Source organism: Propionibacterium sp. oral taxon 192 str. F0372, from assembly GCF_000413315.1.
Lineage (GTDB): Bacteria > Actinomycetota > Actinomycetes > Propionibacteriales > Propionibacteriaceae > Brooklawnia.
This window is the reverse complement of the sequence record NZ_KE340297.1, coordinates 1-57,671: the sequence shown is the minus strand read 5'-3', so window position 1 is coordinate 57,671 and position 57,671 is coordinate 1. Positions and strand designations below refer to the sequence as shown.

The 57,671-nt window shown below is 61.0% G+C and carries 44 protein-coding genes, 1 tRNA gene and 3 rRNA genes (1 of these 48 running past the window's edge); 34 read left to right on the top strand and 14 right to left on the bottom strand.

Annotated elements, in window-relative coordinates; genetic code table 11:
• The 3 genes from valS to HMPREF1531_RS00220 all read right to left on the bottom strand — a co-directional run.
• A protein-coding gene (valS, locus tag HMPREF1531_RS00230) for a valine--tRNA ligase (RefSeq protein WP_016667875.1) crosses the window boundary here: on the bottom strand, positions 1-2,236 show its 5' portion. 344 nt of this gene lie to the left of the window's left edge; the window shows 2,236 of its 2,580 coding nt (coding positions 1-2,236); it begins with the start codon at positions 2,234-2,236; its stop codon lies beyond the left edge, outside the window.
• A 66-nt stretch (positions 2,237-2,302) separates the two neighbouring features.
• On the bottom strand, positions 2,303-3,118 hold the full coding sequence (locus HMPREF1531_RS00225; protein ID WP_016667874.1) for a DsbA family protein: 816 nt from the start codon (positions 3,116-3,118) through the stop codon (positions 2,303-2,305).
• Positions 3,115-3,681 carry a DoxX family protein gene (locus tag HMPREF1531_RS00220; protein ID WP_232210199.1) on the bottom strand — a complete coding sequence of 189 codons (567 nt, stop codon included), beginning with the start codon at positions 3,679-3,681 and terminating at the stop codon, positions 3,115-3,117. The genes HMPREF1531_RS00225 and HMPREF1531_RS00220 overlap by 4 nt, the downstream gene beginning before the upstream one ends.
• 114 nt (positions 3,682-3,795) lie before the next feature.
• On the opposite strand from HMPREF1531_RS00220, the gene HMPREF1531_RS00215 reads away from it, so the two are divergent.
• The 13 genes from HMPREF1531_RS00215 (at position 3,796) to HMPREF1531_RS00155 (ending at position 18,556) form a co-directional block, all read left to right on the top strand.
• Positions 3,796-5,166 carry a bifunctional folylpolyglutamate synthase/dihydrofolate synthase gene (locus tag HMPREF1531_RS00215; protein WP_016667872.1) on the top strand — a complete coding sequence of 457 codons (1,371 nt, stop codon included), beginning with the start codon at positions 3,796-3,798 and terminating at the stop codon, positions 5,164-5,166.
• Positions 5,163-6,290, top strand: coding sequence for a CPBP family intramembrane glutamic endopeptidase (locus tag HMPREF1531_RS00210; protein ID WP_156860112.1), 1,128 nt, complete (start codon positions 5,163-5,165; stop codon positions 6,288-6,290). Before HMPREF1531_RS00215 ends, HMPREF1531_RS00210 begins: the two co-directional genes overlap by 4 nt.
• Positions 6,271-8,217 (top strand): TIGR03960 family B12-binding radical SAM protein, encoded by a 1,947-nt coding sequence (locus HMPREF1531_RS00205; RefSeq protein ID WP_016667870.1) that lies wholly within the window; start codon positions 6,271-6,273, stop codon positions 8,215-8,217. Before HMPREF1531_RS00210 ends, HMPREF1531_RS00205 begins: the two co-directional genes overlap by 20 nt.
• Before the next feature lies 1 nt (position 8,218).
• Positions 8,219-8,917, top strand: a complete 699-nt coding sequence (locus tag HMPREF1531_RS00200) for a TIGR03936 family radical SAM-associated protein (RefSeq protein WP_016667869.1) — start codon at positions 8,219-8,221, stop codon at positions 8,915-8,917.
• A gap of 246 nt (positions 8,918-9,163) precedes the next feature.
• Complete coding sequence (locus tag HMPREF1531_RS00195) at positions 9,164-11,944, top strand: Rne/Rng family ribonuclease (RefSeq protein WP_016667868.1); 2,781 nt, start codon at positions 9,164-9,166, stop codon at positions 11,942-11,944.
• Between the two features lie 188 nt (positions 11,945-12,132).
• The gene (gene rplU, locus HMPREF1531_RS00190) at positions 12,133-12,441 is read left to right on the top strand and encodes a 50S ribosomal protein L21 (RefSeq protein WP_016667867.1); all 309 of its coding nucleotides are present in this window, start codon (positions 12,133-12,135) and stop codon (positions 12,439-12,441) included.
• 9 nt (positions 12,442-12,450) lie between these two features.
• Entirely contained in the window at positions 12,451-12,708 is a 258-nt protein-coding gene (gene rpmA / locus HMPREF1531_RS00185) for a 50S ribosomal protein L27 (RefSeq protein WP_016667866.1), read from the top strand.
• A 161-nt stretch (positions 12,709-12,869) separates the two neighbouring features.
• Positions 12,870-14,393: a GTPase ObgE gene (gene obgE, locus HMPREF1531_RS00180; protein WP_016667865.1), complete on the top strand. Its 1,524-nt coding sequence runs from the start codon at positions 12,870-12,872 to the stop codon at positions 14,391-14,393.
• Positions 14,390-15,541, top strand: a complete 1,152-nt coding sequence (gene proB, locus HMPREF1531_RS00175; protein WP_016667864.1) for a glutamate 5-kinase — start codon at positions 14,390-14,392, stop codon at positions 15,539-15,541. Before obgE ends, proB begins: the two co-directional genes overlap by 4 nt.
• Before the next feature lie 31 nt (positions 15,542-15,572).
• Complete coding sequence (locus HMPREF1531_RS00170; RefSeq protein WP_016667863.1) at positions 15,573-16,814, top strand: glutamate-5-semialdehyde dehydrogenase; 1,242 nt, start codon at positions 15,573-15,575, stop codon at positions 16,812-16,814.
• Positions 16,811-17,506, top strand: coding sequence for a nicotinate-nucleotide adenylyltransferase (gene nadD, locus HMPREF1531_RS00165; protein WP_016667862.1), 696 nt, complete (start codon positions 16,811-16,813; stop codon positions 17,504-17,506). Before HMPREF1531_RS00170 ends, nadD begins: the two co-directional genes overlap by 4 nt.
• Before the next feature lie 22 nt (positions 17,507-17,528).
• Positions 17,529-17,927 carry a ribosome silencing factor gene (rsfS, locus tag HMPREF1531_RS00160; protein ID WP_016667861.1) on the top strand — a complete coding sequence of 133 codons (399 nt, stop codon included), beginning with the start codon at positions 17,529-17,531 and terminating at the stop codon, positions 17,925-17,927.
• On the top strand, positions 17,924-18,556 hold the full coding sequence (locus tag HMPREF1531_RS00155) for a histidine phosphatase family protein (RefSeq protein WP_016667860.1): 633 nt from the start codon (positions 17,924-17,926) through the stop codon (positions 18,554-18,556). The genes rsfS and HMPREF1531_RS00155 overlap by 4 nt, the downstream gene beginning before the upstream one ends.
• Here HMPREF1531_RS00155 and HMPREF1531_RS00150 read toward each other — a convergent pair.
• Positions 18,519-19,490, bottom strand: a complete 972-nt coding sequence (locus HMPREF1531_RS00150) for a cobalamin biosynthesis protein (RefSeq protein WP_051123385.1) — start codon at positions 19,488-19,490, stop codon at positions 18,519-18,521. The two genes, HMPREF1531_RS00155 and HMPREF1531_RS00150, sit on opposite strands and share 38 nt — an antisense overlap.
• Positions 19,491-19,590: 100 nt before the next feature.
• Between HMPREF1531_RS00150 and HMPREF1531_RS00145 the strand changes: the two genes are divergently transcribed.
• A tRNA-Ala gene (locus HMPREF1531_RS00145) sits at positions 19,591-19,663 on the top strand.
• 1,265 nt (positions 19,664-20,928) lie between these two features.
• Here the strand turns inward: HMPREF1531_RS00145 and HMPREF1531_RS00135 are convergent.
• The 3 genes from HMPREF1531_RS00135 to HMPREF1531_RS14235 all read right to left on the bottom strand — a co-directional run bounded on the left by HMPREF1531_RS00135 (position 20,929) and on the right by HMPREF1531_RS14235 (position 21,713).
• Positions 20,929-21,252, bottom strand: a complete 324-nt coding sequence (locus HMPREF1531_RS00135; protein WP_232210198.1) for a DNA-processing protein DprA — start codon at positions 21,250-21,252, stop codon at positions 20,929-20,931.
• Between the two features lie 139 nt (positions 21,253-21,391).
• On the bottom strand, positions 21,392-21,517 hold the full coding sequence (locus HMPREF1531_RS14240; protein WP_016667857.1) for a hypothetical protein: 126 nt from the start codon (positions 21,515-21,517) through the stop codon (positions 21,392-21,394).
• A 67-nt stretch (positions 21,518-21,584) separates the two neighbouring features.
• Positions 21,585-21,713 carry a hypothetical protein gene (locus HMPREF1531_RS14235; RefSeq protein WP_269593229.1) on the bottom strand — a complete coding sequence of 43 codons (129 nt, stop codon included), beginning with the start codon at positions 21,711-21,713 and terminating at the stop codon, positions 21,585-21,587.
• Positions 21,714-22,321: 608 nt separating this feature from the next.
• Between HMPREF1531_RS14235 and HMPREF1531_RS00125 the strand changes: the two genes are divergently transcribed.
• The 5 genes from HMPREF1531_RS00125 to HMPREF1531_RS00105 are packed head-to-tail and all read left to right on the top strand — an operon-like array spanning position 22,322 to position 28,538.
• Complete coding sequence (locus HMPREF1531_RS00125) at positions 22,322-24,193, top strand: KAP family P-loop NTPase fold protein (RefSeq protein WP_016667854.1); 1,872 nt, start codon at positions 22,322-22,324, stop codon at positions 24,191-24,193.
• Positions 24,183-25,016 carry a hypothetical protein gene (locus HMPREF1531_RS00120; RefSeq protein ID WP_016667853.1) on the top strand — a complete coding sequence of 278 codons (834 nt, stop codon included), beginning with the start codon at positions 24,183-24,185 and terminating at the stop codon, positions 25,014-25,016. Before HMPREF1531_RS00125 ends, HMPREF1531_RS00120 begins: the two co-directional genes overlap by 11 nt.
• Positions 25,013-26,311 (top strand): hypothetical protein, encoded by a 1,299-nt coding sequence (locus tag HMPREF1531_RS00115; RefSeq protein WP_016667852.1) that lies wholly within the window; start codon positions 25,013-25,015, stop codon positions 26,309-26,311. Before HMPREF1531_RS00120 ends, HMPREF1531_RS00115 begins: the two co-directional genes overlap by 4 nt.
• Complete coding sequence (locus tag HMPREF1531_RS12605; protein WP_016667851.1) at positions 26,311-27,099, top strand: TatD family hydrolase; 789 nt, start codon at positions 26,311-26,313, stop codon at positions 27,097-27,099. Before HMPREF1531_RS00115 ends, HMPREF1531_RS12605 begins: the two co-directional genes overlap by 1 nt.
• Positions 27,096-28,538 carry a hypothetical protein gene (locus HMPREF1531_RS00105; protein ID WP_016667850.1) on the top strand — a complete coding sequence of 481 codons (1,443 nt, stop codon included), beginning with the start codon at positions 27,096-27,098 and terminating at the stop codon, positions 28,536-28,538. The genes HMPREF1531_RS12605 and HMPREF1531_RS00105 overlap by 4 nt, the downstream gene beginning before the upstream one ends.
• A gap of 254 nt (positions 28,539-28,792) precedes the next feature.
• Here HMPREF1531_RS00105 and HMPREF1531_RS13755 read toward each other — a convergent pair whose 3' ends face one another.
• Positions 28,793-29,176: a hypothetical protein gene (locus tag HMPREF1531_RS13755; RefSeq protein ID WP_198010950.1), complete on the bottom strand. Its 384-nt coding sequence runs from the start codon at positions 29,174-29,176 to the stop codon at positions 28,793-28,795.
• Positions 29,177-29,229: 53 nt separating this feature from the next.
• Between HMPREF1531_RS13755 and HMPREF1531_RS13750 the strand changes: the two genes are divergently transcribed.
• Positions 29,230-30,003: an ATP-binding protein gene (locus HMPREF1531_RS13750; RefSeq protein ID WP_016667848.1), complete on the top strand. Its 774-nt coding sequence runs from the start codon at positions 29,230-29,232 to the stop codon at positions 30,001-30,003.
• 671 nt (positions 30,004-30,674) lie between these two features.
• Here HMPREF1531_RS13750 and HMPREF1531_RS14000 read toward each other — a convergent pair.
• Positions 30,675-31,094 (bottom strand): hypothetical protein, encoded by a 420-nt coding sequence (locus HMPREF1531_RS14000; protein WP_232210197.1) that lies wholly within the window; start codon positions 31,092-31,094, stop codon positions 30,675-30,677.
• A 980-nt stretch (positions 31,095-32,074) separates the two neighbouring features.
• Between HMPREF1531_RS14000 and HMPREF1531_RS00095 the strand changes: the two genes are divergently transcribed.
• The 5 genes from HMPREF1531_RS00095 (at position 32,075) to HMPREF1531_RS00075 (ending at position 37,009) form a co-directional block, all read left to right on the top strand.
• Positions 32,075-32,443: an ArsR/SmtB family transcription factor gene (locus HMPREF1531_RS00095; protein WP_016667843.1), complete on the top strand. Its 369-nt coding sequence runs from the start codon at positions 32,075-32,077 to the stop codon at positions 32,441-32,443.
• Positions 32,444-32,479: 36 nt separating this feature from the next.
• Complete coding sequence (locus HMPREF1531_RS00090; RefSeq protein ID WP_016667842.1) at positions 32,480-33,721, top strand: MFS transporter; 1,242 nt, start codon at positions 32,480-32,482, stop codon at positions 33,719-33,721.
• Positions 33,722-33,881: 160 nt separating this feature from the next.
• Positions 33,882-34,868: a 3-oxoacyl-[acyl-carrier-protein] synthase III C-terminal domain-containing protein gene (locus HMPREF1531_RS00085; protein ID WP_016667841.1), complete on the top strand. Its 987-nt coding sequence runs from the start codon at positions 33,882-33,884 to the stop codon at positions 34,866-34,868.
• Positions 34,869-34,871: 3 nt separating this feature from the next.
• On the top strand, positions 34,872-35,750 hold the full coding sequence (locus HMPREF1531_RS00080) for an MBL fold metallo-hydrolase (protein ID WP_016667840.1): 879 nt from the start codon (positions 34,872-34,874) through the stop codon (positions 35,748-35,750).
• Entirely contained in the window at positions 35,747-37,009 is a 1,263-nt protein-coding gene (locus HMPREF1531_RS00075) for a F390 synthetase-related protein (protein ID WP_016667839.1), read from the top strand. The genes HMPREF1531_RS00080 and HMPREF1531_RS00075 overlap by 4 nt, the downstream gene beginning before the upstream one ends.
• A gap of 2 nt (positions 37,010-37,011) precedes the next feature.
• On the opposite strand, the gene HMPREF1531_RS00070 is transcribed toward HMPREF1531_RS00075, so the two are convergent.
• Positions 37,012-38,175: a glycosyltransferase gene (locus HMPREF1531_RS00070; protein ID WP_016667838.1), complete on the bottom strand. Its 1,164-nt coding sequence runs from the start codon at positions 38,173-38,175 to the stop codon at positions 37,012-37,014.
• Entirely contained in the window at positions 38,172-39,155 is a 984-nt protein-coding gene (locus HMPREF1531_RS00065; protein ID WP_016667837.1) for an NAD-dependent epimerase/dehydratase family protein, read from the bottom strand. Before HMPREF1531_RS00065 ends, HMPREF1531_RS00070 begins: the two co-directional genes overlap by 4 nt.
• A 129-nt stretch (positions 39,156-39,284) precedes the next feature.
• Between HMPREF1531_RS00065 and bluB the strand changes: the two genes are divergently transcribed.
• Positions 39,285-41,030 carry a 5,6-dimethylbenzimidazole synthase gene (gene bluB, locus HMPREF1531_RS00060; protein ID WP_016667836.1) on the top strand — a complete coding sequence of 582 codons (1,746 nt, stop codon included), beginning with the start codon at positions 39,285-39,287 and terminating at the stop codon, positions 41,028-41,030.
• Between the two features lie 60 nt (positions 41,031-41,090).
• On the opposite strand, the gene HMPREF1531_RS00055 is transcribed toward bluB, so the two are convergent.
• Entirely contained in the window at positions 41,091-41,795 is a 705-nt protein-coding gene (locus HMPREF1531_RS00055; protein ID WP_016667835.1) for a hypothetical protein, read from the bottom strand.
• 27 nt (positions 41,796-41,822) lie between these two features.
• On the opposite strand from HMPREF1531_RS00055, the gene HMPREF1531_RS00050 reads away from it, so the two are divergent.
• The 4 genes from HMPREF1531_RS00050 (at position 41,823) to HMPREF1531_RS00035 (ending at position 48,605) form a co-directional block, all read left to right on the top strand.
• Entirely contained in the window at positions 41,823-42,854 is a 1,032-nt protein-coding gene (locus tag HMPREF1531_RS00050) for a DUF4192 domain-containing protein (RefSeq protein WP_036896844.1), read from the top strand.
• Positions 42,855-42,952: 98 nt separating this feature from the next.
• Positions 42,953-45,442, top strand: coding sequence for a leucine--tRNA ligase (gene leuS / locus HMPREF1531_RS00045; RefSeq protein ID WP_016667833.1), 2,490 nt, complete (start codon positions 42,953-42,955; stop codon positions 45,440-45,442).
• A gap of 63 nt (positions 45,443-45,505) precedes the next feature.
• Positions 45,506-46,357, top strand: a complete 852-nt coding sequence (locus HMPREF1531_RS00040; protein ID WP_016667832.1) for a ComEA family DNA-binding protein — start codon at positions 45,506-45,508, stop codon at positions 46,355-46,357.
• 1 nt (position 46,358) lies between these two features.
• Positions 46,359-48,605 carry a ComEC/Rec2 family competence protein gene (locus tag HMPREF1531_RS00035; RefSeq protein WP_051123296.1) on the top strand — a complete coding sequence of 749 codons (2,247 nt, stop codon included), beginning with the start codon at positions 46,359-46,361 and terminating at the stop codon, positions 48,603-48,605.
• Positions 48,606-48,670: 65 nt separating this feature from the next.
• Here the strand turns inward: HMPREF1531_RS00035 and HMPREF1531_RS00030 are convergent, their stop codons facing one another.
• On the bottom strand, positions 48,671-49,918 hold the full coding sequence (locus HMPREF1531_RS00030; protein ID WP_016667830.1) for a tagaturonate epimerase family protein: 1,248 nt from the start codon (positions 49,916-49,918) through the stop codon (positions 48,671-48,673).
• Between the two features lie 45 nt (positions 49,919-49,963).
• Between HMPREF1531_RS00030 and holA the strand changes: the two genes are divergently transcribed.
• Positions 49,964-51,031: a DNA polymerase III subunit delta gene (gene holA / locus HMPREF1531_RS00025; protein WP_016667829.1), complete on the top strand. Its 1,068-nt coding sequence runs from the start codon at positions 49,964-49,966 to the stop codon at positions 51,029-51,031.
• 220 nt (positions 51,032-51,251) lie between these two features.
• On the opposite strand, the gene rpsT is transcribed toward holA, so the two are convergent.
• The gene (rpsT, locus tag HMPREF1531_RS00020; protein WP_016667828.1) at positions 51,252-51,512 is read right to left on the bottom strand and encodes a 30S ribosomal protein S20; all 261 of its coding nucleotides are present in this window, start codon (positions 51,510-51,512) and stop codon (positions 51,252-51,254) included.
• Positions 51,513-52,615: 1,103 nt separating this feature from the next.
• Between rpsT and HMPREF1531_RS00015 the strand changes: the two genes are divergently transcribed.
• From HMPREF1531_RS00015 to rrf, 3 genes are all read left to right on the top strand, one after another.
• Positions 52,616-54,135 (top strand): 16S ribosomal RNA (locus HMPREF1531_RS00015).
• Between the two features lie 205 nt (positions 54,136-54,340).
• Positions 54,341-57,405 (top strand): 23S ribosomal RNA (locus HMPREF1531_RS00010).
• A 63-nt stretch (positions 57,406-57,468) separates the two neighbouring features.
• Positions 57,469-57,585 (top strand): 5S ribosomal RNA (rrf, locus tag HMPREF1531_RS00005).
• The 16S, 23S and 5S rRNA genes sit together here, the layout of an rRNA operon.
• Positions 57,586-57,671 lie beyond the last annotated feature (86 nt).

The following is a 57,671-nucleotide window of genomic DNA, read 5'->3' as shown; positions in this document are numbered from 1 at the left end:
TGAACGGGGCGAACAGCCGCAAATGCACTGACAGCGCCAACTGGAGGGCAGCCCTCGCCGATGCAGCCGGGGCATCGCCCCGGGCCCCGTAGGAACGCTGCTTGACCAATTCCACGTAGTCGTCACAGAAGGTCCAGAAGAAGTGTTCGATTGTCTCCAGGGCGTCGGTGTAGTTGAATTCTTCGAAGGCCTCGGTGGCTCGGGCAATGACCTCGCGAAGGGACGCCAGCATGGCCAGATCGGCGGCCTCGGTGATCGCTGAGGGATCGACCGGAGCCGAATCGTTGAGGGCGAACCGGGATGCGTTGAGTATTTTCATCGCCAAGCGACGTCCGACCTTCATCTGGGATTCGTCGAAGGGGGAATCGGTTCCCGGGCGGGCCATGGCAGCACGCCAGCGCACCGCGTCGGCCCCGAATTTGTCGAGAATCTGGGTGGGAACGATCACGTTGCCTTTGGATTTCGACATCTTCTTGCGATCCGGATCAACGACGAAACCGGAGATTGTCGCCCGGTGCCAAGGAAGCTGCTGCTCTTCAAGGTGTGAGCGCACCACGCGGGAAAACAACCAAGTGCGAATGATGTCGTGGGCCTGGGGAGCGATGTCCATGGGAAAGGTGAGTTGCCACAACTGCTTGTCGCGTTCCCATCCGCAGGCGATCTGTGGGGACAGGGAGGAAGTGGCCCACGTGTCCATCACATCCGGGTCGGCGATGAACCCGCCGGGCATCCCGCGCATCTGCTCGGTGTACCCTGGGGCAGGCTGAGATGCCGGGTCAACCGGCAGCATCTCCTCGGTGGGAATGATCGGGTGGTCGTGGTCTGGTTCGCCAGAAGCATCAAGTGGGTACCACACCGGGAAGGGAACTCCGAAGAAGCGCTGGCGTGAGATGAGCCAGTCGCCGTTGAGCCCGCCTACCCAGTTCGCGTAGCGGTGCCTCATGTGCTCGGGAGTCCACTCGAGTTCTTCGCCGCGGGCGAGCAACTCGGCACGCAACTGGGAATCGCGTCCACCGTTGGTGAGATACCACTGGCGGGTGGAGACGATCTCCAGGGGTTTGTCGCCCCTCTCGTAGAAATTCGTCATGCGTGTGGTCGGACGGGGATCGCCGATCATCTCGTCACGCTCACGCAGCATGGCCACGGTGGCCTCCCGTGCGGAGAAGGTTGTCTTCCCAGCTATTGCCTCCCAGAGGGTTTGGTTGGTGATCCATTCGGGGGTCTCGCGCAGAATTCTCCCGTCGCGCCCAATGATGGTGCGGGCTGGCAGATCAAGCTCGCGCCACCAGGTGACATCGGTGAGATCACCGAAGGTGCAGCACATGGCGATGCCCGACCCCTTGTCGGGCTCGGCGTCCTTGTGGGCGAGCACCGGCACCTCAACCTCGAAGACCGGGGTGGTGACCGTGCTGCCGAATAGCGGCTGGTAGCGCTCGTCGTCTGGGTGGGCGATGAGCGCTACGCAGGCCCCCAATAACTCGGGGCGTGTGGTCTCGATGATCACCGTGCCGCCGTCGGGACGGTGAAAGGTGAGGGCGTGGTAAAAGCCGGGATAATCCCTGGCCTCCAACTCCGCTTGGGCAACTGCGGTCTGGAAAGTGACATCCCACATAGTGGGGGCCAACGACAGATAAGCTTCACCACGGGCGAGGTTGCGTAGGAAGGCCCGCTGAGCGACTGTCTGGGCTTCGTCCGAGATGGTGGTGTACAAGGTGTCCCAGTCGACCGACAGGCCCAAGCGACGCCACAGACCCTCGAAGGCCTGCTCATCGACAGCGGTCAACTCGTGACAGAGTTCGATGAAATTGCGCCGTGAGACCGGGAGCTGACGCTTGGGATCCGGCTTGGCCGGAGGAATGAAATCCGGATCGTAGGGAATCGACGGGTCACAACGCACCCCATAATAATTCTGAACCCGCCGCTCGGTAGGTAGGCCGTTGTCGTCCCAACCCATGGGGTAGAAGACGTGTTTGCCCCGCATACGCTGGTAACGGGCGACAATATCGGTGTGGGTGTAGGAGAAGACATGCCCGACGTGCAGGGAGCCTGAAACCGTCGGGGGAGGGGTGTCGATGGAGAAGACCTGCTCCCTTCCCTGCGGGCGCTGGAAAGTGAAGGTTCCGTCGGCACGCCACTGCTGCGCCCACCTGTCTTCAAGCCCCTCCAATTTCGGGGATTCTGGCACCTGCCAGGAATCAGCGACGGCCGGGGCGGACTGGTTGGGTGCAGAAGTCATGGCTTGCATCCTACCGAGTCCGGCCACCGGCCGTTTCATCGCTGGTTTGCGGGTTGCCTGCTGTGATCAGTCCTGTCCTGCGGCCTGCTTGATGGCTTCCAGCAAGGCCTCCTTCGACGCGAGGTTCTGCTCATTGAGATCCAACACCTTATTGTTCGTCACGAATGAGGGCGTGAGCGTGACCATATCTGGCAGGGTCTTCTGGGTCGTATCAATGAAGTCCTTGGTGGCCTGCCCGGTGTAGCAGGCCTGGAAGGTCTCGAGGTCTGCACCGGTGATTCCGGCGGATTCAGTAAAGGTCTTGGTCAGTTGCTCGTTGGTGTAACCGATACCTTCTCGCCTGGGCTGGTTCGCGAAGATAGTGCTCGAGTAGGTGGGGAAATAGTCGGTGTCGAGGTTTGCGACACAGGTCGCGGCTATCGCAGAGCGGTAGGAGGAGTCGTTCTTGAGTCTGGCATCGAGCCCATGCAGGGTGTGGTAGACGAGTTGGATGCTCCCGTTGTCGGCCAATTCCTCGAGCATCGGGTCGATGATCCTCGATGCCGCAGCACAGCCCGGGCACTGGTAGTCGAGGTAGGCATCCACCAGCGGGGCATCGGTGTTCTTGGTTGATTCGTGGTAAACGATGCCGTTGCCGTCGGCGTTTGCCCGCACCGGGACGATTTGCTCCGCAGTGGTCTCCGTAGTGCCCGGGTCCTTCTCGTGGTTCTGCACCAGCACGACGGTCACGATCGATACGATCACCAAGGCGAGCACAATGCCGATCACCGTGACGATGCGCATCATGCGTTTGTGTGCGGCCTCGGCTGCCTGCTGGGCAGCCAGCTGTGCACGCTTGGAGGTTCCCACCGGGGCGGCTTGGTTGTTGTCCTTCTTGCTCACTGTGTACTCCCGTGCAGTGTCGTGGTGTCAGTCTCGTCGAGGGTGGTGCGGATATCGATGGGTTTCAGCAGCCAGTTGTCGACTGCCAGGATCGAGCGTGGACGGATCCACGACCACAGACCACAGGCGATGAAACCGAGATCCCGCACGATGTCCTGCAGATATTTGTTCTGCTCTCCTGGCTCCAGTTTCCCGCCGACGCTGAAGCAACCGCAGTCGATCTGGATTCCGTTGGACCATGCCCAGATGATCCCCGCGATAAACACCGCCATGGCGAGTGCCCCCAAGATGGCATTCACCCTGGTGAATAGTCCCAGGATGAGCATCAATCCGACGGCGATCTCCAGGAACGGCTGAATGGTGCCGATGACCGTTTCGGCCCAAGAAGGAACCGGCAGCTGGTACAACTCGACCTGCGCCACGTTGGCGGCCAGGTTGCCCACCTTGAGGGCTCCTGCGTAGAAGAGCCCGCATCCGAGGATGATTCGAGTGATCAGACCCACCCAGTCCCGCCATTCGCGGGTGACTTGGGAGGGTGCCACTTGGCCGGTCCAGGAACTCACGTGAGCAGCATACGTGACCAAGAAAGTAAAACATTCAACCGTTACGGAGTGTTGCCGGATCGTTGCAGGTCTTGTCCAGCGTGATCCCCACCAATGGGCCAGTAGGCTGCGGGCATGACCGCACCCTCTCGTCCCCCGGTTCACGCGTCGCACACTGAGATCGCCGAGGCCTTGATGAACAGGTGGCCGGAATCCCGTCCGCAGCCCTCTTTAGCCCGGATCGAGGCCCTGTGCACGCTGCTGGGCGACCCGCAGGATGCCTGCCCGGTTATCCAAGTCGCGGGGACTAACGGCAAGGGGTCGACCGCAATCATGATCGATGCCCTGCTGCGATCGATGGGGTTGCGGGTGGGACGCTTCTCATCTCCGCACCTGGTTGACGTGTGTGAGCGAATCAGCGTCGACGGCGAACCGCTGTCTACCGAGCGTTTCGATGAGATCTGGCGGGAGATCGCTCCAATGGTGCACATGGTCGACGAACAGGCACTGGACGGGGTTTCGATGACCTTCTTCGAGATCATCACCGCCATGGGGTATGCGGCCTTCGCCGACGCTCCGGTTGATGTTGCCGTGGTGGAGGTCGGCATGGGAGGGAGTTGGGATGCCACCTCGGTGGCCAACGCCCGCGTCGCGGTGGTGACTCCCATCGGCATGGACCACACTCACCTGTTGGGCGACACCCTCGCAAAGATCGCTGGGGAGAAAGCTGGAATCATCAAGAAGGGCACCATCGCGGTGCTCTCGGCCCAGGAGGCCGAGGCTGCTCGGGTGCTGGAGGCTCGCTGTCTGGAAACCGGTTCGATGGTGCGTCGCGAAGGCATCGACTTCGGTCTTGTCGGACGGGTTCCTGCAGTGGGTGGTCAGATGGTGCGGATCGATACCTGCGATGGTCAAATTGGAGATCTTTACCTCCCGCTGCACGGGGCTCACATGGCCCACAATGCGGCCCTGGCGGTAGGAGCAGTGGAGGCTTTCCGTGACTCAGCGCTGGCGCCTGGGGTAATTGAGGATGGGTTGGCCGCCGTCGTTGCTCCTGCACGTCTTGAGGCCGTGCACGACGATCCGATCCTCGTCTTGGACACCGCACATAATCCGCCCGCAGTGGCAGCCACCCTGGTCGGCGTCCGGGAGGCTTTCCCGTGTCGCCCGCTCATCGGACTGGTGGCGATGATGAAAGACAAGGACATCGACCGGGTGATGGGCCTGCTGGCCGCCGAACTCGATGAGATCGTCGTCACGACGATGGCCGATGATCCCCGCGCCGTGGGTGTCGACGAGATAGCCGAGGTGGCCAGTGATTACTTCCCACCGGGAAGGGTGCACACTGCCCCCGATGTGGAGGTCGGATTGCGCACCGCTCGGGGGCTTGGCCAAGTGGCCAGTGAGCAAGCCACCGTCTTGGTGATCGGCTCGGTCCATTTGGCTGGAAAAGTGCGTTTTCTGATCACGGAGTTGACCGATAGAGGTCTACAGTCAAAGCTGTGACGACCCCGCAAGATCCTCAGGCAACACCGTCCGATCCGGTGAATACTGGTTTACCTACCTTCCCGGCCCAGCCGTCGGTACCCGGAAACCCGCCCACCGAGCCGCAAGGGCAACTATGGAATGCCGGTCGGCCCGGGGGCGCTCCAGTCCCAGGGCAGTGGGTGGCACCGGCTCCGCAGGTTTCCCATCTACCGGAGACCTCGACCGAATACCACATGTTCTGGCGGACCACCTCATGGAAGTGGTGGCGTCCGCTGCTGGCGCTCCTGCTGGCCTGCGTGGTGTATTTCGTCGTGATCAACGTGCTCGTCATGATCGTCGGAGGGATCGATATCGCCACTGGGCGATTGACTCCCGAGGACATGGCGGATATCGCCCATCACATGACCCCCTTGCTGTTCCTGGCGAACAATCTGAGCCTCGCCTTGCTCATCCCCATCGCTTGGCTGAGTGGTTTCCTATTGTTCAAGCAGTCGCCGAAATGGCTTAGCTCGGTCGTCGGCGGGTTCCGCTGGCCATGGTTCTGGATGTGCACTGCGGTCACTGTGCCAATCTGGGTCATCGTCACTGCGGTCGAGACGTGGTTGATGCGCAGTGCGGGTGACATGCCCGAACTGGGTGTCAACTCGGACACCGTGCTGCTGGTCATCGGAATCCTGGTGACCACCCCATTGCAGGCGGCGGGGGAGGAGTTCGGGCTGCGTGGGCTGATGAATCGGGCCGTCGCCAGCTTCTTCCGCAAGCCTGTTGTCGCTCTGGTCGTTGGTGGTATCTTGTCCTCGCTGCTGTTCATGGTGATCCACGGGGCCCAGGACATCTGGCTCAACATCTTCTATTTCTGGTTTGGCATGGTCGCCTGCTGGTTGACCTGGCGCACCGGTGGGCTTGAGGCCGCGGTTGCGATTCACGTGGTGAACAACCTGGTGTCCGAGATATTTCTCCCGTTCATGGATATCTCCTTAATCTTCGACCGGTCCGCCGGGACAAGTGGGCCGGAGATATTCATCCGCGTCGGGATCTTGGTGCTCACAGCCTTCCTCATCGGCCTGCTCGCCCGGCGCCGCGAGGTGGTGAGAAGTTTCCGCACGGCTAGCATTGTGCCTGATGAACAAGCACACCCCTGAGCCTTGGTTCGACAGACTCGAACCCCTGCTGGCCCACGTTGCCAAGCCGGTCCAGTACGTCGGCGGGGAGACCAATTCAGTCGCTAAGAACTGGAACGACATCGAAGTGAGCTGGGCTCTGATGTACCCCGACCTATACGAGGTGGGGCAGCCCAACCAAGGCAATGCCATCCTGTACGAGGTGCTCAACCAAACCGAGTGGGTTGCTGCCGAACGGGTATTCAGCGTTGATCGTGACCTTGAGGCTCTCATGCGTGCCCGGGGAGTGCCATTACTGAGTCTGGAAACCCATCGAAGGGTGCGGGATTTCGACGTGCTGGGCATCTCGCTGGCCACCGAGCTGGTATATACCAATGTGCTCAATGCCTTGGACCTGGCGGGAATCCCGGTGCATTCTGTGGACCGGGGCGAGGACATGCCGATTGTTGTCGCAGGTGGGCACTGCGCCACCAATCCCGAACCCTTGGCGGACTTCCTCGACGTCGTGGTGGTGGGCGACGGTGAACAGGCGGTCACCGAGCTCTCCCGGTGCCTGCGCACATGGAAACGCGCAGGGAAGCCCGAGGGACGCACCGGATTGCTGGCCCAACTTGCCGCCACCGGTGAGTTCTACGTCCCCGCCTTCTACGACGTTACCTACGGTCCTGGCGGAGCAATCGCCAAGGTCTCCCCGAACCGCCCGGGAGTGCCGCTGCAGGTGCAGCGCTGGGTGCTCACCGACCTTGACCAATGGCCTTATCCGAAGGCGCCGGTGGTGCCCATGGCGGAGACGATCCACGAACGCTATTCGGTGGAAATCTTCCGTGGTTGCACCCGAGGATGCCGATTCTGCCAGGCAGGGATGATCACCCGCCCCGTCCGGGAACGCTCGCTGCCGGTGATCGGTGAGATGGTCGAATGTGGTCTGGAGGCCACTGGCTTGGAGGAGGTCGGGCTGCTGTCGTTGTCCAGCGCCGATCACTCGGAAATCGGCGATATCGCGGCTCAACTGGCAAACCGCTACCAAGGCAGCGAGGTCTCCTTGTCCCTGCCTTCCACCAGGGTGGATGCCTTCAACATTGATCTTGCCGCCGAACTTGCCCGTAATGGGCGTCGTTCCGGGCTGACCTTCGCCCCAGAAGGCGGTACCGAACGGATGCGCCGTGTGATCAATAAGAACGTCTCGGAACAGGACCTCATCGACACCGTGACTACCGCCTTCGGATCCGGATGGCGGCAGGTCAAACTGTATTTCATGTGCGGCCTGCCAACCGAGACCGGCGACGACGTGCTGGCCATCGCAGACATGGCCCACAACGTGATCGAGGCCGGTCGTCGAGCCGCAGGCAGCAGGGATGTCGCCTGCACCATCTCGATCGGCGCCTTCGTCCCCAAACCACACACTCCCTTCCAGTGGGCGGCCCAGACCGATCCGGAGACCGCCAATGCGCGGATGGCTGCCCTCAAGCAGAAGGTTCGCGAGGACAGAGCCTGTGGCCGGGCGATCTCCATCCGCTGGTCCGACGGTTGTCCTGGGCTCGTCGAAGGACTACTGGCTCGTGGTGATCGCCGGGTTGGTCGAGTGATCGAAGCCGTCTGGCGTGATGGCGGGGTCTTCGACGGGTGGAACGAGCACTTTGATTTTGACCGGTGGATGCGCTGCGCAGAACAGGAGCTCACCCAATTCGGGGTGGATGTCGCTTGGTTTACCACCCGGGAACGCCCGATGACCGAGGTGCTGGCCTGGGACCACATCCATCTGGGACTGGATCGTGGCTGGTTGTGGGACGAATACCAAGCCGCGGTCAGTGGAACCCCGGTACGTGACTGTCGCTGGGATGACTGCAATGACTGCGGGGTCTGTCCCGACCTGGGGGTAGACATCGAGATTGGCCCCAGTGGAGGGAAGTTGCTGCCTTTGACTGTCGCCGACTCGAAGCTGGTGTGAGATGACGCGCAGGCAACCGGTCCAACTCCCGCCACCGGTGCAACGGCTGCGGCTCCAGTACACCAAGCTTGATGCGGTCCGATTCGCCTCGCATCGTGATCTTTCACGGGCACTCGAACGGGTCCTACGTCGTGCCCGGGTGCCGATGGCCTATTCCTCCGGATTCTCCCGTCATCCCAGGATTTCCCATGCCGGGGCGGCCCCCACCGGAACCGGCTCCTATGCCGAATACGTCGAGCTGGGGCTTGCCAGCGTCGTCGACCCCGGCAAGCTGCTGGTTGCCCTTAACGAGGTGACTCCGCCGGGGATGCGTGTGGTGCGGGTGGTGGAGGCTTCTACTACGAAGTTGCCACAGTTGTTGCAGGCCTCGTCCTGGCAGATCGAACTTCCCGGATTTCCCTCGGAATCGATTCCTCCATTGATCGCTGGTTTGCTCGCTGCATCCTCGCTTGAGGTGACCAGGACATCGAAAAAGGGCAAGCGGATACTCGATGTGTGCACCGCGTTGATCGCGGCCAAGACGCTCGAGATGGGCGTCGAGGTGGTGCTCCGGCACACCGAACCACTGGTCCGGCCCGACGATGTCTTCGCTGCGCTGATCTCCATCGATCCCGAGGTGGCGGTGGTGGATGCGCCCCGGGCAACCAGGATGGCCCAGGGGCCACTGGTTGATGGGCGAATCACCGATCCACTTGCCTGAAGAATGAACTCGCGTCCGCCTGTGGCACAATGTGATGAAGGCACGCGTGTCATCCGGACGCGCACCACCGGGATGGATACCATCCAACCGCGACGTAACGAGGCCCAACGCGCAATGCCAAGGGCAGTTGCGAACGGACGAGAGTTCGATTGCGCGGGGATGCGCTGACACCGGATGTGCCAGAAGTTTTGATCGCAGGGCTGCTGCGATGACGAGCCGCACCACACGGGTGCAGTAGGAGCCATGATGCTCGACGATGTCTTGAGCACCTCGAATTCCACGAACAATTTCACCGACGACCTGCCGCGCCCGCCTAAGGGACGCCGATCCTCGACCCGTCCCGCAGGCCCCCCGAGCGATGCTCCGATGATGACCGAGGCAGCGAATGCTCCCGTCGAGAGCGCAGGGACTGAGCCTCCCAAGCGGGTGACGCGGTCACACGTACGGACGACCGCCACTCGCGCCAGACGTGCCTCGATCACCGAGATCCCGGTTGCCGAGACCTTGTCGCAGATTGATGGCGATGAAACCGCAGCGCCACAGGCCTCCGAGTCGATCCCGCAGGAGACCATGCTGCGCATCCACCTTTCCGATTCCAGCAAGGTCACAGAAACCCAGCAAGTGGCCCAGGAGAGTGCGGATGAAGCTGCTCCAGTTGTCGAATCCGATGTTTCCGCCGGGGAGGCCCCCAAGCGGACCACCCGTCGGGTGAGTAGCGGTCGGCTGCGTCGGCGTACCCCGGCCACTCCGGTCGAGACAGATTCCGCTGTCGAAGAAGCCGCCGATGCCCCGGCCACGGAAACCGATGAGGGGCTTGCTGCCGCGCTCAGTGCGGTGGAGTTGGCCGCCAGGACCAGGCCGCGCCGGGCCTCCAGGAAGGCCGCCCAGGATTTGATCGGTGCGCAGATGCCCACCAACGCCGACGGCGAGGTGGACACCCAGCAAGTGCTGGCTTCACTGGTCGCGGCCATCGCCGCTGGTGACGATGCTAATGAGCAGATTGAGGAGGATGCCACCGGGCAGACCGGAGAATCGGAAACTGACGATGAGGAGCCTACGGAAGCCGCAGGAGAATCCGATGGCGAGGAATCGTCCACCCCGCGTCGCCGTCGCCGTCGTGGCGGACGCCGGCGACGTCGCTCTGGGTCCGCGGAGGGCACCGACACCGAAGCTGGGGAGCCGGTCACCGAGACAGAGACAGAATCCGAATCACCGGCAGCCGATGGGGAGACCGTCACGAGCGGATCGTCCACTCGTCGCCGTCGCCGTCGCCGTCGTTCCGGTTCCGGATCGGGCGATGACGAGCAAGGCGAGGCGGTGAAGATCCGCGAACCCCGCCAGTTTTCCGACGAGATCGCCGGCATCGAGGGATCCACCCGGTTGGAGGCCAAGAAGCAGCGTCGCAGGGACAGCCGCGCTGCAGGCAGGCACCGCGCTCCTGTTCTCACCGAGGCCGAGTTCCTGTCCCGCCGCGAATCCGTGGAGCGCACCATGCTCGTGCGTCAACGGGAGGATTACACCCAACTGGCGGTTCTCGAGGATGGGGTGCTCGTGGAGCACTACGTCGACCGGGCCACCTCGACCTCCCTCATTGGGTCGATCTACTTGGGCCGGGTGCAGAACGTGCTTCCTTCAATGGAGGCTGTGTTTATCGACATCGGCCGTGGGCGCAATGCCGTCCTCTATGCGGGTGAGGTGGATTGGGACCAGTTCAACATCTCGTCGGATGCCCGCAAGGTGGAACAGGTTTTCAAATCCGGTCAGACCGTGCTGGTCCAAGTGTCGAAGGATCCGGTGGGGGCCAAGGGTGCCAGGCTGACCGGTCATCTGTCCATCCCTGGTCGTTACGTCGTGTACTCGCCTGGCGGGCATTTGTCCGGTATCTCCCGCAAACTGCCCGACCAGGAACGTCGCAGGCTGAAGGGAATCCTGGAGGAGGTCGTCGCCCCCGAGTCATCGGTGATCGTACGTACCGCAGCGGAAGGCGTCACCCAAGAGGAACTGGTAGCTGATGTCGAGCGGCTCAAGGCGCAGTGGCAAGCCATTGAGAAAAAGTCGAAGCAAGGCAGCGCTCCACAGCTGCTTTACTCCGAGCCTGACCTGACCCTGCGGATCATCCGCGATACCTTCACCGAGGATTTCTCGAAGCTGGTCATCTCGGGACTCGGTGGCCGAAACGATGTTTGGAAGAGGATCTCCGACTATGTCGGTTCGGTTGCCTCCGGGCTGAGCGAGCGACTCGAGCACTGGGAGTCCAGTGACGGAGATCCATTCGTCAAGTTTCGCATTGAGGAGCAGATCCACAAGGGGCTGGAGCGCAAGGTCTTCCTGCCCAGCGGCGGTTCACTGGTCATTGATCGCACCGAGGCCATGACGGTTATCGACGTCAACACCGGCAAGTTCACCGGGGCGGGTGGAAACTTGGAGGAGACCATCACCCGCAACAATTTGGAAGCCGCGGAGGAGATCGTCCGTCAGTTGAGGTTGCGTGACTTGGGCGGCATCATCGTCGTCGATTTCATCGACATGGTTTTGCCATCAAATCGCGAACTCTTGTTGCGTCGCCTTGTTGAATGCTTGGGACGGGATCGTACCCGTCACCAAGTGTCCGAGGTGACTAGCCTTGGACTAGTGCAGATGACCCGCAAACGGATTGGCACCGGGTTGGCTGAGGCCTTCACAGACAGCTGTGACCACTGTGGTGGGCGCGGTTATGTTCGTCATGACGACCCGGTGGAATCCCAAGCCCCGGCCGACGGTGGGGAGCGCAACGGGAAGTCCCATGCCAACCGTTCACGTCGCAAGCCGAACGGTGGCGCAAACGCCTCATCAGAGGAAAAGCAGGCCAACCAAGTCAAACCCTTATCGGAAGAGGCCAAACAGGCCACCGCGAAGCTGGCTGCGGCTGCAGCACGGCACCACATTGAGATTGAGACTGGTGCACAGGGCGCTGAGACGGTCGACGGTACCCACCAGGGTGGGGGACAAACCGTCCTCGTGGCTGAGTCGGCGACGGTTGACCAGTGATGTGCCCGTGGTTTGACCAGTCTGGGTCTGCCACATAACATGGGTTCTCGGTGCGCCTTCGGCCGACTGCCTGTGGGTTGTGCGCATCGTAGGCATTGAGTGTTCCACGGTTTTTCGGAGGAACACTCTCCAGTTTGGAAGTGACGCTCCGCAGATCGCGGAGACGCAGGAACGAGAGTGAGTCAGTTGTGTACGCGATCGTGCGCAGTGGCGGCCGCCAGCACAAGGTGACCGTGGGAGATGTCGTCGAGATCGACCGCGTCGCCGACGAGGTGGGCAGCGAGATCTCCTTGCAGCCGCTGATGCTGGTCGACGGAGACGCCATCACCACCGCCAGCGACAAGCTGGGCAAGGCCAAGGTGACCGCCGAAGTTCTCGGCGAGACCAAGGGGCCGAAGATCCGGATCCTGAAGTTCAAGAACAAGACCGGTTACAAGAAGCGCCAGGGGCACCGTCAGAAGTACACCCAGGTGAAGGTCACCGGAATCAAGGGCTGAGGAGTAGAAATGGCACACAAGAAGGGCGCATCTAGCTCTCGTAATGGTCGTGATTCCAACGCGCAGCGCCTCGGCGTGAAGCGTTTCGGCGGTCAGCGTGTCAACGCAGGGGAGATTCTCGTCCGTCAGCGTGGCACTCACTTCCATCCGGGTGAGGGCGTTGGCCGTGGCGGAGACGACACTTTGTTCGCTTTGGTGGCTGGTACCGTGAATTTTGGTACCCGCCGTGGTCGCCGTGTGGTGAATGTGGAGCCGACCGGGGTCTGATTGCCAGGCAAATGACTTAGAGGGGCAGGTGGTCTTCCACCGGCCCCTCGTCACGTTCCCAGAAGAGCTTTCGTTGGCAGAGCGATGGGATCGGGAGCCGTGGGCACACCCCACCATTCGGTATCCCGTTGGTGCTGTGGGGCGACCATTAGAGTTGTTCCATGGCCATTCCTTCTTTCGTCGACCGCGCCCAGCTGTCCGTGACTGCAGGCAACGGTGGAAACGGTTGCGCATCGGTGCACCGTGAGAAGTTCAAGCCCTTGGGCGGCCCGGACGGGGGTAATGGAGGAGACGGGGGTTCGGTTATCCTGCGCGTTGATCCTGGGCTGACAACCCTAGTCGACTACCATCGCCGGTCTCAGCGCAAGGCTTCCAACGGTCAGCCGGGGATGGGTGGTCATCGGCAGGGAGCAAATGGCGAGGATGTCATACTGCCTGTGCCCGCCGGGACTGTTGTTACGGATCACGAGAGCGGTGAATTGCTGGCTGATCTTGGGGTGGCGGACCAAGTCGTCGTTGCCCTGGGCGGTAAGGGTGGGCTGGGCAATGCGGCTCTAGCGTCGGCGACCCGCAAGGCCCCCGGTTTCGCCCTGCTCGGAGAGGAAGGGCAGGCCAGGATCATCGACCTGGAACTCAAGGTGCTGGCCGATGTCGGGCTGGTCGGTTTCCCCTCCTCGGGGAAGTCGTCGCTGATCGCGGCGATCTCGGCAGCCAAACCAAAGATCGCCGATTATCCCTTCACTACCTTGGTGCCGAACCTCGGGGTGGTCGTCGCAGGCGAAGTAACTTTCACCGTCGCCGACGTGCCCGGGCTCATTGAGGGTGCATCGCTGGGCAAAGGGCTGGGGCACGAGTTTCTGAGACACATCGAACGGTGCTTGGCGATCGTGCATGTCATCGACTGCGCGACCTGGGAACCGGGCCGTGAACCTCTCGGCGACCTGGACATCATCGAGGCCGAACTCACCAACCATGGCGAATTGGATGACCGTCCCAGGCTGGTAGCCCTGAACAAGATCGACGTGCCCGACGCCAAGGACATGGCAGAGATCGTCACCCCCGAACTGGAGGTGCGCGGATACCGGGTATTCCCGATTTCCGCCAAGACCTCCGAGGGTCTCACCGAGCTGATCTTCGCGATGGCGGCCTTGGTCTCCGAACGCCGTACCCAGGTCGCTGAAACCCCCACACCGCGGACCGTGTTGCGGCCGACGCCGGTTGATGAGGGCAAGGGCTTCACCATCAAACGCCAGGGCGACGGTATGGGCGGGAAGGTGTGGCGGGTACGCGGCGCCAAACCCGAACGGTGGGTGCGGCAGACCGATTTCAGCAACGACGAGGCGGTGGGTTACCTGGCCGATCGGCTCAACCGGTTGGGTGTCGAGGCGGAACTAATCGCCCTGGGTGCGGTTCCCGGCGACGCAGTGGCGATTGGGGCGGGGGAGAACCCGGTGGTCTTCGACTTCGTTCCGCAGATTGAAGCTGGCGCCGAACTGCTTGCCCGCCGGGGCCGGGACGAACGTCTGGAGCAGGTACGTCCCTCGGTGCAGCGTCGCCGGGAGCTTGATGCTGAGTATCACGCCTCGCGCGAGGTTCTCATGGCCGACGGGAGTACCGACTGGCGTGAGGCCCGTCGCCAGGCTTTGGTGGCCGATCTGGCAAGCGATTTCGAGGAGGAGGAGTGAGCGAGGAAGAGATCTGGCTTGCAGAACCCGATGTCCGGGCAGCGGTACGTGATGCCCGGCGCATCGTGGTCAAGGTCGGGTCTTCCTCGCTGAGTGCTGAGACGGGTGGGCTCGACGAGGAGAAGCTCAGTCGGTTGGTCGACGCTTTGGCTGATTTCCACGATGGCGGCCGGGATGTCGTGCTGGTCACCTCCGGTGCCATCGCTGCAGGGCTGAAACCCTTGGGGTTGCGGCGTCGGCCCCGGGACTTGGCCCATCAGCAGGCGGCTGCCGCAGTGGGTCAGGGGGTACTGATGCAGCACTACGCCGACCGCTTTCATGCCCGGGGAATCCTTGCCGCGCAATTACTGCTGACCGTCGAGGATGTGACCCGGCAGGAGACCTACGCCAACGCCCTGCGCTCGCTGGGCACCTTGCTGAAGATGGGTGCGGTTCCGGTGGTCAACGAGAACGATGCGGTGGCCACCCACGAGATCCGCTTCGGTGACAACGACCGGCTGGCCGCGCTGGTGGCCCAACTCGTCCGGGCAGATGCCCTGGTGCTGTTGTCCGATGTGGAGTGCCTGTACACTGCCCACCCCGATGAGCCGGATTCCGAGCCAATCTCCCATGTGGCTGATGTGGAGGAACTCACCGTCGACACCCACCGAGTGGGTTCGGCTATCGGCACCGGCGGCATGACGACCAAACTGCAGGCGGCCCAGATCGCCACTGCTGCGGGAATCCCTGTGGTGCTCGCCAATGCGGCCAGGCTCACCGACGTGCTGGGCGGGCAATCTACCGGTACCACCTTCTCCCCGATTGACCGTCGTCGGCCTCGCAGACTGCTGTGGCTTGCTCATGCGTCGGTGGCTCGTGGGAGTCTGCATGTAGATCAGGGAGCGGTGAGAGCGCTTACTGAGAGGAATGCCTCGCTGCTTGCTGCGGGCATTCGCCGCGTCGAGGGAACATTCGTCGCCGGTGACCCGGTGGACATTATCACCCCGGATGGGAAAGCGATTGTCAGGGGTTTGGTGAGTTTCTCCAGCGTTGACCTGCCGGCGATGCTGGGGCGCCGTTCCCGGGAGATGGCCGATGACCTGGGAGCAGGCTTCGAGCGTGCGGTGGTGCATCGTGACGTCATGGTCGCCCTCGACCACAGCTTGTGAGATCGCCGTCCAGCGGCATTAGTGTTGCCGCATGGACGTCAACACCCAGGCGCGTGCCGCACAGGCCGCATCCCGAGAATTGGCGGTGGCCACCAGAGCGGTGAAGGACGCAGCTTTGCACGCTATGGCGGACCGGCTCGTCGAATGCGCTGAGGAGATCCTTGCGGCCAATAAGGTCGACGTGCAGCGGGTCAGAGACTCGGGTACCGCTGATTGGATGATCGACCGGCTCACCCTCACTCCGCAGCGTCTCGACGACATGGTTGCCGGACTACGTTCGCTGGCCGGTTTGGCCGATCCGGTCAATGAGGTGGTCCGTGGCTGGGACATGGCCAACGGGGCACATATCAACCAGATCCGGGTGCCGCTGGGGGTCATCGGGATCATCTATGAGGCCAGACCGAATGTGACTGCTGATGCGGCGGGCATCTGCATAAAGACCGGCAACGCCTGCCTGCTGCGCGGCTCCTCCCACGCCTTGGAAACCAACCGGGTGGTTGTCGCCGCGCTCCGCGGGGGGTTGGCATCCGCAGGGCTTCCCGCCGACGCAGTGGACCTAGTGGAGGGCGGCCATGAGGTAACCGATGAGATGATGACGGCACGAGGGCTCATCGACCTGCTCATCCCACGTGGCGGGGCTGGATTGATCAATGCCGTGGTGAACAATTCCAGGGTGCCGGTGATCGAAACCGGCACCGGCAACTGCCACCTGTTCGTTGATGAATCAGCTGACCAGCAGATGGCGCTACGGATTGCCCTCAATGCCAAGATCCAGCGTCCTACCGTGTGCAATGCCTTGGAGACTCTGCTGGTGCACGCATCAATCGCGGAGCAGTTCATCCCGGACTTGGTTGAGGCGATGAATGCGGCGGGGGTGACGATCCACGGGGACGATGCCTCTATGGGCCTAGATCCCCGGATTGTCGCGGCAAGCCCTGACGAATACGACGGGGAATATCTGTCCCTGGACTTGGCGCTGAAGGTGGTTGCCGATCTTGATGAGGCCATCGCCCACATCCGGGCCCACAGCACTGGTCATTCGGAGACCATCATCACCTCCTCGATCATCAGCGAACGCCGGTTCACCACTGAGGTGGATGCCGCCGTGGTGTTGGTGAACGCGTCCAGCAGATTTTCTGATGGGGGAGAGTTCGGCTTCGGGGCGGAGATCGGTATATCCACCCAGAAACTGCATGCGCGCGGACCAATGGGACTGACGGAGATGACCTCGACGAAGTACGTGGTCACCGGCACCGGCCAGGCGCGTGCATGACTGACCAGCACGACGAGCATGGCGTCGACCTCGGGTTGGCGCGGGAACGCAACACCTTACGCCGCTACCGTCTGGGTGTGATGGGCGGCACTTTCGATCCGATTCATCACGGTCACCTGGTGGCCGCCAGCGAGGTGGCCGCTCGTTACCAACTCGACGAGGTGGTTTTCGTGCCCACCGGTATCCCCTGGCAGAAGGCAGGGCGCAAGGTATCGGGGTCGGAGGACCGCTATCTGATGACGGTGATCGCCACCGCATCCAATCCGCAGTTCACCGTTTCGCGGGTGGACATTGATCGTGAAGGAAATACCTACACGGTGGACACCCTGCGTGATATCCAGGCCGAGAGAGGGGCAGATGTCGATCTGTTCTTCATCACCGGTGCTGATGCGCTTGCCTCGATCCTCACCTGGCGGGGGGTGGAGGAGATGTTCGATCTCGCCCAATTCGTCGGCGTGTCGCGCCCTGGAGTGGACATCGAATCACATGATCTCTCGCATCTGCCTTTCGACAAGGTGACCCGGATTGAAGTCCCGGCGCTGGCGATCTCCTCCACCGAATGTCGCCGTCGTGTGGAGGCGGGGATGCCGTTGTGGTATCTGGTGCCCGATGGCGTGGTCCAGTACGTCGCCAAGCGCGGCCTGTACACTTCGGCCCATGATGTGCCGGTTCTCGAAGCCGGACCAGTGTGATTCTTCGAGGTGAGGATAACCAGTGACCGCTACCGATGAGGCATTGGCGATTGCCCGGTTGGCCGGGCAGACCGCCAGCGATAAGAAGGGCACTGATGTCGTTGCCCTCGACGTGTCGGAGAATCTGGCGATCACCGATGTGTTCCTGGTGGTCTCGGCGAACAACGAGCGCCTAGTCGGTGCCATTGTCGACGCCATTGAGGAGAAGCTGATCGCCGAGATGGGGCTGCGTCCCACCCGCCGCGAGGGTGACCGGGAGAACCGCTGGGTGCTGCTCGACTATGTCGATGTCGTCGTGCATGTGCAGCGCGATGAGGAGCGCGAGCTGTATGCGCTGGAGCGGTTGTGGAAGGATAGTCCGCGCATCGGCTTGGAGATCACCGGCGTCGAGACATCGACCGAGATTCCGGGTGAGCAATGAACCCCAGCGCCCGGACGCGGATCATTCTGTGGCGTCACGGGTTGACCGACTGGAACGCCCAGTCCCGGTTCCAGGGCCAAGCCGACATTGAGCTCAACGACATTGGTCGCGCCCAGGCAGTGGCCGCAGCCGAGAGGCTGGGCAGTTTCCGGATCGACGCGGTGTATTCCTCACCGCTGCGCCGGGCCCTGGTGACTGCGCATACCTTCGCCGATCCGCGTGGATTCGACGTGCATCGCGATGAGCGTCTCGCCGAGATCAATGTTGGCACCTGGTCGGGGGAAAACATTGATGAGGTTGGTGCCGCCAACCCGTGGATGGCGGAGAAACTGGCTGCGGGCGATGATTTCCGCCGCTCGCCGACAGGGGAGACCGCGACCGAGGCTGGGGCACGGATGGCGCAGGCCGTCACCGAGATTGCCAGCGCACATCCGGGCGGCACGGTGCTGGTCGTTAGTCATGGACTGGTGATCCGGATGACCGTGGCTGGGCTGCTTGGCTGGGACAATCGCACGGCCTTCGGGCTGGCGGGCATGGTCAACTGTGCGTGGACGATGCTTGTGCACCGCAGCAATGGCGAATGGAAGCTGCTCACCTGGAACCAGGGTGATGCTTCGCTGTTCTTCTGAGCAGCCGGATGCTGCCTGCAGCGAGCCCTGCTGCTGCGGTGCTCGCCAGACTGACTGCGGTGACCATCCGGGCAGCGTGCCGGATGGTCACGGTGGTGGGTTCCGGAGTGCCGGGGTCACCGAGCAGTGGCCGGTACTCGGTAACCCCGTGGTACATCGAGCTGCCGCCCAGATGGGTGCCGAGAGCTCCCGCCCAGGCGGCCTCGGTCCACCCGCCATTGGGGGAGGGATGGTTGTTTGCGTCGCGGGTCATCGTGTGCCATGCGGCGATGGGATCGCCGCCGACCATCGGGGCCACGGCACAACTGATAGCCCCGGCGAGCCGGGCCGGTATCCAGGCCATGACGTCATCGAGGCGGGCCGCGAATTTACCGAAGCGCTCGTAGCGTTCATTGCGGTAGCCGATCATCGCGTCGAGGGTGTTCACCCCGCGGTGCACCAATACCCCGGGGATGCCTGCCACCGCAGTCCAAAACAGGGAACAGACGACTGCGTCGGAGGTGTTTTCTGCGAGCGACTCAGTGGCGCCCCGGGCCAGTTCGGGGGCATTGAGCTCGGAAGGGTCGCGGGAACACAGGTGGGTCAGCCGGTCCCTGGCTGCTGTGATATCCGCAGCGTCCAGTTCATCGGCCATCGCGACGCCCTCACGAGACAGTGAGCGACTGCCCAGGCAGGCCCACACGGCGGCTCCCGTCACGATGGTGTGCGCGAGCGGGTGTCTCCTGGTCGCGATTTCCGCGCCGATGCCGAGCAGGGCGACGGGAGCCAGCGCCAACACGGTGTGTTTGGCTCCGGAGACGACATCGTCGCGGTAGGTGTGCCTCTCCAGGTGCATCGCCCAGGTGCCGAACCAGGCCACCGGATGGTGGCGGATGGGATCACCCAGCAGGTGGTCGAGCACTGTGCCGAGCCAGATACCGATGCCATGTGACATAGTGCCAATGCTAGTGTGCGGCAGATGACGGGCCGGTTTGTCATCCGCTGCAAGGTGTACTAGCCTTCGGTGAGTCGCCTCATGGGGCGGCAACTGGAAAGGGGCTATGGCGCAGTTGGTAGCGCGCTTCCATGGCATGGAAGAGGTCAGGGGTTCGAATCCCCTTAGCTCCACATAGGATGAGCACATCAAAGCTTGCCCCGTCTGGTGACGGGGCATTTTTTGTTCCTGTGGTGCTGCTGAGGCCCGGCGCACGTGAGGTCGCCGAGCAGGGCAGCGATCTGGTCCAAAGATGGTGTTACGTTTCGTTCGCTCTTGAGTAGGTCAAAAGGATCGCATCGGTGCAGCAGGCAAGGACGAATTTAATGCGTTTGATCATGAGCTTGGCGCCACAGGCGCAGTACAGGGTGCCTTTGATGTAGTGGTCGTACTTCTGGGGCCGTTCTCCGCGGGCGTTATCGGCGTCGAGGTTGGTTTTGGAAGCGTAGCCGTATCTCGGCGTCGACGAGGGGTTCGTGGGTGCCGTTGTAGGTGCAGGCCGCCTGAACAACCCCGATTTTGCTCGCCTTCATCCAAACCAGCGACTCATGCTGCCAACCGCGACAGGTCTACAGAGGTTTCGACCCGAGCCACGCCACGATGCACTGCGGGCGGGTCGGGATCGAGGAAGTCCCGCAACGTCGCTATCAATCCCGGCCGCAGCCCCTGCCGGACTGCCGCCAACCGAAGGGTACATGAGGGCGGGATGACGATGTAACCGCCGTCCCCGCAAAACCACTCCTGCGCGGGTGGCCTGCCACGACCGCTGGACCACACCCGGAGTGGTCGGGTAGTGGCCGTGTCGGCCACCCGGCAGAGAGACATCGTGAACACTGGCATCCCCACCCGCCCCACATCGAGGCGCGATGCATGCTCTCTCTCGACCATCCACCTCCTCGCGGACATCAGCATCCACGACCGCCACGCCCGAGGCCGCCCTCGTCGGAAGCCCTGTATTCGCTTCCGCATTTCTCCGACTACCGATCCACCTCTGCCGAGTCCGTGGAGGCATCACGGAACCCTCGGGCTGTGATCGGAAGGGATCGACAGCAGTGGCGACGGCGTGCCCGAATCGAGGCCGCCTACCGTGACCGTTACCAGATCACCGACCCGGCTCCGCTTGGTGCACAAGCCGAGGGTGCGGCCTCAGAAGATCGACCGCGCTCGGGCCGAAGCGGCACTTCGGACAGCCTCAATTGATGGGTACTAAAGAGGGATCTCGCACCTTCTAGAGGATGACGCGAGACCCCACAACCCGCCATCTGTATTACAGATATCGTTCGGGTGCTCCATCCGCTGGCCACGTGGGCCGTGAGAACTTGGCCAACAACTCTGCACGATGTGTAGTCCGGTCGGTGGTGAGTAGTTCTATATCGATGGCGGAGGTGACCATGTGCGCTTAGCCGGTGCGGAGCAGTTCGTGTGGGCCGTGGCTGGTTGCGCTGGTTATCGGCCTTAGCGCCGCCTTGACCTGGCATCCGAGCTGGTGGGCTTCGGCTGTCACCCGTAGTGCGCCCGCTTCAACGACCTCTATTGGGTCAGACATTGCCTCCAACGCACGGGAGCAGGCCAGGAACCGATGCCGCGTCGGCACCGATCCGGGAGTAAACTCGCTGACCAGCGAGCCCACATCGCCTATCCATTTCAGCAAGTCATGGTTGCCGCTTAGATAGGGGCAGTCCACTCCACCAGCGAGCACAGTCAGTCGACTCGCCCGAGACATGCTCTCCATACGCAGAGGCCGCACGAGAATCCATCACAGTCACCAAACTGTTCATCGGCCGCGCCAAGAACGACGTCGCACCACGCCTGCGAATCCACCCGGTTCAGCTTCAGCACTGCGGCGTCATTGCCGCGCAATTTTAGCGTTTCGACAGCGCCACATAGCTGGGCAGACGACCAGCTGTCGCATCGTCGGGCTCGGCCAGCAGCGACAGCAGAACACGTGCGCGACGTTCGTCGCTAGCAAGGTCGGCGATAGCGGACATCACAGGACTCCGGTATCGGTCAGGTAGGTGCAATGGGCGAATGACACAAAGTTCGATGGCTTCGCCACTAAGCCGCGCGGGCACTCATCAGCAGCGCGACGCTGACCGGCATCATCGCCACGAACTTCAGCGCGTTCCAAACGCACAGCAGCATGAGCAGGTGCAGCCGCACCGGAGCCCCATCCTCGACGAGCACAGTCAAAAGTTCGCTACATAGTTAGGTGTGGGACAGCCAGCAGCAGCGCCGGGGCGTTCTACTTCAGCCCGTGACGCGTGCGGATCAAGTCCAGCACAAAGCTGGTCGGCGTGTGCCGACGCAGAAAGTCACGCGTGTGGATGCTGGTGAGCCAGATCAGGCGGAACATGAGTACAATCCTCTCCTCGTTACTGGTGGCAAGGGATCACGAAGAACCGCCCCAGCCAGAGCCACTAGGTCGACTACCGCACCCGACGGTGGACCACCCAGATAGGTCAGTGGCATGCAGCACGGAAGCTGTGAGCCAATGATGGCAACCTGACCTTCGCGATAGGTCGTGTTGACCCCCGTCTCGGTCACTTGCGCGGGATACTGGAACCGACATGAACCTCTAGCACTGGGCAAGTTCGCGTAGCTGTGTTATAGCCCGAGAACGAGGTAGACGAAACGAGGTAGACGATGGGTGCACGTCCCCGATTCCGACTGTGGTTTGGCCTCCTCAGAGGATTGGATCTTCTAGAGTTCGACGACGTGGACGAGTCCATCGTCGGGGCTGAATCCCGACTGCTTATCAGCAGAGCAGTCGGTGCCGGAGATGGGGGCATGTTGTGACTCCTTCCTATCCGCTCTGGTCAGACGAACCAGCCACCCAGGATCTACTGGCGTTCCGTGCAGTAGCTGAGACTGCCGCGGACGCCATTTTCGACGATGGCCTCGACCCAGTGGCGATCGGTCTCTCTGGCGCCTGGGGTAGCGGTAAAACCAGTGTGCTCGAGTTGATCAAATCGGAGATCACGGAGCGCTCCGAGGCCAGTGACCGCAGGGTGCTCGTGATTCCGACGCAACCGTGGCTCTACGATCCGGGGGTTGGTCCGAAGGAGAGCCTCATCGCCGAGGTGCTAGGAGCACTCAGTAAGGAGTTCAACAAGGAAGACTCGGTTGGTAAAGCTGGCCTCAACGCCTTCAAGAGGCTTGTCCGCAAGGTGAACTGGTCGAAGGCGGTCAAGATAGCCGCGAAGACCGCTATCACCATGCAGCTGCCGAACATTGACGATGTCTTTGGTCTCGTCAGTGACGAGCCCGATAGCCTCGCCAGCGAGAAAGGCATGGTCGCCTTCCGCGAAGATTTCGAGAAACTGTTGTCAGACCCCGCGCTTGCCCACCTGTCGCGTGTGGTGGTGCTCGTCGACGATCTCGACCGTTGTCTCCCTGACACCGTGGTCGAGTCGCTTGAGGCGATTCGGCTGTTCCTTTCGGCCAAGGGCATGTCTTTCGTTATTGCGGCCGATGAGGATCGAGTGGCCGAAGCCATCCAGCAGAAGCTTAAGACGGAGGTCCCGAAGAATGGGGAGGATCCCGCTAAGCTTTACTTGCACAAGATCGTTCAGACGACCATCCCGCTTCCTGCCCTGAGCAGATTCGACACGGAGGCGTACCTTTTCCTCTTGCTCGCGAAGGCCGAGTTGGATGGTGATGAGGCCGCATATGCGGCCTTCATCGCCAGATGCGATGAACTGCGTATTGGTGGCGGTAGCCTGGATGACCTGGAGGTTAAGGACAGCGCGCTGGCAAGGCACCTCATCACGGCCATGCGTCTGACGCCAATCCTCTACGAGAAGTTCCACGGCAATCCGCGCCGTATCAAACGGTTCCTCAACGACCTGAACGTACGCCAGGCTGTTGCTCAGCGTCGCGGATTCGAGCTGGAGCCAGATCAGGTTGCCAAGCTCATGGTGCTGGAGCGAATCCTCACCGATGATTTTGAAACCGTGCTCGGTTGGCTCGCGTCGAATCAGCTACGCGACAAGCTTGACGACCTCAACGCTGCTGCGAATGGTCGTGCTGAAAATGCTGAGAAACCGGTGTCCGAGACTCCTGAGGATGAGACCTCCAAGGAGGACAGCGTCAACAAGAAGCCTGTCGCCGGTGGGTCGGAGCCAGAATCGGCTCGTGATTTCAGTGACACCCTTCGCCGCTGGGCGAAACTCCCGCCCGCACTCGACGCTTCAGCCATCTCGGGATACCTCTACCTCGCAGCCTCGTTCGCCAAGATCGAGGTCATTGACACCGGCCTGCCCGAGCGTCTCCGTGACCTCGCAGTCGCGCTGACCTCAAGCCTCAAGCTCGATCGTGCAGGCGTCACCGACGAAACACTGAAACTGCTGCCGGAACGGGACGCACAGATCCTGGTCGACCATCTCGGACGCCGTACCCGCGACCAACCGAGCCTGCAAAAATTCACCGTCGAAAGTCTGCTCCGCTTTGCAGAGCAGCAGCCCACTACCCAGCCCAGCGTAGTGGCGGCATTGAAGGGGCTTCCTGTAGCCCACGTCACACCAGCGACGATCATCAAGCTTCGACCGCTGGATCAGGAAGTCTATCGTCCTGTGCTTGATGCCTGGCGAGCTGGTTCTGACGATCAGCAGCTTCAGACGTCCGTGGGCATTGTCGAGAATGCATGGAACGGCAATGGGAACTAGCAACTCATTTAGCGGCAGCAGCGGTAAGGACGCAGGTGATCTCCGCGATAACATTGCGGCATGGCTTGATGCCGGGGACAGGCCAGAAGTCACTGACGGCACCGACTCAGAGAGCGCGGATGGAGCCGAGCGCCCTTCTGATAAGCCGCGCCCCGGAACTCCGGGGCAGCCGCGAGTAGACCTCGTGCCCGCGCTTCGCGTCCTAATCAATTCGCGCGGTGGGCATAGCGACGGCCATGGCGGTGCTGGTGGCGGTTCCCGAGGTGGAGGGGGCGGTCGTCCGTCGGGCGGCGTCACCCGCTCTGTTGGTCGGGTATCACGAGCAGCTGGGCGGGCCGGAATATTGGCACTTGCTTATTCGTCCGGCAACCGGGAGGCCCTGCGCGAGGCTGGCCTCAACTACGACGAACTGCAGTCGCTTGGCGATCCCGTCGCCGTCGGGCTCAAGATCGTCGAGACTGCCTTTGAGACCCAGGCCGACAGCACACTTGCGGATGCCGAGGAACGCGATATTGTCGCGACCGTCGTTGAGTGGATCCTGGAGCAGCCGGAGGATCATTCGCCAACACCAGAGGACGTCGTCAGGAAATCGATCGAAACGATGATTGCGGAGACCGCGCTGACCGAGGTGTCAGCGACGATCTACGCCAGGGATGTCAGCTTTGAGATGCGCCGCCACCTGGAGCGTCAGATCCGTGACGTCGCGGCAGAATACGCGGCGCAAGCAACCCTGAACCCAGGTGGCGCAACCGAGCAGCAGATGGCGCAGGCAATCGAGAATGGCATCCGGGATATCGGGCAGATCTTCGGAGTCACGTCATGAGCCGGTTGTTGCTTACCCTCTCTGAGACCACCGCTGATAACGCCTTGCAGAACGGTAGCTTTGACGAGGTCTTCCTCTGGACCCGTAACGGCCGCACTAACTTTTCCGGTGGCGTCGATCCGTACCTTGCGATTCTTGGCGCGGTGCATCCACGCAATGTTGACCTCGTCCGTATCGCCCTTGCTGTGCTGGCTGCCGATCGATCAGTGTATCGCAAGGCCTGGGGATCCAACTGGAATGCCCGAGACTTCGATCTCACGGTGGAGGTAGACGATATAGGCATATGGACTACGCACGCCGAGCAGTTGGCCCGCATAGTCGGTTTTTTGTCGGGTGACCACTGGGTATTCAGCTTTGCACAGGCTCCCGTCTCTGTGGGGGTCGACTTGCCGATCGAGGGGCAGCACCACGACCGGACGGTGCTTTTAAGCGGAGGTGCCGACTCTGCCGCTGGCGCGTTGTTGTCCGCATCCGAGCTGAGCGGGGATCACTCTCAGTCGTTGGTCTCTCAGTACAGCTCAACCGTAATCTCCCCGGTGCAGCAACGCATCGTCAGAGCAATTAAGGAATTGGTTCCTGGCATCCGCCAGGTGCATCATCAGTTCCATCTTCATCGCCTATCAAAACGTCTTGACGGCTCATCGTTCCGAAGTGAGACGTCGACCCGCTCGCGCTCGCTACTCTTCCTTGCACTTGGTCTTGCCGTCGCTGAGCGTGCTGGTTCAACGCTTTGGATTCCCGAAAACGGATTCGCCTCGCTGAACCCGCCACTTGGCCCCGACCGGCGCGGTGCACTGTCAACGCACACTACCCATCCCCGCTTCCTGCGTGAGTTGTCTGCACTGATGCAGAGCGTGGGTGGCCATGGCCTCATCGAGAACCCCTTCGAGACTCTCACGAAGGGTGAGATGTTCCGCCGTGTGGCAGATGTAGTCGGCGTGGATGCTGCCTCAAGTTACCTAAGCAGTACAAACTCCTGCTCGCACACCGACGCGCGTTATAGCCGCGCGTCGGCTGGCTCTTCTTGCGGTGTCTGCTTCGGCTGCCTTGTTCGTCGAGCAGCATTCAACGCCGCTGGCATTCCAGATGCAACTATCTATCTTTCCGATGATGCAAACGGTAGGTATTACACATTCGTCCGGCAGAAGTCGATCGTTGAGCCGCTCCGCGATTTCGTTGACCGGGGCATCCGTCAACGCGACGTGATGGCAATGTCGCTGCCGGAGGGTTACCCTGCTCAGGATGCGCGTGCACTGTCTCAGCGCGGTGTCGATGAACTGCGGGGACTTTTCTGATGGCACCCCAACTTCCCCCGCTCGATCTGCATGCGCATATCGACCCGAAGACCCGCCCGGCCGACCTTGAGCGACTCGGCGCGGTTGTGTTCGCAGCGACCCGGTCATTGGAAGAATACGAGTCCGTCATGGCTCGTCGTGATCAGGTCACGATCTGGGGCGTTGGCTGCCATCCAGGAGTGGTGCAGGCGCAGCAGGGTTTCAATGCTGAGAGGTTTACCTCGCTACTCGCGTCGACGGGCTTCGTGAGTGAGATCGGACTGGATGGACGCTCAAAGGTGCCCATTGTTGATCAGAAGAAGGTGTTCACATCGGTGCTTGGTGCGCTTCAGGCTACGTCGCGTATTGCTTCTATCCATAGTTCGGGAGCATCGGACCGCATCCTTGACGCGCTGGAGCGTACGCCGATTCAGGGTGCCGTGCTCCACTGGTGGCGTGGCAGCAAGACCGAGACGTTGAAGGCAATTGAACTCGGTTGTTGGTTCTCGGTCAACGCCGCAGGCATGAAGTACCCGGGCGATGTCTCGCTGATCCCGCTTGAGCGGATTCTCACTGAGACCGACCATCCCTCCGGTGACCGCACATCCACTACGCCAAGACAGCCAGGTTCCGTCGACGACGTTGAACAGGCCCTGGCGAAGATCTACAGCGTTGACGTCCGAGCTGTCCGCGGGCAAATCTGGACGAATCTAGCCCGTCTTGTCGACGAGATGAAAGTTGAGGGCCTTTTCCCGACTGCTGTTCGACGAATGCTCGCTTTTGCGCGTGCGAACGGAGCGCCACGATGAAGCCAGCCAAGGACACCCCAGTAGTCAGGCTTCCGTTTAATACCGGCGAGTACCCTTGCACATGGCAGGTACCCAATCGTAAGGGTGGCCACCTGGAGATTCCGGGATTCCTGACTGTTGAGCAGGGGAAGTACCCTACTGGGATTCTGCACGGTGACCTACCAATCAAGTGGGTGGACGGAGTTGCTACGTTCCCACAGTGTCACAGCTTCAACGTCTTCACGGGTCGGCTCTCAAGCGGTGCCTACGTTGCCCTGATGAACGGTGAACTCAGCTGCCTCCCAGAAAGCGGTCGAGCCATGGGTGCCTTCGCGGCCCTGTCGCGTGACCCATTTGGTACCTCGGAGCATCGGAAATACGCCGCTATTGAGCTCCAGATGGAGGGACTGGAATCGGTCGTGGGGGCCGTCCCAATCTCGTGCGTCAAAATGCCGAAGAATGCCGATGACGAGCCAATCTACGAAGTCACCGTTAACAATGACGCAAGATTCACCTGGAGTGGGGATGGTCAGTCGATGACTTTCAACTACGAATACAGAGTTTACCCGTTTGGCAGATATGAGTTCCGGATGGTCTTTTGCCCCGTCCTGCACCTCAGTTCAGACCAGCCATTGGCGATTGTCGATTGGTGGTTTGAGTGGGTGCGCCCGCTCCGCCAACTTATCTCACTCATGACGGGTGCTCCATGTGAGGTTCGGTACCTTCTTGCGGCGGTCGATAGCGCCGCTCCGCGCCCGTGCCGTGATCAGGTGTTCGGCTGGGATATTACGCACCTGCCCGTCAACTCAAACTGCGCTGCCGTCGAGGAGATCCGTTCGGCGGTCAACCTTGCGAGCGACAACCTAAGCCTGCTCGACCTACTGCGTGCCTGGCGGCAAAAGATTGACGACAGGCACCCCCTCTTTGAGACCTATGGCGCGATGGTGAACGCTACCGACCGGCATCCCCGCTCGCGGTTCCTGCTTCTACTACAGGCGCTGGAGGGTTCGTACGGCTTCGAGAATCGTGCCAAGCATCAGGTCGATAATGAGAAGTACAGCGCCAAGCGGAAGGACGTACTGGCGCGTGCCCAAGAGCTTCTCGGGAAGGCCGATTTCAAATTCGTCAACAAGAATCTCCGTCGGGAGGCTCAGCAGGGTCTTGACTCGGCGCTTGCCGATCTGCTGCGGCGACTGCCAGACGTGGTCTCGAAAGAGCTTGAAACTACTGAACTAATCAAGGCCGTGAGGCAGAAGGACACCGGCAAGGTAACCCTTACGCTTCAGTCCGCCCTCACGAGAGCCCGTAATGCTCTGTCGCACGGCTCAGAATCATTCGAACCACAGCATCTCGTGATCGTAGCCGACATCCTCGAGCGGGCGGTACGATCTGAAGCTCTCCGGCTGCTTGGCGTTCCCTGTAGCGCGCAAGAACGCGCAGCCAGGAAGGAGGATCGCTGAGGTCATGGCGAAGAATTCATACTGCGTGCAGCCGACTGATCGGCTGGTGCCTACCGCCAGAGATAGAGACGTAAACGCGGGCGTGGGCGATGAAGGCCCTCAGCTCTGAAAAGGATTGGGAGATGAGATGAACGACAAGGCAGGGTCGGGAGCACGATGGGTGCGGGCTGCACTCCAGGTGAACCCCCTACGAGTACCAAGGGAAGAACGCGCCGTCGGCCAGGTACAGTGCTGAGGCTGACTACAACACGGCGCTACTCGACGAGTGCAAGGCGCAGGGTATCGAGTTGTTCGCGGTCACGGATCACTGGAAGGTTGATTCGGCACTTTAGCTCATCCATGATGCAGCCAATCGGGACATCGTTGCCCTTCCCGGCTTCGAAGCGAACTCCAGCGAGGGCATCCATATCCTCGTGATCTTCGAGGCAGGCACCAGCGCAGCGACGATTAACGCTGCGATTGGGATGTGCGATGTTGCACCTGGCTGCGTCAATGGAACAACCGGCGCGTCGTTCACTGACATCCTTGAGAAGATGACCGTGCAGGGCGTGCTCGTGATTCCTGCCCACGTCAAGGTCCCGAACAGCGGCCTCCTGACCGGCCGCGCTGGACAGCCACTTGTCACCAAGATTAAGCACCCCGACTTTCATGACTCGGCATCACGCCGAGCCAACAAGATGGCACCGACCAGGTGGTGATCCTCAACGGCACCAAGCCCTGCGATAGGGCTCACCCGCTTGCCGTGATCCATGCCGACGACGTGACGGAGCCCGCCGCGTTCCAGAGCCAGGGCGCAAGCTGCTGGTTCAAGGGCAGCCGCCTTTCCGTGGACAGCCGCAAGCTCGCCGTCCGAACTCCTGAGACCCGAGTCTCGTTGGAAGATCCCGCGATCCAAGCGCGCCCCACCCTGAAAGAGATTTTATGGGTTGGCGGCTTTCTGGACGGTGTGACGATCCCGCTTTCTACAGATCTAACGACACTCATCGGAGGACGAGGAACTGGGAAGTCGACGGCCATCGAGAGTCTCCGATTCGTGCTGGGCCTCACTCCGATTGGCGCAGAGGCGAAACGAGACCATGACGGCATCGTGAGCAGCGTGTTCAAGTCAGGTACTGTTGTGAAGCTGCTTGTCGAGACCACTTCGCCGTCCGTGCGCACATTCACCATCGAACGCTCCGTCAACAATCCTCCGGCAGTAAAAGACGAGAGCGGTACTGCCACTAACCTCCGACCGATCGACGTCGTCGCAAACGTGGAGATCTTCGGACAGCACGAGCTTGCCGAACTGAAGAACGACAGCTCGAAGATCGCGAGCATGCTGCAGCGATTTCAAGGGAATGGCGAGCTGACTACCGAGCGCATCGACACTTTGGACAAGCTCAAGTTGAACCGAGAAAAGCTGACTCGTGCAGAATTAGGAGCAAACTCAGCTCAAAGAAGAGCTAACGGACATTCCCCGACTTGAGGAGCAGGTGCGGCGCTATAACGACACGGACGTGTCAACTCGGCTCAAGGAGGTAACGCGACTCACCCAGGACGAAGCGGTGTTCACCGAGGCAACGGCGCGTGTGACCACGGCTCAGGAATCGTTGACGGCCCTCACGGACCCTCAGCTGATCACGAAGCTGGAGGCAGCGTTCGAGAATATCGATGACTCACCCAGATTTGACTATCTCAGGAGCGCGCAGGATGCATTGACCGTAACTTAAGAGACTTGCGGCTGAGGCCCGCGTGGTGCTCGAAGTAGCATCCTCAGAGATCGAGACAGCGAAGACCGAATGGTCGGACGCAGTTCGCGAGCAGCGCGACGAGCACAATGAGGTTCTTCGCAAGCTTGAGAAGGAGGGATTGGAGCCCAATAAGTACCTCGACGCGACTAGAGCGCTGGAGACATTGAAACTCAAGGAGCTTCGCCGCGTCGGCATTGCCAAAAGCCTTCAGAGCCTGCAAACCAAGCGGGACACCCCGCTGCAGGAGCTCCGTAGACCACGAGAACGACAGGGCACGAGAGCTGGCCGAGGCGATTCGTGCCGCGAACGCCGTGACCGGCGGAGTCGTGATCGTGAAACCGGTCCCCACGTCGGATCGGAAGCACATCAAGTCGTTGATCGAGCAGCCCATCTCCAGCCACCGCAATCACATCATGGCTGCTATCGACCAGGAGAACTTCTCAACGCGCGCCTTCGTGCAGGCGGCGCGATACGGAAAGTCGGAACTGAGCGCACAGTTCTCGATCACCGGCGCGCAGGTGCGAGCTCTGCTTGAGGCCGGTGAGCCTCTTTTCGCCAGCTCGAGGAGCAATCGGTTGGGTAAGCTGTGGAGGTGCAGCTGGATGTGCGGGCAGGAACAGGCACGCGTGAGTTCACGAAGATGGCTGATCTGTTGAAGGGGCAGCGCGCGACCGCCTTGCTCCTTCTCCTGCTCGGCGCATCGACGAACGCTCCGCTCGTGATCGATCAACCCGAGGATGATCTCGACAAACGGTTCGTCTATGACGGCATCGTCACCAACCTTCGAAGTCTGAAAGGTAAGCGTCAGATCATCGCGAGTACTCACAATGCGAACGTTCCTGTGCTTGGTGATGCCGAGTTGATCGTGGCTCCCGAAGGAGATGGTCAGAACAGGGGGCAGCTAGAGACGGGATTGGATGTCTGGACGACGTGGCTATTCGTTCACATGTCGAGAATCTTCTCGAAGGAGTACCAGCAGAGTTCGACGCGCGTCAACATCTCTATGGTTTCTAGAGACCCACGGCAGCTCGTGAATCCAAGTCGGTACCAGACGCGTCGGGTGACTCATCGCGGGTGAGGTGTCTTCGCTCCGGGAGTCACTCTTATGGAGAAGCCGACGCGAAGCAAGTGCTCTCGGACGGTCCTCGCCGCGTACCTCACCTCTGTTCCACCCGATCGAGCGATGCTCCTTGCTCGTACATGATGCCCAGCAGTCGGATCTCGGCCATAGAAGGGGACTTGATTGCGGAGCACGACGCCGCGCTCACGCAGTAGGCGCGACAGGTGCTGGTGCCCGATGCCGACCTGCCTGGCCACTGCTTGCGAGACCGGCCTGAGCGGTAGGCGGTTCCGTCCCGGTGCAAGTAGTTCTTCGGATACTCGGGGCACCTACTGTGCGCTTGGCGTTGTCGGCTGCGGACGATCCGATGCGCTGCACCATCTGGATCACCGGCGGGGCAAGTTTCGACAAGCCTCCCGCTAGGTCCACGTAGGTTGAGAAGTTCGAAAGCATATGCCCCGTCCGTGATGGGGCATCTTCGTTCCTTCGGTGCGCAGGTCAGGTCGCCGAGCAGGGCAGCGATCTGGTCCAAAGCTGGTGTTACGTTTCGTTCGCTGTTGAACGGGTCAAAAGGATCGCATCGGTGCAGCAGGCAGAAAACGCTGGTGCTTCCCAAGCGGTTCAGGCGGGTTATTCCTGTTCCGGTTAGGGAAGATGGCAGGCTGCAGCTCACCGGGTGTAGTGACGTCGGCAGGGTGCACCGCAGCGGCAGCATTCGGAACGAATCTTAGTGTTAATATCTGCGTATGGATGCATATAAGGAGGTTGACGGAGCTGAGCCGTCGCCGGAGTACGTCTCCCTGGCTGCTGAGGTGCTCGGGTTGTTGTCCGATCCGACGCGGATCAGGATCGTGCTCGCGCTGCGACAGGCCGATGAACTGCCGGTGAACGCCCTCGCGGAGATCGTCGGGAAGAAGCCCTCAGGGGTTTCACAGCATCTGGCGCGGTTGCGAATGGCCCGGATGGTCACGACCCGCCACGAGGGTACGAGCGTGCTTTACCGGCTTACCGACGAGCATGCCGTCACGCTCGTCATTGAGGCGATCAAGCAGGCGGAGCACGCCATCGCGAATGGGCAGATCCCGCCCCACCATCACGCGCCCCAGCAGCAGTAGCCCGATGCCTGTTTCCCACGATCGTTAGGTCCCCTCATGCTCGCCATTCTCCGGAACCCGACCTACGCGAAACTGTTCAGCGCGCAGATCATCGCCTTACTCGGTACCGGCCTGCTCACCATCGTGCTCGGGCTCCTCGCTTTCGAAGTCGCGGGTAGCGACGCCGGGATCGTGATGGGCCTGGCGATGACGATCAAGATGATTGCCTACGTCGTGATGTCGCCGATCACCACCGCACTGGTCGCCCGCCTGCCCCGCAAGCCGGTACTCATCGGCGCAGATCTCCTTCGGGCCGCTGCCGCGATTTTGCTGCCGTTCGTGACCGAGGTATGGCAGATCTATGCCCTGATCTTCTTGCTTCAATCCGCATCCGCGACTTTCACACCGATGTTCCAGGCTGTCATCGTGTCGGTGCTGCCCGACGAAGGTGAATACACCCGTGCTCTGTCGCTGTCGCGTCTGGCCTACGATCTTGAGTCGCTCGTGAGCCCGATGCTCGCAACTGTTCTGCTGACGGTCATCAGCTATCACAACCTCTTCGTCGGCACCGCGCTCGGGTTCCTCGCATCCGCTGCGTTGGTGATCGCATCCCGGTTCCCGTACATCGACCCGCCCGCCCCGGCCAGATTCTTCGATCGTCTCACTCGCGGCGCACGTGTGTTCTGGGCGAGTTCCGATTTGCGCGGGCTGTTGGGATTGCACCTCGTGGTCGCGACCGCAACCGCGATGGTGATTGTGAATACCGTCGTTCTCGTCCAAAACGATCTTGGACGCCCGCAATCTGACGTCGCCCTGCTACTGGGTACCTACGGCGGTGGGTCAATGCTCGTCGCGCTCGGGATGCCGAAACTCCTCGAATCGCTCCCCGACCGGCGGGTGATGTTCGTCGGCGGTATCGCTCTTCTCATCCTGCTGGTCGTCGCGGCCGGAGCCATCGGCTGGATGAGTGGTGCCCCGCAATGGACCGCGCTGCTGGTGATCTGGGCATTGCTGGGAGCCGCGACCTCGGCCATTCTCACGCCATCATCCCGCCTGCTACGCCGTAACAGCGACGATGGGAACCGGTCGGCGGTGTTCGCGGCGCAGTTCTCCCTTTCGCATGCATGCTTCCTCATCACTTATCCGCTCAGTGGAGCTCTGGGAGCTGTCATCGGGTTGCCGGCCATTGCGCTTGTGCTCGCCGGAATCAGCATCCTCGGCATGGCTTTTGTGCTTCCGTCTTGGTGCAACAATGCTGGCCTCACCAGGCACCACCTCGCAGTACCATCGCATGGCTGACCGCGCGGGGCCTCAAGCATCGCAAGTATCCGTCTTGGCTTTCTCGGCCCCTGCATGGGTGGCTGGGTGCAAGACATAACCAGATCACTGCCCCTGTCGGTGGTGCAGTCGCGCTTGCCAGTGTCGCCATCCTGGTGCCCGGCACTGCTACCGTCCAACCATGGTTTCCGCGCTGCGTGTTCGCATACTGGCCACTGGTGCCGTTCGTCCCGACAACATCGTCACATCTACCGAACTCGACGAGATGCACCACAGGATGCCCGGACTCAGCCAATCCAGATCGGGGGTCACGGAGCGCGCCTGGGCAGTCGGCGAGACGGCTTCGGAACTGGGCGCTGCCGCACTGATCCAGGCCCTAGGCACGGCTGGGCTCACCATCGGCGATCTGGATGCGGTGATCTGTGCTTCGGCGATGCCAGAACAACCGATGCCATCGACGGCCGTGCTGCTCACCCAACGCATGGGTGTGGAACGGGTCATTGCTTTCGACGTGAATGCATCATGTTTGTCATCCTTGGCCGCCATGGAATCAGCGGCGGCACAGATCCACCTTGGACGATGGCGGCATGTAGCGATCGTGTCCACCGAGATCGCATCCATCGGCCTGTGCCATGACGAAGTGGAAACTGGGGCATTGTTCGGAGACGGCGCCGCGGCCATCATCCTCGGCCCGTCTGAAGGCGAATCCGAGATCACCCACATCCGCATCGACACCTTTCCCCAAGGAGCTCACCTGTGTGAGATCAGGGCTGGCGGCACCAGGTGGAACCTCATCAATCCGCCCGCATCGGAACGTGATTACTTTTTCCGGATGGACTCCATTGGAGCCCTTAAGGCATCGGTGCGCGCGGTCCCAGACTTTCTCGACGACTTCCTGGAAACCGCGGGCTGCACCCGGGAAGACCTCGACATCGTCGTCCCGCACCAAGCCAGTGCCGCCGGACTCGCCATCGCCCGCACCAAACTTGGCCTCGACCCCGGCAAGATCGTCGACATCCTCGCTGACCACGGCAACCAGGTTGCTGCATCACTGCCCACTACGCTGCACCACGCGATCAGCACTGGGCGCCTGATCCGCGGCCAATTGGCGCTGCTACTGGGAACCGGAGCGGGGTTGGCCGTCGGTGCAGCACTGGTGAGGTTTTGAACAATGGGGGAATCTATCGGCGTTGAACTGCTCATCTGCGGCCACACCAGACAGTGGGGGCGGTTCGCCAGAGTTGGCCGCGGAATGGTCAACTTCCCGGCCACCGTCGCCCTGCTGCGACACCGCGACCAGATCGTCCTGTTTGACACCGGCTACTCGGCTCGCTCCCGCGAACTCCTCGGCCGCTGGCCGGAGGCCGCATACCAGCGCCTGCTACCGATTCACCTGCAACCCGGCGAGGCTATCGGAGCCCAACTGCGCCACCGCGAGATCGATCCTTCATCGGTGGAAACGGTGATCATCTCCCACTTCCACGCCGACCACATCGGAGGGCTCGGCGAGCTGCCAGACGCTCGCATCATTCACGGCACTGACCAGACCCCAGTGCCTGGTTTCCGACCAGGACGACGAGCGACCTTGGCTCAGACCTGTCACTCCCATTTTCCGCAACTACTGCCAGTCGATCTGGACTCCCGGGCCATCGCCTGCACCGATCTCGAGCGGGTTCCGGCCAGCGAGCTCGGTGTTCTCGGAGAACTGTTCGGTGGTGGCTGGGATGTCTTTGGCGACCGATCCGCCATCATCATCCCGCTGCCCGGCCACGATGACGGGCACATTGGACTGTGGCTGCCCATTCCTACCGGAGCTGAAGGGCGCCCCACCGCACCGATGCTGCTCGTCGGCGACGCATCGTGGGCCCCCATCCCAGGCGGCCGGCCTCCGGTTCCACCGGTCAGCCACCTGATGCGCGAACGTAGCCGCTACCTCGACACCTGGCACAAACTGGACGAGTTCGCCCGGCGACGGCCGTCGGCAACGATCATCCCCTCGCACGCCGGGGAATCGGTCATGCGAGCCAGCAAGGCTCTGAGGTGGTCATGACCAATCCTCTCGGTACCCTGTGGCGATCCCGGTGGGGACGATTCACCGACCGGGAACAGTTGGAGTACTGGCGCCAGGCGCGACTGGCCGAGACTCTGCGCCGCGCCCCGAAACGCTACCGCTTCTACCGCGGCATCAGCGGCGACTGCCTGGATGATTTTCCGATTATGGATAAAGCCACTTGGCTGGAGAACTTCGCCGGTCTCAATATTGCAGGGGTCACTCTCGAACAGGCGCGGGCCGTGGGTCGCAGAGCAGAAGCAGACCGCTCCTTCTCCGGAAAAGTCGCCGGTCTTTCCGTCGGCCTGTCCTCCGGAACCAGCGGTCGGCAAGGAGTTTTCCTCACATCCAGGATGGAAAGAGCACACTGGGCTGCGGCGATGATCGGTCGTGCGCTACCCCGCCCATTGGGTGGGCGGCAGCGGGTCGCCATGGTGTTGCGGGCAGGAGGCCCGCTCTACGATTCGGTGTCGATGCCGGGCATCGCTTTCCGGTTCATCGATTTACTTGCTGGTGTCTCCACCCAGCAACGCCAGCTCCAGGATTTCGGTCCCACAATTCTTGCAGCGCCACCCGCAGCCCTCGACATCTACGAACGCGCGGTTCGCCGTGGCGAGTTGAGCCTGCGCCCGCGCACCATCTATTCGGTCGCCGATGTGCTCGATGATCAACTGCGGGACCGACTCCATGCCACCTTCCAAGTGACCATTGGCCAGATCTATCAGGCCACCGAAGGGTTTCTTGGCATCTCATGCCCACAAGGCACCTTGCATCTCAACGACGACTTGGTGCACGTGGAACGCGAACCAGTTGGAGGTGAGCCGAGACGATTCATCCCGGTTATCACCGACTTCACCAGGGTCTCCCAGGCCATCATCCGCTACCGGATGGGCGACGTGCTGGTCGCCGCAGAGAAACCTTGCGCCTGCGAATCACCGCTGACCCAGATCGATGCCATTGAAGGGCGCGCCGACGACATGCTGCGGCTCCCCAACGCCCAGGGAATCCCAACTATCCTATTCGCCGACTTCATCCGCAACGCCATCCTCGGTGCTCCCGGGGTCGATGACTTCCGGCTGGTCCACCGTCATGGAGTGATCGAACTGGCGGTAACCCCGCACACCGCATGGAAATCGGCCGATAGGGCGTTGCGGGAACTCTGCGAGCGTCAGGGCCTGTGCTGCCCAGACACTGTGCGTACCGACTTCGTCGTTGAGCCACTGGCTATCAAACGCCGTCGGGTCCAGGTCGCCGATTGAACTCAGTGTCCGCTCACCCGATCGGTGTGCAGGGCCAGGTCGCGCGAACGCCAGCGCACTCGATCACCGTGCCACAATGAGGTGAGCAGGTGCAGCGGTTGCGAGAGATCGGCTACTGCTTCCAACACAGTATCGCCGGGGTGAACCGGTCCGGTGAACTCACTGACACCAGAACGCTTCCGCAGCCTTGCCAGAACCAGCGACTTGAAGCCCAACTCGGCGATCACGATCACTACACCCATCGGGCGACGGGAAGCGAGCGCTGCGGTGAGGCAGACCAGCGGCAGAAAGGCCGGAACCACCACTAACCCCATGATCCCGGGTGGTGCTTCCTTGGCGAGTAGCCGACGGGTGAACAGCATCCAGCGCCGCATGAGCGACAGATAATGACTAGCCCCGGTGATCGTTGTGGTTACCGGGTGCACCAGCGGCGACTGCACGATGCGGAATCCGTTGTCCCGGTACAGTTTGGCGATCTCATAGTCGTCGCACAGCTTCTCGGCGATCATCTCGAACCCGCCTACAGCTTCGAGATCGCTGCGCCGCAGGAGATACCACATGCCGTTGATGGTGGGTGGGGCAACTAGCTCGGCAATCGGCAGATGGGTGATCAACGAGGACCCGTTCACCCATGCGGCGACCAGCCGTGACCATACGCCCGGCCGGGCTCGGTAGACGGGGTTCCCGCATACAAGATCGCCGGTAGTCAACCAGCGCCTTGCTTCATTCAGCAAACCGGGGGGCAACACCGTGTCGTCGTCCAGCACACACACCAATTCGGCACAGTGCTGCAGCCCGGTCACGAGTTTGGCCACCTTCGGATTCCCCTGCCCGTTCCAAGGTGCGCAGACTACGACCTTCACCCGAGCGTCGTCGCTGCTCAACTCGCGGGTGATCCGCAGTCCCTCGGCGTCATCGGTGTCGACCAGCCAACAGAAACTGACATCGGCCGGAGCATTGCGCAAATTCTCGGTCAGCGTAGCGCTCAGCGCCGGATCACCGGACAGGATGGGCTGCACGATGGTGATCCTGCCGGATTCCGAGGCATCGGGTGCCCGGCGGGCAAGTGCCTGATCTGCCAGGCGCGCCCGAACCAAGGTTGTTGAGGCATGCACAATGGCGCCACCGATCGCGATGGCGGACAACGTCGACGACAATCTCTTCATGCTTTCTCCCGGTACCATTCGACGAGTTGGTCGATGCTCTGCTCAATGCTCAGTAACGGTTCACCCAGAACAGAACGGGTATGGGATACATCGAAGGTCTTCGACCAAGCAAACATTGAGACCCCGTAGCGGGTGATCAATGGCTCCCGGTAGTCGCGCCAGCGTGCCGAGACGATTTCCGCGCTCTTGGCCAGAGACATTGCCACCCCGACCGGTAGCCGCCGGGTCGGGGTGGGCAGTCCCATGCGTCGCAACAAACCGAGTAGGAACTCCTGCAACTCCACGGGAGTGCCATTGGTCAGATTGAATGTCCCAGTGGCCCCAGTTTCCACCGCCCGAATAACGTATTCCGCAACGACATCGACGGGAGTGAGATCGCAGATCACCGGAGCTCTGCCCGGTCTGGTGAATAAGGGTAGCCGCCCGGCCTGCGCGGCATCGGCGATCCGCGGCAGCAGAACAGGGTCACCGGGTCCGAACACCGCCCTGGGCCGCAGAATCGTCCAAGAACCGGGATAACGGCGCACCAGACGTTCGGCCTTCGCCTTGGAGCGTGAATAGATGTTGATCTGCTCGTCGTCCGGGGGGATCGGGGAGTTCTCGGTGAGACCAAGCTGGTCGGTGTTGCGGTAGAAGACCGAACTCGAAGAGATGAAGTGAAAGGGCAGCTTGCCGTGCGCTCGCGCCCACTCCATCATCCGCACCGTTGTGCCAACATTCGCGGCCAGAAAACTGTCTGGATGGGCCCATGGTGAAGCCAGCCCCGCGTCGTGGATGACGGCATCGGGGTGGGTATTCAGTTGAAATCGCTTGGTGAGGTCCGCCCGGATGTAGTCATCCGGGCGGGAATCCACGGTGTCCCACACGGGATTTGCGGATTCCTGGCGGCCTACCCCGGTGACCTGCCACCCGCGTCGATGGGCGGCCCGTACGAGAGCACAGCCGATGAAGCCATTGGTTCCGGTGATCAGCAGGTGCATGGCACGAGCCTAGGTCAATAGGAAATTGAGGTCGCGAAGCAGCCGGATGGGCAAGCAGAAGGGCAGTGGTAATGACGTCTCGATGACCCCACTGACCGGTGTAGGAGGCCAGGATTGTAACCTTCGGGCATGACTGAACCCGACAACACGATCTACCCTCGTCCGCGCCCACTCATTGGCGACGCGAGCTCGGCGAGTGAAAGATCGGCTGCTCCTGATTCGTGGGCCTTCGATGCCCAGGCCATCCAGACTCTCGACGAGATCATCTCGGCCCGGCGCGACATCCGTAGATTCCGCCCCGAACCTGTTCCCGAAGAACTGGTACGGCTGGTCATCGAATCAGGCCATAAGGGTCCCTCTGTCGGTCATTCCCAACCGTGGCGGTTCATCATCGTCAGCGATGATCAGGCCCGGGAGGCAGCGGCCGTGATGGCCGACGCGCAACGTATCACCCAGGCCACGGCGATGACCGATGACCGGGGTCAACGACTGCTGGATCTTAAGCTCGAAGGGCTGCGTGAAGCACCTTTGGGCATCGTGGTGGCCTGTGATCGCCGCACCCCAGCCCTGGGAGTGCTAGGACGGGCATCGTTCACCGGCGCCGACATGTGGTCATGTGCTTGCGCGATCGAGAACATGTGGCTCACCGCTCGTGCCCATGGTCTGGGCATGGGATGGGTAACTCTCTTCGATCCCGGGGAACTGCATGATCTGCTGGGGCTGCCCGAGGGCGTGGAGACCTTGGGCTGGCTGTGCCTGGGTTGGCCCGATGAACTGCCCCCGGAGCCCGGTCTGCAGCGTCTTGCATGGTCGAAGCGGCTGCCCTTGGACGAGGTCATCCTGCATGACAGATGGCCGCGGGAGGCCGCGCCCGCACAGCCCCTGAATCATCTGCGAGCGCCCGGTCAAGCCCAGGTCGTCTCAGCCACTGACGACGCCGACGAACTGCTGTCACCCGCAGGCTCACTTGGGGTGCTGGATCGCTGCCTGGACCGCATCGTGGCGGCTGGGGGCAGCTCAATTGACTCTGGGCGTTTGGTGCTGGTGGGCGCTGATCACCCGGTCTTCGCTCACGGGGTCTCCGCCTTCGCGCAGCACGTCACCCGGGATGTGATGACCGCATCCGTCGCGGGAACCAGCTACGGGGTGCTCTCCGCCAACGGTGCGGGTCTTGACGCCGAGGTGGTCGATGCGGGTGTTGCCGGAGGGCTCATCCCCGGGGCCATCAATGCCCGCTGCATTGATGGTTCCCAAGGAGATCTGGTGAACACGGATGCCCTTACCCGGGAGGAAACCTCTCGACTGGTGGATATCGGACGAGAAACTGGCGAACGGGCAGCTGACAGGGGACTCGTCGTGCTCGGTGAGGTGGGGATCGGCAACACCACGGTGGCGGCCTGTCTGGCTTCGGCACTCATTGGTCTCGACCCGGAACAGGCCGTGGGACTGGGGGCGGGCTCCGACTACGACATGGTTGATCAGAAGGTCGGCGTGGTGAACCGGGCGCTGGGACGTGCCGAGATCAACCGGAACGATCCCATCGGATTGCTTAGCCAACTGGGTGGGCCAGAATTCGCGGTGCTGACTGGCGTCGTGCTGGGGGCTGCCGGGCGCCGTGCCCCAATCATCCTTGACGGATATGCGACCTCTATATGTGCCTTGCTGGCGCAGACCGCCGAACCGGGGGTGCACGGATTTCTCATCGCCGGACAGCGTAGCCGTGAGGTCGCCCATGCCGAGATCCTGCGGGTGCTGGGTCTTGAACCGCTGCTCGCCTTGCGGATGCGGGCAGGAGAAGGGGTAGGTGGGGCGATGGCTGCATCTCTGCTGCTCCAGGGGCTGCGGATCCGGCGAATGGCGGCACGCACCGCCTGAATGCCACACGACCGGAACTGGGCGAGATAACTGGCAGGTGTGAAGGGCTGGCCTACGGGCTCAGCCCTTCACTGCAAGCATCGTCACATTGTTACGGGCATCCATATCCGACAGGATGATCTGGGTATCTGCCCGGGCCTTGGTGAATCGCACTGTGCCGGATATCTCCTGCCCAGCAGCGACGGTTCCCTCGGTGAGATCACCCCGCGTCTTGTCGGGCAGTGAGACATCCCCGCTGGACATATCCATGGACAGGAAACCGTATTCCAAGCTGCCGCTGCTGACCTTGAGGTTCACCCGCACAACCAGGGTGCCGCCTTCCCAGCGGGATTCTTCGATGGCGAAGATCCCCGAGCCCTGGGACGCGGTGAAATTGATCGAATTGGTGAACTCCCCGCCCGTCGGCAGGGGCGCGGTCGGGGTATAGGTCGGCTTAGATGGGGTCGGTGTGCTGCTAGTGGTGGTCTCGGTGTCCTGCGCGGTGCGGGTGGAGAGCCACAGCAGACCGGCCAGCACGGCTGTCACGACGACCACCGCGATGACGATTGGTGCCTTGCGGCGAGAAACGCGGTATTCCTCGATCATCGCCGGGGCGGGTTGGGCATCGACTTGAGTTGCTACAGGAACCGGCTCTGTGGACGATGCCACCTGCGCGGGTTGCAGTGTCCAGTCCCTGCTCACCGACCCGACCTGGCTCCATGCCTGGTTCGATGCCCCCCAGACGTCGTCGGTCGGCCCGCTGTCTCGTCCCCACTCGTTGCTCATGATGTGCTCCAGCCTAACCCGAGGGATGTGCACAACCTGAACGACTTCGCACTGACCGCCGATCATCCCGGCGTGAACACCGATGGCAGCCCCTTTTCTCCGGAACCTGACTGCTCCCAGGAGCCCAGCGTTCGTCTTACCGAGCCCGCCGATGTCGTCTGCATGGTTCCCCACCTGCTGGGCTTCCAACCCGAGGACTCCATCGTCGTGATGGCCTGTGTCCGGCTTCGGTTGGTACTCACCGCCCGCATCCCATTGGACATGGCCGACAACCCGGTTGATCTTGCTCGCACCCTCGGACTTCTCGATCGACGGGTCCCGGATGCGGGATGGCTGGTTGTCGGCTATGGTTCCGATCTTCTGCGGGTCTCGGCCGCACTGGCCCAGGTCACGCAACTTTTGGATGAGTCACGAGTGATCAACTGTCAGCAGGTGGATGCCGGACGCCATTGGGAGCACGGTTACCCGGAACGCGCTCGTTGCATCGTTCCGGAGCACTCCACTGCGGTCACCGAGGCGGTGATCGCAGGAATGGTCGTCGCACCGGACAGGGAGGCACTCAGGGAACGGATCGCACCACCCAAGGGATGGGCCGCGCGTCGGGCACGTGAAAGGGTTGAGTGTGCGCGCGAAGAGGTGATGACCATGGGGACCGCTGATCGTGCGATTTGTTGTGATGCGATCCTCGACCGGGCAGCCGTCGACATGGACACCCTAAGCGACGATGACCTGACCCTCCTGGGCGTGCTGATGCACCAACCCGTGACCCGAGACATCGCCCTGAAAAGGCTCGACCACGAGCGCAGATGGCCTAATCTCGCCTTGTGGCAGCGGGTCGTTCGAGCTATGCCCGTGGCTGATCAGGGGCCGGTGCTCGCAGTTCTCGGCATCGCCTGTTGGGTGGCGGGGGAGGGCGCTCTTCAGGTGATCTGTCTCGAACGAGGCAAAGAACTGGCACCGAATGACCGACTGCTGGCATTGCTTGCGAAATCCACCGCATTGGCCTTGCCGCCACAGCTCTGGTTCCAGGTGCTTGATCACCTCGACGAATCTGTCTAGGTGTGAGTCACGGATGCTCCACGGTTAGACTCTGATTGCTATGTGTCCCGAGCCCATCAAGGTGAGGGGCCGATCACGGCAAAGAGGAGCATCGAACAGTGAGCCCATCAGGTGAGGCCCCGGAGAAGGCCGGTTACGACGCCGCAGCGGCCCAAGTGAAGTGGCAGGCATTCTGGGAACGGGATCGGACCTTCGAGGCCCGCAACGATTCACCCAAGCCCCACCGCTATGTCCTCGACATGTTCCCATACCCTTCGGGCGACCTCCACATGGGTCACGCAGAGGCCTATGCGATGGGTGACGTACCAGCCCGCCTATGGCGGATGCAGGGATATGAGGTGATGCACCCGATTGGCTGGGACTCTTTCGGGCTACCTGCGGAGAACGCAGCCATCCGCAACAACACTCACCCCGCCGAGTGGACCTACGCCAACATTGAGACGCAGAAGACTTCCTTCAAACGCTATGGACTGTCCTTGGACTGGACGAGGGAACTGCACACCTCGGATCCGGAATATTACCGCTGGACCCAGTGGCTGTTCTTGCGTTTCTTCGAGCGTGGGCTGGCTTACCGCAAGGATGGCTTTGTCAACTGGTGTCCCGAAGACCAAACGGTGCTGGCCAACGAGCAGGTCGTGAACGGTGAGTGCGAACGATGCCACACCGCGGTCACCAAACGCGAACTGAATCAATGGTATTTCAGGATCACCGATTACGCTCAGCAACTGCTGGATGATATGGACCAGCTTGAAGAGGGCTGGCCCTCCCGAGTGCTTGCTATGCAGCGTAACTGGATTGGTCGCTCTGAGGGTGCCCACGTCGACTTCGTCGTCGACGGTCGCGATGAGCCGATCACCGTGTTCACCACCCGCCCCGATACCCTCTACGGAGCGACCTTCATGGTCGTCGCCCCTGATGCCCCGCTGGCCGACGAATTGGTCAGCGATGAGCAGCGCCCGGCTTTCGAGGCCTACCTTGAGGCGGTCAAGAAGACTACCGAGATCGAGCGGCAGTCGACCACCCACGACAAGACCGGTGTCTTCTTGGGGGCGTACGCTACCAATCCGGTGAACGGGGAGAAAATTCCACTGCTGGCCGCCGACTATGTGCTGTCTGACTACGGCACTGGCGCGATCATGGCGGTTCCCGCTCATGACCAGCGCGACCTTGACTTCGCCCGAGCCCACGACCTGCCGGTCCGGGTGGTCATTGAGACCGGCGAGGCCGATCCCACCGAATCTGGCGTGGCAACCGCGGGCGATGGTGTGTATGTGAACTCCGGTCCGCTGGACGGGCTGGATGACAAGAAATCCGGCATTGCCCGGGTGCTCGAGGTACTCGCTGAACGCGGAACCGGCCGGGCCACCATCACCTATCGGTTGCGTGATTGGTTGCTGAGCCGTCAGCGCTTCTGGGGATGCCCCATCCCGATCATCCACTGCTCGTCCTGCGGCGAGGTCCCGGTACCCGATGACCAACTTCCTGTCGAACTGCCAGATCTGCGTGGGGCCGATCTCGCCCCGAAGGGCACGTCCCCGCTCGCAGGTGAGGCGGCTGCTGGATGGCGTGAGGTGGCCTGCCCGCGCTGTGGCGCGGATGCCGAGCGGGATACCGACACCATGGACACCTTCGTCGACTCCTCCTGGTACTTTTACCGCTACTGTTCCCCAGGCCTCGTCATGGCTCCCTTCGACGGCGCTGACCTCGCCGCGTGGATGCCGGTGGCCCAGTATGTCGGTGGCGTGGAGCACGCCATCTTGCACCTGCTTTATCTCCGCTTTGTCGCCAAGGTTCTGCGGGACATGGGCATGATTGACTTCGACGAGCCGATGAAGCGCCTGCTCAACCAGGGACAGGTGATCAACCAGGGCAAGGCGATGTCGAAATCTCTGGGCAACGGGGTGGACCTCGGCAAGCAGATCGATGAGTTCGGTGTCGATGCGGTGCGGTTGACGGTCGTCTTCGCAGGCCCCCCGGAGGATGACATCGACTGGGCCGATGTCTCGCCGGGTTCCTCCCTGAAATTCCTCCAGCGCGCCCACCGTCTGGCGACCGATGTCACCTCGCCCAAGGATGTGGATCCGGGCACAGGTGACCAGGCTTTGCGCAGGGTCACTCACCGTACCATCAGCGACATAACCGAGCTCATCGGTCTGGGCCGATTCAATGTTGCTGTGGCCAGGGTGATGGAGCTGGTCAATGCCACTCGCAAGGCCATCGATACCGGTTGCGGTCCATCAGACCCGGCCGTTCGTGAGGCGGTGCGGTTCACCGCCCAGGCGCTGAGTCTGGTCGCTCCCTATGTAGCTGAGGAGATGTGGGAGGTACTCGGGGAGGAACCCTCGGTGGCCAATTCGACATGGCCGGTTCCTGATCCGCAGCTGCTGGTCACCGAGTCGGTGACCATGGTTGTGCAGGTCCAGGGCAAGGTACGTGCCAAGATCGAGATCGCTCCCGGGATCACCGAACAGGAAGCGACGGCTGTGGCGCTGGCCGATCCCAACGTGCAGCGGTCGCTGGCTGGTCGTGAGGTGGCCAAGGTGATCTGTCGGCTGCCGAGGATGGTCTCTTTGGTTCCCGCCAACTGAGGACTTTTCCACAACGTGGTGACCTGCTGAACGTTCCGGGGTTCGGGCGACCATCATCTTGGTGTGAAGCCACCGAGCAGCAAACACTCCCCTGGGGAGCAGGAAGCCCGGATCCGCGCCATCATCGGCGATGGTCCGGTTCCGGGGCACCCAAGACGGATCGCTACTGCGCGAGCCGAACCGTCACCGGAACCCGGCCTTGAGGATGACCTGGTCGATGTCCTGGTGACCAGCGAGGACATCGGCGATGCTCTGGAGATGAACAACAATGGGCGAACTGGATCGGTCGCGCGACTTGTCGAGTTCACCCGGGTCCATCTTGGGGTGGTGATCACCCTGTGCGTGGCGTTGCTGTGCTTCGCTGCTTACCGGGTCATGGGGGCCGCTGGTCACCAGGTTCCTGAGGCCGTCGCGAGTGTGGTGACATCGACGGCCAGCCCAGTCGCTACGCCATCGTCGGTGGTCGAATCAATCACGGTGCACGTGATTGGTGCTGTGGCCAGTCCTGGGGTGGTGAGTCTACCCAAGGGTTCCCGGGTCGCCGATGCGATCGCAGCTGCCGGAGGTCTTGGCTCGCAGGCCGATCCAGGAGAGCTCAATCTTGCCGCACAGGTGCCTGACGGCGCCCAGCTGATTATCGGTACTCACGATTCCCCGCGTGGTGAGCTGCGTACTGGGGCTCCGGCTGGGCCGGTCGGGGAATCTGCACAGTCGGCCGGTGGCGGTAAGTTGAATCTCAATATGGCAACTGCCGCAAACTTAGAGGCTCTGCCCGGCGTTGGGCCGGTGATGGCCAAAAAGATCATTGATTGGCGGGAAGCTCACGGCCGGTTCACCTCGGTTGCCCAACTCCAGGAGATCGATGGGGTGGGTGCTAAGACCTACGCCAAACTTGCCGACCTCGTCGAGGTATGAAATGGATACCCGGTTGGCGCCAGTGGCGTTGGTGTCCTGGGGCTGTTGCTGGTTAGTCACTGGTGAACTGCGGTGGCTGATTCCGCTCTTGGTGGTTGTCGTGGTGGCGGCATGGTTGTTCCGGTCCCGGCCCAGGGCCCTGGCTGCATGTAGCGCTGCCGTCATGTGCGGGCTGGCCAGCAGCGGATGGGTACTTGTCCTTACCAGAACGCCGCCTGCGGTTTGGATGGAAGCTGGGGCGCACATCGATGCGACGGTCCGACTGCGCTCGGAGCCGGTCATCCTTGACGCCCATCGTGGAGGTGCACAACTCGTCGCAGTGCAATTGAGCACTGTGCACAGTGCCGACGGAACATGGAGCGGCAACCTGCCAGCGGAGATCCTCGTCGCAGGGGACACCAAGTTGCCTCCTGTCGGCTCTGCAGTGGAGATCAGTGGTATCGGCAGGGCTCCTCGGCCAGCAACTAGATCGGTGGGCTCGATCAAAGTGATCGGAGAGATCACCGCTGTGGGGCAACCTAACGAACTGCACCGGCTGTCCAACGCCCTTCGCCGGGGCCTAGTCGATGCAATGTCCCGATCACCCACCGATCAGGCGGGACTTGTTCCTTCCTTGGTGGTCGGCGACACATCGGGGCTTGGTGAGCGGATCGTCGAGGACTTCCGGCTCACCGGACTCACCCATGTGCTGGCGGTCAGCGGGTCAAATTTTTCGCTGACTCTGTTCTTCGTCGGGTGGCTGGCCCGTGGTTGCGGGGTGCGTGGGTGGTGGCTTCGGATCGTTGCAATGATTGCGACCGTGGTCTTCGTCATCACCTGTCGCGCTGAGCCGAGTGTGCTGCGGGCAGCGGTGATGGGGCTGATTGCCCTCACGGCAACGGGCACGGGGCGCGTCCGAGGAGGATCGCTGAGAGATCTGTGCGTGGCCGTGGTGATCCTGCTCTTCTTGGATCCCTGGCTCTCCCGGTCATGGGGATTTGCTTTGTCGGCGGCTGCCACCGCAGGCATTGTGTGGTGGGGCTCGGGCTGGGCCGAGTCTGCCTCCGAAAGGATGCCGACGTGGATCCGGGAATCGGTGACCGTCACATTGGCCGCGCAGCTTGCCACCCAACCCTTGGTCACTGCGCTGTCCGAGCAAGTGTCGCTGGTTGGAGTCATCGCGAATCTTTTCGTGGGACCCTTTATCGGCCCAGCCACCGTGCTGGGGCTATGTGCTGCGGTGACATCCCTGGTCTGCCCACCACTGGCCGGGCTTATCGGCTGGTGTGCGGGGTGGTGCGTGCAACCTGTTCTGCTCGCCTCGCGGTTGCTGGCGGATGCTCCCGGCGCCAGTTGGCGATGGCCCGCATCCGCGCCGGCTCTCCTGCTGTTGGCCGCTGTTTGCCTACTGCTGGGGCAGTGGGGAATACCGCACATCCTGGGGCGTCGTCGGACGACATTGGTCAGCGTGGCGATTATGCTGGTGGGGGTCGCGGTTCCGCCCCCGCAATACGGGTGGCCCGGCCAGTGGTCCATGGTTGCCTGCGACGTTGGGCAGGGATCTGCTCAAGTGTTCCGGGTTGACGATCACAGTGCGGTGCTCGTCGACACCGGTCCGGACTCGAAGGCCCTCGACCGATGTCTCGACTCGCTGGCAATCGACCTCGTTCCGTTGCTGGTGCTCAGTCATCCCCATGCCGATCACATCGGGGGTGTGGAGGCATTAGCAACCCGGCGGGTGGGCATGGTGATGGTGGGCGACGAAAAGAGCCGATTGATCGTGGAGCGGACCCTGGGTCTTACGCCGACTCCTGCAACGCCGGGCCAGGTCGTTCGCGTCGGTGAGCTTGAGTGGACGACTCTGGCCAGCGGACCGATTCCGGGCACTGTCGGCAAGGACACGGAGGAGAGTGCCGCAGAAAACGATGCCGGAATCGTGGGGGTAGTCGCCAACTGCGGGGTGACGACGCTGGTCACCGGTGATATTGAGATATCGGGGCAGAACAGACTTTTGGAGGAGAGGCGACCGGTGGACGTAGATGTCTACATGGTCCCGCACCACGGTTCAGCCAAGCAGGTTATCGAACTCGTCGAGGCTGCGAGCCCTAAGGTTTCAATCATCCAGGTTGGTGCCGACAACGATTATGGGCATCCCACGAAACGGGCCCTGGAAACCGCTGGCGCCACCGGCGCCCGGGTGCTGCGTACCGACACCGACGGGGCGGTGGCTATTGCCTGCGGACTGACCGGAATCATGACCACCAAATGACCGTGGGCTGCGCCACAGAAGCGCTGCTCACGCAGGTGAGCACTGATGATCAGCAGGTGCCGAAATCAGTCGGCGCGGAACAAGGGCTTCAGATGACGTTCGTAAAGGTTCTCGGTCACATTGCGTTCGATGTCGGCACGGTAGATTTCAAGAGCATCGGTGAAGCGCTCACCCATCCTTGCCGCCATCTTGTATCCGACGTGTAGCAGCTGACGCACGTTGGGGTCGTAAGATGGGTTCGACTGGTCGTGGCGCAAGGTATCGACGTATTTCTTGGAGTCCCATCCGTCGACCTCGTCGGGGGAGGGCAGTGCGGCGAAGTTGATGTCGATGACGTCGGCATACGGAGCAACCAGTTCCTCCCTGTGCTCGTGGGCCATGCGGTAAATATCCTTGGCGATGGCCAGCCCTTCACCGTCGGCCTCGGCGAGACCGATGAGTTCCTCCAGCCACGAGGTGCCCGCTGTCTTCAGATGCAGGCCCGCGCCGAGTTCCCGGACGATACGACCCATGCCAGGGTAGAGGGAGAATTTATCCGAACCGGTGTGCACCGAGATCTTGAGGTTCTCGTGTAGCCCGAACTCGGTGATCGCGTGACCAATCACCGCAACATCGGTGCGGAACTCCTCCAGGAAGGCATCCACATCCCCCACGTAGTCAACGCCCTTGTTGAACCTGCCACGGAATTTCACCGCGACGGTGTCGGCCGGAATCCCCAGATGCTTGATCTCGGCCAGCACGATGAACAGATCATCGGGACCCTGGGTCTCGGGGGATTCGTCCATCGCCACCTCGACATGGCCGAGGACAGCACCGCTGGCCTTTACATGCTCGTAGATGCGGCCGGCCTCCTCCACCGCAAACAGGTACTTGGTGATGAAGCGATCCAGTACCTCCGGGGTGATGTCAATGGACTGGTTCGATCCTTCGGGAGTGAAGCTGCCTAGTAGCTGCTGGGAACGCTCCCGGAATGCCGCAGCAGATTCCGGAGTCGCCGAGCGTCCGATGCAGTTGGTGACATCAATGGTGTAGAAGTTACTGTGCCCGATGAACCAGTCGACGTTGTCCATCCCGACGTGGTCAGCATCGATGTAATAGGGGCGGGAATACCCAGTGCGGGCGATGGCGGCCTCGGCGGCTGCGCGCTGGTCTGCGGGAGTGGTACCAACGGTTACGTGCTCACGGTTGGACTTGTTCCAGACAATGTCCACTTCGACACCGTCTGCCTGGATTTTCTCGAATGCCGCGACTTGAGCTGCTCCCTCGGTACCGAAACGGTCACCAGCACCCATGGAAAACCGTGCGATGGTCATTGAATCCTCCTGTTGTGGCTCTCGGCTCCACCCTAGGATCGGCTGATGGTTGCCAGCTGGTTGCCGAGCATCGTTGCCACGGTTTCAACCACTGGAATGAACAGAGCCACCGATGGTGGATGGCACAATGTTCATGTGGTTGGTGAATCCGTCTTCGGCACCTCGTTGCTAGTGCTGGGCTCCGAATCACTGCTGTCGGATCGAGTAGTCGCAGGCAGGGTTGCAGCTGCGCGTGCAGAGCAACCGGAGTCGGAGTTCAACGATGTCAACGCGACCGACCTGGTGGACGGCAGGCTCTCGGACATCATCGGGGGCAGTCTGTTCGCTCCCCATGCCATCGTCGTCGTGCGGGAACTGGCAAGTATTCCCACGGAGGTCGTCCCGCAGTTGACCGCCGCCGCCGTAGCCCCCCACCCCGAACTATGCCTAGTCCTGGTGCATGGCGGTGGATCCAGGGGAAGGGGTGTTCTGGACGCGTTGCGGAAAGCCAAAGTATCCATTGAGAAGGCTGATCCGGTGAAGCCCTGGGAACTTCCGCGGTTCTTGGCCAGGGAGGCCCGACGTGCGCGGATCCGGATCGATGAGGAGGCCATTACCGGGCTGATTGAGGCGGTGGGCAATGACCTGCGGGCCCTCGTGGCAGGCCTAGAGCAGTTGGGATCGGATCACGAGGGTGGAACGATCACCGTCGAGGTTGTCCGTAAGTTCTTCGCTGGTAGGGCCGAGGTGACCAGCTTCGCGGTGACCGATGATGTGATGGCTGGCCGGGTCGGGGAGGGGCTGGAGAAGCTGCGTTGGGCATTGGACACGGGCTGTTCCCCGGTCATGGTCACAAGCTCACTGGCTTCCTCTCTTAGATCGCTGGGGAAGTACCTTGATCTGCACAATTCCGCCATGCCCGATGGTGACATCGCACGTCAAGTGGGCGTTCCGCCGTGGAAGCTGAAGGACTTCCGGAAATATGTGCGCTCCTGGCGCCCGGATGCGGTGGCTGAGGCGATCCTGGCGGTTGCCCATGCAGACCAGCAGGTCAAAGGCGGCGCAGCAAATGCCCACTTCGCGTTGGAACAGATGATGCTGTCTGTGGAGAGGGCCAGAAGTGGGAAACGCTGAGACGACTCGTTGAATCGACGGCTGCGCTCCGGCGGGCATCGCCGGGTGTCACTCCGCCATAGGTCGCGTCAGGATGACCGGTGCCAACTGCATTCCTACAGCTGACCGCACATGGGTCGCCAAACAAGGTGGCGAGCAGAAATCTCTCGGGCACGTCAAAGCGCCTCGATCACCCAGTTGGATCGAGGCGCTTCGAGGTTTGCCTGGTGTATCTCCCGGTTCAGAGCGCGGCAGCGCGAATCGAGATAGCGGACTTGCGGTTCGCAGCTTGGTTGCGGTGGATGACGCCTTTGGAAGCGGCCTTGTCGAGGGCGCGGTTGGCGATGCGCGCGTACTCTTGGGCTTTCTCCACGTCACCGGCGGCAGCGGCCTCACGGAACTTACGGATGTGAGTGCGCAGCTCGGACTTGACTGCCTTGTTCCTAGCGGTCGCCTTGGCGTTGGTCAGGATGCGCTTCTTCTGCGACTTGATGTTAGCCACTTTTACAGCCTCTTCTACTTCGTTGGCACTGGGTTCGTGTGATCAGGGAACCTGCACACACGCGACGGGACACGTTACCACAGGGGGAGTGGGGCTACCAATCGCGCGATAGGCATCACAGACCCTCGCTTGGCCTGGGTTGGGCAATTCCTCGTGGGTCTTGTCATCCGGTTCAAACCTTGTGGCAGCCAAGCAGTGTGCCGGGCTGGTTTCGTGAGGTGCTAGATACCCAGGTTGCGAAAGGTCGCAACCTGATCGCGGGGTGGGCCTCGCAACGACGGGCCGATGGGTTCCCGGCTACAAGACGCTGCTTCCGATCACACTGGTAGCGGCATCCCTCCCTGTGACCGGGTGAGATTTCAGTCGCAGGCGTTCAACAGTCACGACGACACAGGTGAGTCTTCTGGGAAGAACATGACCGCCGCTCATCCCAGCCCTGGGCACTCAATGCCACAGTCGCGGTAAGTAAGCGCTGGGATTCCGGCAACTGGGCTGTCACGCGCAGTCTGCATGCGTCACTACTGAGTTCTGCGAATCGTTGGATGATGACCGGCCAGGACGACGTAGTCACTTGCGCATCGCTCCCTCAAATCTTGGGCCTCATAGGCCGCGTGGTCTCCGATGAGATGCCGTGCCGCATGATCTTGCGCGCATCGGGCAGCCAAATTCGCCCTCTCACTAGGCATTTTGAGTTCTGGCAAGGGTGCTTCGCGAGCCGATTTGACTCCTTAGTGGAGTGCGACTACATTTCATCGAGCTGCCTGAAGCGGGGTCACCCGATGACAGCAGCACCGAACTTGTCAAGTTGCGGAGTTGATCAAGGTCTGCTACGCTCGCTTGGCAACTCGAATCAAGATTGGCTCGGAAGCTCCCGATTTGAAACCGGGAAAAGAAGTTGCTAGTGTTGGTTTGGTCGCTGGTTCTGGGGTCTTTTGTGGTTCTGGGGTTGGTGGGTGTGAATTTTGAGAACTCAACAGTGTGCTTTACAGTCATTTTTTTGGCCTTGTCGGAGGAAGGTTTTTCTTCTTTCGTTTGGGTTTCTTTGAGTGATTGATTGTCCAGTTTTCGGATTGGATTGGTCAGTGATTCGGTTCTCTGTTTTTTCGATGGAGAGTTTGATCCTGGCTCAGGACGAACGCTGGCGGCGTGCTTAACACATGCAAGTCGAACGGTAAGGCCCTTTCGGGGGTACACGAGTGGCGAACGGGTGAGTAACGCGTGAGTAACCTGCCCCTGACTTTGGGATAACGGATGGAAACGTTTGCTAATACCGGATATTCAGCTCTTGAGGCATCTTTTGGGTTGGAAAGTTTTTTCGGTTGGGGATGGGCTCGCGTCCTATCAGCTTGTTGGTGGGGTAGTGGCCTACCAAGGCGTCGACGGGTAGCCGGCCTGAGAGGGCGACCGGCCACATTGGGACTGAGATACGGCCCAGACTCCTGCGGGAGGCAGCAGTGGGGAATATTGCACAATGGACGGAAGTCTGATGCAGCAACGCCGCGTGCGGGATGACGGCCTTCGGGTTGTAAACCGCTTTCAGCCATGACGAAGCGTGAGTGACGGTAGTGGTAGAAGAAGCACCGGCTAACTACGTGCCAGCAGCCGCGGTGATACGTAGGGTGCGAGCGTTGTCCGGATTTATTGGGCGTAAAGAGCTTGTAGGCGGTTGATTGCGTCGAAAGTGCAAACTCAGGGCTTAACTCTGAGCCTGCTTTCGATACGGGTTGACTTGAGGGATGTAGGGGAGAATGGAATTCCCGGTGGAGCGGTGGAATGCGCAGATATCGGGAGGAACACCAGTGGCGAAGGCGGTTCTCTGGACATTTCCTGACGCTGAGAAGCGAAAGCGTGGGGAGCAAACAGGCTTAGATACCCTGGTAGTCCACGCTGTAAACGGTGGGTACTAGGTGTGGGTCACATTCCACGTGGTCTGTGCCGTAGCTAACGCATTAAGTACCCCGCCTGGGGAGTACGGCCGCAAGGCTAAAACTCAAAGGAATTGACGGGGCCCCGCACAAGCGGCGGAGCATGCGGATTAATTCGATGCAACGCGAAGAACCTTACCTGGGTTTGACATATGCCGGAAGCATGCAGAGATGTGTGTGCCTTTTTGGTCGGTTTACAGGTGGTGCATGGCTGTCGTCAGCTCGTGTCGTGAGATGTTGGGTTAAGTCCCGCAACGAGCGCAACCCTCGTCCAATGTTGCCAGCGCGTTATGGTGGGGACTCATTGGAGACCGCCGGGGTCAACTCGGAGGAAGGTGGGGATGACGTCAAGTCATCATGCCCCTTATGTCCAGGGCTTCACGCATGCTACAATGGCCGGTACAAAGAGTTGCGAGCCTGTGAGGGTGAGCGAATCTCATAAAGCCGGTCTCAGTTCGGATTGGGGTCTGCAACTCGACCCCATGAAGTCGGAGTCGCTAGTAATCGCAGATCAGCAACGCTGCGGTGAATACGTTCCCGGGGCTTGTACACACCGCCCGTCAAGTCATGAAAGTCGGTAACACCCGAAGCCGGTGGCCTAACCTTTGTGGGGGGAGCCGTCGAAGGTGGGACTGGTAATTAGGACTAAGTCGTAACAAGGTAGCCGTACCGGAAGGTGCGGCTGGATCACCTCCTTTCTAAGGACCATTGACTGCTGCGTGTTGTGGTGGTTTTGTGGTGTTTGTTTTGTGGAAGGCTGTGGGGCGCACTGTTGGGTTTTGAGGGTTCAGGCCGTGTGGTTTGGGTTCTTGTGGCCTTGATTTTCTGGGATGGTTGTGTCCTGGGGGGTTTTGGTTGTGGGTATGTTGAGAATTGTACAGTGGACGCGAGCATCTTTGTAGGCGACAAGCTACTAAGTGCGATCGGTGGATGCCTTGGCACCAAGAGCCGATGAAGGACGTTGTAACCTGCGATAAGCCCTGGGGAGTTGGTAAACGAGCTGTGATCCGGGGATGTCCGAATAGGGAAACCTTGAAGTTACCGGAGTTATGTCCGGCGACCTCTACCTGAATGTATAGGGTAGTTGGAGGGAACGTGGGGAAGTGAAACATCTCAGTACCCATAGGAAGAGAAAACAATAGTGATTCCGTGAGTAGTGGCGAGCGAAAGCGGATGAGGCCAAACCGTGTGTGTGTGATAACTGGCAGGTGTTGCATGTGCGGGGTTGTGGGAGCATCGTGGTCGGGCTGTTGACTGGCCGGCGAGTGGAAATGTGTGGTGAAGTTGAAGTATCTGGGAAGGTACGGCGTAGAGGGTGAGACCCCTGTAGACGTAAGCTGCGCACTCGTTGTGTGTTTTCCCAAGTAATGCGGAACTCCTGGAATTTCGCATGAATCTGGCGGGACCACCCGCTAAGCCTAAATACTACTTGGTGACCGATAGCGGATAAGTACCGTGAGGGAATGGTGAAAAGTACCCCGGGAGGGGAGTGAAATAGTACCTGAAACCGGTCGCATACAATCCGTCGGAGCCTTTTTGTGGGGTGACGGCGTGCCTTTTGAAGAATGAGCCTGCGAGTTAGTGGTGTGTGGCGAGGTTAACCCGTGTGGGGTAGCCGTAGCGAAAGCGAGTCCGAAGAGGGCGGTTGAGTCGCATGCTCTAGACCCGAAGCGGTGTGATCTATCCATGGCCAGGGTGAAGCGACGGTAAGACGTCGTGGAGGCCCGAACCGACCAGGGTTGAAAACCTGGCGGATGAGTTGTGGATAGGGGTGAAAGGCCAATCAAACACCGTGATAGCTGGTTCTCCCCGAAATGCATTTAGGTGCAGCGTTGCGTGTTTCTTGCCGGAGGTAGAGCACTGGATGGTCTAGGGGGCCTACAAGCTTACCGAAATCAGCCAAACTCCGAATGCCGGTAAGTGAGAGCGTGGCAGTGAGACTGCGGGCGATAAGGTTCGTAGTCGAGAGGGAAACAGCCCAGATCATCAGCTAAGGCCCCTAAGTGGTGACTAAGTGGAAAAGGATGTGGAGTTGCGGTGACAACCAGGAGGTTGGCTTGGAAGCAGCCATCCTTGAAAGAGTGCGTAATAGCTCACTGGTCAAGTGATTCTGCGCCGACAATTTAGCGGGGCTTAAGTTATCCGCCGAAGCTGTGGCATTCAATGTTTTGTTGGATGGGTAGGGGAGCGTCGAGTGTGTGGTGAAGCAGCTGGGTGACTGGTTGTGGAGTGCATTCGAGTGAGAATGCAGGCATGAGTAGCGAATGATGGGTGAGAAACCCGTCCGCCGAATATCCAAGGGTTCCAGGGTCAAGTTAATCTGCCCTGGGTAAGTCGGGACCTAAGGCGAGGCCGACAGGCGTAGTCGATGGACAACGGGTTGATATTCCCGTACCGGCGAAACGACGTCCGTGTTGAATCAGATGATGCTAAGCATGTGAGTTGGTTTCCTTTCCTTTCGGGGTTTGGTTTCTGGTGAGTGTGTGAACCGATTTTGTAGTAGGCAAGCTGCGGAGGGACGCATGAAGGTAGCTGTACCCGGTGATGGTTTCCGGGGGTAAGCGTGTGGCGTGTTGGGTAGGTAAATCCGCCTGGCGTGTGCGTGAAGCGTGATGCATAGACATGTTGTGTTGAATTCAGTGATCCTATGGTGCCAAGAAAAGCTTCGTGAGCGAGTTGTGAGCCGCCCGTACCCTAAACCGACACAGGTGGATGAGTAGAGAATACTGAGGCGATCGAGAGAATCGTGGTGAAGGAACTCGGCAAAATACCCCCGTAACTTCGGGATAAGGGGGACCTGAGGGGTGAAGAGCCTTGAGGGTCGCAGAGACCACGCCCAAGCGACTGTTTACCAAAAACACAGGTCCGTGCGAAGTTGTAAGACGATGTATACGGACTGACTCCTGCCCGGTGCTGGAAGGTTAAGGGGAACTGTTAGCTTTTGCGAAGCAGTGAACTTAAGCCCCAGTAAACGGCGGTGGTAACTATAACCATCCTAAGGTAGCGAAATTCCTTGTCGGGTAAGTTCCGACCTGCACGAATGGAGTAACGATTTGGGCACTGTCTCCACCACGGACTCGGTGAAATTGCATTACGAGTAAAGATGCTCGTTACGCGCAGTAGGACGGAAAGACCCCGGGACCTTTACTATAGTTTGGTATTGGTGATCGGGACGATTTGTGTAGGATAGGTGGGAGACTGTGAAGCAGTCACGCTAGTGGTTGTGGAGTCGTCGTTGAAATACCACTCTGGTCGTTCTGGTTATCTAACTTGGGTCCATTATCTGGATCAGGGACAGTGCCTGATGGGTAGTTTGACTGGGGCGGTCGCCTCCTAAAAGGTAACGGAGGCGCCCAAAGGTTCCCTCAGCCTGGTTGGTAATCAGGTGTTGAGTGTAAATGCACAAGGGAGCTTGACTGTGAGACAGACATGTCGAGCAGGGACGAAAGTCGGGATTAGTGATCTTCTGGTGGCGTGTGGAAGCGCCAGAACTCAACGGATAAAAGGTACCCCGGGGATAACAGGCTGATCTTGCCCGAGCGCTCATAGCGACGGCATGGTTTGGCACCTCGATGTCGGCTCGTCGCATCCTGGGGCTGGAGTCGGTCCCAAGGGTTGGGCTGTTCGCCCATTAAAGCGGCACGCGAGCTGGGTTCAGAACGTCGTGAGACAGTTCGGTCCCTATCCACTGCGCGCGTAGGAATCTTGAGAAGGGCTGTCCTTAGTACGAGAGGACCGGGACGGACTAACCTCTGGTGTGCCAGTTGTTCTGCCAAGAGCACGGCTGGTTGGCTACGTTGGGAAGTGATAACCGCTGAAAGCATCTAAGTGGGAAGCACGCTTCAAGATGAGGGTTCCCTCACGTTGTGTGGTAAGGCCCCCGGTAGACCACCGGGTTGATAGGTCGGATGTGGAAGTGCAGTAATGTATGGAGCTGACCGATACTAATAGGCCGAGGGCTTGTCCTACAAAGATGTTACGCGTTCACTGTATGATTTTGAGGGTATCTGTGGTGATATTCTGAAGAGTGTTTCGGTGGCCATAGCGAGAGGGAAACACCCAGTTCCATTCCGAACCTGGTAGTTAAGCCTTTCAGCGCCGATTGTACTGCAGGGGGGACTCTGTGGGAGACTAGGACGCTGCCGGACTTTTAAGCAGTGTTCCTCTACACACGTGTGTAGAGGAACACTGCTTATTTTCTTTTGTGTATATCACCACACCCCAACCCAACACC

What these genes read in the sequence shown, in the direction of transcription:
- HMPREF1531_RS00215 (WP_016667872.1), top strand. Translation starts at nt 3,796, where the DNA reads ATGACCGCACCCTCTCGTCCCCCGGTTCACGCGTCGCACACTGAGATC.
- HMPREF1531_RS00205 (WP_016667870.1), top strand. Translation starts at nt 6,271, where the DNA reads ATGAACAAGCACACCCCTGAGCCTTGGTTCGACAGACTCGAACCCCTG.
- HMPREF1531_RS00200 (WP_016667869.1), top strand. Translation starts at nt 8,219, where the DNA reads ATGACGCGCAGGCAACCGGTCCAACTCCCGCCACCGGTGCAACGGCTG.
- HMPREF1531_RS00195 (WP_016667868.1), top strand. Translation starts at nt 9,164, where the DNA reads ATGCTCGACGATGTCTTGAGCACCTCGAATTCCACGAACAATTTCACC.
- rpmA (WP_016667866.1), top strand. Translation starts at nt 12,451, where the DNA reads ATGGCACACAAGAAGGGCGCATCTAGCTCTCGTAATGGTCGTGATTCC.
- obgE (WP_016667865.1), top strand. Translation starts at nt 12,870, where the DNA reads ATGGCCATTCCTTCTTTCGTCGACCGCGCCCAGCTGTCCGTGACTGCA.
- HMPREF1531_RS00170 (WP_016667863.1), top strand. Translation starts at nt 15,573, where the DNA reads ATGGACGTCAACACCCAGGCGCGTGCCGCACAGGCCGCATCCCGAGAA.
- nadD (WP_016667862.1), top strand. Translation starts at nt 16,811, where the DNA reads ATGACTGACCAGCACGACGAGCATGGCGTCGACCTCGGGTTGGCGCGG.
- HMPREF1531_RS00155 (WP_016667860.1), top strand. Translation starts at nt 17,924, where the DNA reads ATGAACCCCAGCGCCCGGACGCGGATCATTCTGTGGCGTCACGGGTTG.
- HMPREF1531_RS00150 (WP_051123385.1), bottom strand. Translation starts at nt 19,490, where the DNA reads ATGTCACATGGCATCGGTATCTGGCTCGGCACAGTGCTCGACCACCTG.
- HMPREF1531_RS00135 (WP_232210198.1), bottom strand. Translation starts at nt 21,252, where the DNA reads ATGTCTCGGGCGAGTCGACTGACTGTGCTCGCTGGTGGAGTGGACTGC.
- HMPREF1531_RS14240 (WP_016667857.1), bottom strand. Translation starts at nt 21,517, where the DNA reads ATGTCCGCTATCGCCGACCTTGCTAGCGACGAACGTCGCGCACGTGTT.
- HMPREF1531_RS00120 (WP_016667853.1), top strand. Translation starts at nt 24,183, where the DNA reads ATGGGAACTAGCAACTCATTTAGCGGCAGCAGCGGTAAGGACGCAGGT.
- HMPREF1531_RS00115 (WP_016667852.1), top strand. Translation starts at nt 25,013, where the DNA reads ATGAGCCGGTTGTTGCTTACCCTCTCTGAGACCACCGCTGATAACGCC.
- HMPREF1531_RS12605 (WP_016667851.1), top strand. Translation starts at nt 26,311, where the DNA reads ATGGCACCCCAACTTCCCCCGCTCGATCTGCATGCGCATATCGACCCG.
- HMPREF1531_RS00105 (WP_016667850.1), top strand. Translation starts at nt 27,096, where the DNA reads ATGAAGCCAGCCAAGGACACCCCAGTAGTCAGGCTTCCGTTTAATACC.
- HMPREF1531_RS00095 (WP_016667843.1), top strand. Translation starts at nt 32,075, where the DNA reads ATGGATGCATATAAGGAGGTTGACGGAGCTGAGCCGTCGCCGGAGTAC.
- HMPREF1531_RS00090 (WP_016667842.1), top strand. Translation starts at nt 32,480, where the DNA reads ATGCTCGCCATTCTCCGGAACCCGACCTACGCGAAACTGTTCAGCGCG.
- HMPREF1531_RS00085 (WP_016667841.1), top strand. Translation starts at nt 33,882, where the DNA reads ATGGTTTCCGCGCTGCGTGTTCGCATACTGGCCACTGGTGCCGTTCGT.
- HMPREF1531_RS00080 (WP_016667840.1), top strand. Translation starts at nt 34,872, where the DNA reads ATGGGGGAATCTATCGGCGTTGAACTGCTCATCTGCGGCCACACCAGA.
- HMPREF1531_RS00075 (WP_016667839.1), top strand. Translation starts at nt 35,747, where the DNA reads ATGACCAATCCTCTCGGTACCCTGTGGCGATCCCGGTGGGGACGATTC.
- HMPREF1531_RS00070 (WP_016667838.1), bottom strand. Translation starts at nt 38,175, where the DNA reads ATGAAGAGATTGTCGTCGACGTTGTCCGCCATCGCGATCGGTGGCGCC.
- HMPREF1531_RS00065 (WP_016667837.1), bottom strand. Translation starts at nt 39,155, where the DNA reads ATGCACCTGCTGATCACCGGAACCAATGGCTTCATCGGCTGTGCTCTC.
- bluB (WP_016667836.1), top strand. Translation starts at nt 39,285, where the DNA reads ATGACTGAACCCGACAACACGATCTACCCTCGTCCGCGCCCACTCATT.
- HMPREF1531_RS00055 (WP_016667835.1), bottom strand. Translation starts at nt 41,795, where the DNA reads ATGAGCAACGAGTGGGGACGAGACAGCGGGCCGACCGACGACGTCTGG.
- HMPREF1531_RS00035 (WP_051123296.1), top strand. Translation starts at nt 46,359, where the DNA reads ATGGATACCCGGTTGGCGCCAGTGGCGTTGGTGTCCTGGGGCTGTTGC.
- HMPREF1531_RS00030 (WP_016667830.1), bottom strand. Translation starts at nt 49,918, where the DNA reads ATGACCATCGCACGGTTTTCCATGGGTGCTGGTGACCGTTTCGGTACC.
- holA (WP_016667829.1), top strand. Translation starts at nt 49,964, where the DNA reads ATGGTTGCCAGCTGGTTGCCGAGCATCGTTGCCACGGTTTCAACCACT.